The sequence below is a fragment of the Kitasatospora sp. NPDC092286 genome (genome assembly GCF_044755565.1).
Classification (GTDB): domain Bacteria; phylum Actinomycetota; class Actinomycetes; order Streptomycetales; family Streptomycetaceae; genus Kitasatospora.
Window position 1 is genome coordinate 1 of record NZ_JBIVRD010000043.1, and the last position, 53,856, is coordinate 53,856.

General features: G+C 71.1%; 64 protein-coding genes (1 of these 64 only partly in view). 19 read left to right on the forward strand and 45 right to left on the reverse strand.

Annotated elements, in window-relative coordinates; genetic code table 11:
* Positions 1 to 536 precede the first annotated feature (536 nt).
* A complete protein-coding gene (locus ACIQIB_RS32015; protein ID WP_400762253.1) occupies positions 537 to 3,137 on the forward strand; it encodes a Helicase associated domain protein in 2,601 nt (866 codons plus the stop codon).
* Between the two features lie 108 nt (positions 3,138 to 3,245).
* Here ACIQIB_RS32015 and ACIQIB_RS32020 read toward each other — a convergent pair whose 3' ends face one another.
* The gene (locus tag ACIQIB_RS32020; RefSeq protein WP_400762254.1) at positions 3,246 to 4,442 is read right to left on the reverse strand and encodes a hypothetical protein; all 1,197 of its coding nucleotides are present in this window, start codon (positions 4,440 to 4,442) and stop codon (positions 3,246 to 3,248) included.
* A 525-nt stretch (positions 4,443 to 4,967) separates the two neighbouring features.
* On the opposite strand from ACIQIB_RS32020, the gene ACIQIB_RS32025 reads away from it, so the two are divergent.
* A complete protein-coding gene (locus ACIQIB_RS32025) occupies positions 4,968 to 5,180 on the forward strand; it encodes a hypothetical protein (protein ID WP_400762256.1) in 213 nt (70 codons plus the stop codon).
* A 183-nt stretch (positions 5,181 to 5,363) separates the two neighbouring features.
* Here the strand turns inward: ACIQIB_RS32025 and ACIQIB_RS32030 are convergent, their stop codons facing one another.
* From ACIQIB_RS32030 to ACIQIB_RS32190, 33 genes are all read right to left on the reverse strand, one after another.
* Entirely contained in the window at positions 5,364 to 5,636 is a 273-nt protein-coding gene (locus ACIQIB_RS32030; protein ID WP_400762258.1) for a hypothetical protein, read from the reverse strand.
* Positions 5,637 to 5,879: 243 nt separating this feature from the next.
* Positions 5,880 to 6,302, reverse strand: a complete 423-nt coding sequence (locus ACIQIB_RS32035) for a sigma factor-like helix-turn-helix DNA-binding protein (protein WP_400762260.1) — start codon at positions 6,300 to 6,302, stop codon at positions 5,880 to 5,882.
* Complete coding sequence (locus ACIQIB_RS32040) at positions 6,299 to 7,288, reverse strand: helix-turn-helix domain-containing protein (protein ID WP_400762262.1); 990 nt, start codon at positions 7,286 to 7,288, stop codon at positions 6,299 to 6,301. The genes ACIQIB_RS32035 and ACIQIB_RS32040 overlap by 4 nt, the downstream gene beginning before the upstream one ends.
* 5 nt (positions 7,289 to 7,293) lie before the next feature.
* On the reverse strand, positions 7,294 to 7,506 hold the full coding sequence (locus tag ACIQIB_RS32045; RefSeq protein WP_400762264.1) for a hypothetical protein: 213 nt from the start codon (positions 7,504 to 7,506) through the stop codon (positions 7,294 to 7,296).
* 641 nt (positions 7,507 to 8,147) lie between these two features.
* Entirely contained in the window at positions 8,148 to 8,567 is a 420-nt protein-coding gene (locus tag ACIQIB_RS32050; protein ID WP_400762404.1) for a hypothetical protein, read from the reverse strand.
* A gap of 196 nt (positions 8,568 to 8,763) precedes the next feature.
* Entirely contained in the window at positions 8,764 to 9,150 is a 387-nt protein-coding gene (locus ACIQIB_RS32055) for a hypothetical protein (RefSeq protein ID WP_400762266.1), read from the reverse strand.
* 268 nt (positions 9,151 to 9,418) lie between these two features.
* Positions 9,419 to 10,501: a ParB/RepB/Spo0J family partition protein gene (locus ACIQIB_RS32060; protein ID WP_400762268.1), complete on the reverse strand. Its 1,083-nt coding sequence runs from the start codon at positions 10,499 to 10,501 to the stop codon at positions 9,419 to 9,421.
* Positions 10,502 to 11,254 (reverse strand): ParA family protein, encoded by a 753-nt coding sequence (locus ACIQIB_RS32065; RefSeq protein ID WP_400762270.1) that lies wholly within the window; start codon positions 11,252 to 11,254, stop codon positions 10,502 to 10,504.
* 207 nt (positions 11,255 to 11,461) lie between these two features.
* Positions 11,462 to 11,932, reverse strand: a complete 471-nt coding sequence (locus ACIQIB_RS32070; protein ID WP_400762272.1) for a Pycsar system effector family protein — start codon at positions 11,930 to 11,932, stop codon at positions 11,462 to 11,464.
* 100 nt (positions 11,933 to 12,032) lie between these two features.
* The gene (locus ACIQIB_RS32075) at positions 12,033 to 12,893 is read right to left on the reverse strand and encodes an endonuclease/exonuclease/phosphatase family protein (protein ID WP_400762274.1); all 861 of its coding nucleotides are present in this window, start codon (positions 12,891 to 12,893) and stop codon (positions 12,033 to 12,035) included.
* Positions 12,894 to 12,985: 92 nt separating this feature from the next.
* Entirely contained in the window at positions 12,986 to 13,852 is an 867-nt protein-coding gene (locus tag ACIQIB_RS32080; RefSeq protein ID WP_400762276.1) for a hypothetical protein, read from the reverse strand.
* 14 nt (positions 13,853 to 13,866) lie between these two features.
* Positions 13,867 to 14,070, reverse strand: a complete 204-nt coding sequence (locus ACIQIB_RS32085; protein WP_400762278.1) for a hypothetical protein — start codon at positions 14,068 to 14,070, stop codon at positions 13,867 to 13,869.
* A 68-nt stretch (positions 14,071 to 14,138) separates the two neighbouring features.
* Positions 14,139 to 14,387 carry a hypothetical protein gene (locus ACIQIB_RS32090; protein WP_400762279.1) on the reverse strand — a complete coding sequence of 83 codons (249 nt, stop codon included), beginning with the start codon at positions 14,385 to 14,387 and terminating at the stop codon, positions 14,139 to 14,141.
* Between the two features lie 19 nt (positions 14,388 to 14,406).
* Entirely contained in the window at positions 14,407 to 14,658 is a 252-nt protein-coding gene (locus ACIQIB_RS32095; protein ID WP_400762281.1) for a hypothetical protein, read from the reverse strand.
* Positions 14,659 to 14,672: 14 nt separating this feature from the next.
* Positions 14,673 to 15,428 (reverse strand): hypothetical protein, encoded by a 756-nt coding sequence (locus ACIQIB_RS32100; protein ID WP_400762283.1) that lies wholly within the window; start codon positions 15,426 to 15,428, stop codon positions 14,673 to 14,675.
* A 152-nt stretch (positions 15,429 to 15,580) separates the two neighbouring features.
* Positions 15,581 to 16,147 (reverse strand): hypothetical protein, encoded by a 567-nt coding sequence (locus ACIQIB_RS32105; protein WP_400762285.1) that lies wholly within the window; start codon positions 16,145 to 16,147, stop codon positions 15,581 to 15,583.
* A gap of 79 nt (positions 16,148 to 16,226) precedes the next feature.
* Positions 16,227 to 16,790, reverse strand: coding sequence for a hypothetical protein (locus tag ACIQIB_RS32110; RefSeq protein WP_400762287.1), 564 nt, complete (start codon positions 16,788 to 16,790; stop codon positions 16,227 to 16,229).
* Between the two features lie 148 nt (positions 16,791 to 16,938).
* Positions 16,939 to 17,331: an RRQRL motif-containing zinc-binding protein gene (locus tag ACIQIB_RS32115; protein ID WP_400762291.1), complete on the reverse strand. Its 393-nt coding sequence runs from the start codon at positions 17,329 to 17,331 to the stop codon at positions 16,939 to 16,941.
* 15 nt (positions 17,332 to 17,346) lie between these two features.
* The gene (locus ACIQIB_RS32120; RefSeq protein WP_400762293.1) at positions 17,347 to 17,856 is read right to left on the reverse strand and encodes an AAA family ATPase; all 510 of its coding nucleotides are present in this window, start codon (positions 17,854 to 17,856) and stop codon (positions 17,347 to 17,349) included.
* Positions 17,857 to 17,943: 87 nt separating this feature from the next.
* Positions 17,944 to 18,327, reverse strand: coding sequence for a hypothetical protein (locus ACIQIB_RS32125; protein ID WP_400762295.1), 384 nt, complete (start codon positions 18,325 to 18,327; stop codon positions 17,944 to 17,946).
* 512 nt (positions 18,328 to 18,839) lie between these two features.
* Positions 18,840 to 21,164, reverse strand: a complete 2,325-nt coding sequence (locus ACIQIB_RS32130) for a hypothetical protein (protein WP_400762297.1) — start codon at positions 21,162 to 21,164, stop codon at positions 18,840 to 18,842.
* A gap of 325 nt (positions 21,165 to 21,489) precedes the next feature.
* Entirely contained in the window at positions 21,490 to 23,907 is a 2,418-nt protein-coding gene (locus ACIQIB_RS32135; protein ID WP_400762298.1) for a hypothetical protein, read from the reverse strand.
* 46 nt (positions 23,908 to 23,953) lie between these two features.
* On the reverse strand, positions 23,954 to 24,439 hold the full coding sequence (locus ACIQIB_RS32140; protein ID WP_400762300.1) for a hypothetical protein: 486 nt from the start codon (positions 24,437 to 24,439) through the stop codon (positions 23,954 to 23,956).
* A 140-nt stretch (positions 24,440 to 24,579) separates the two neighbouring features.
* The gene (locus tag ACIQIB_RS32145; RefSeq protein WP_363613379.1) at positions 24,580 to 25,104 is read right to left on the reverse strand and encodes a hypothetical protein; all 525 of its coding nucleotides are present in this window, start codon (positions 25,102 to 25,104) and stop codon (positions 24,580 to 24,582) included.
* Between the two features lie 78 nt (positions 25,105 to 25,182).
* Positions 25,183 to 25,506, reverse strand: coding sequence for a hypothetical protein (locus tag ACIQIB_RS32150; RefSeq protein ID WP_400762303.1), 324 nt, complete (start codon positions 25,504 to 25,506; stop codon positions 25,183 to 25,185).
* 5 nt (positions 25,507 to 25,511) lie between these two features.
* Positions 25,512 to 25,937, reverse strand: coding sequence for a hypothetical protein (locus ACIQIB_RS32155; protein WP_400762305.1), 426 nt, complete (start codon positions 25,935 to 25,937; stop codon positions 25,512 to 25,514).
* A 16-nt stretch (positions 25,938 to 25,953) separates the two neighbouring features.
* Complete coding sequence (locus tag ACIQIB_RS32160; protein ID WP_400762307.1) at positions 25,954 to 26,442, reverse strand: hypothetical protein; 489 nt, start codon at positions 26,440 to 26,442, stop codon at positions 25,954 to 25,956.
* 4 nt (positions 26,443 to 26,446) lie between these two features.
* Entirely contained in the window at positions 26,447 to 26,809 is a 363-nt protein-coding gene (locus ACIQIB_RS32165; RefSeq protein WP_400762309.1) for a hypothetical protein, read from the reverse strand.
* Positions 26,810 to 27,056: 247 nt separating this feature from the next.
* The gene (locus ACIQIB_RS32170) at positions 27,057 to 27,179 is read right to left on the reverse strand and encodes a hypothetical protein (RefSeq protein WP_400762311.1); all 123 of its coding nucleotides are present in this window, start codon (positions 27,177 to 27,179) and stop codon (positions 27,057 to 27,059) included.
* A 120-nt stretch (positions 27,180 to 27,299) separates the two neighbouring features.
* Positions 27,300 to 27,812, reverse strand: coding sequence for a hypothetical protein (locus ACIQIB_RS32175; RefSeq protein WP_400762313.1), 513 nt, complete (start codon positions 27,810 to 27,812; stop codon positions 27,300 to 27,302).
* A gap of 376 nt (positions 27,813 to 28,188) precedes the next feature.
* Positions 28,189 to 28,473, reverse strand: coding sequence for a hypothetical protein (locus ACIQIB_RS32180; RefSeq protein ID WP_400762315.1), 285 nt, complete (start codon positions 28,471 to 28,473; stop codon positions 28,189 to 28,191).
* Entirely contained in the window at positions 28,473 to 28,595 is a 123-nt protein-coding gene (locus tag ACIQIB_RS32185) for a hypothetical protein (RefSeq protein ID WP_400762317.1), read from the reverse strand. Before ACIQIB_RS32185 ends, ACIQIB_RS32180 begins: the two co-directional genes overlap by 1 nt.
* Positions 28,596 to 28,597: 2 nt before the next feature.
* Positions 28,598 to 28,927, reverse strand: a complete 330-nt coding sequence (locus ACIQIB_RS32190; RefSeq protein WP_400762319.1) for a hypothetical protein — start codon at positions 28,925 to 28,927, stop codon at positions 28,598 to 28,600.
* A 237-nt stretch (positions 28,928 to 29,164) separates the two neighbouring features.
* Here ACIQIB_RS32190 and ACIQIB_RS32195 point away from each other — a divergent pair, with 237 nt between their 5' ends.
* Positions 29,165 to 29,989 (forward strand): GntR family transcriptional regulator, encoded by an 825-nt coding sequence (locus ACIQIB_RS32195; protein ID WP_400762321.1) that lies wholly within the window; start codon positions 29,165 to 29,167, stop codon positions 29,987 to 29,989.
* Positions 29,989 to 31,059, forward strand: coding sequence for a glycosyltransferase family 2 protein (locus ACIQIB_RS32200; protein WP_400762323.1), 1,071 nt, complete (start codon positions 29,989 to 29,991; stop codon positions 31,057 to 31,059). Before ACIQIB_RS32195 ends, ACIQIB_RS32200 begins: the two co-directional genes overlap by 1 nt.
* On the opposite strand, the gene ACIQIB_RS32205 is transcribed toward ACIQIB_RS32200, so the two are convergent.
* On the reverse strand, positions 31,023 to 31,820 hold the full coding sequence (locus tag ACIQIB_RS32205) for a pyrimidine reductase family protein (RefSeq protein ID WP_400762325.1): 798 nt from the start codon (positions 31,818 to 31,820) through the stop codon (positions 31,023 to 31,025). The two genes, ACIQIB_RS32200 and ACIQIB_RS32205, sit on opposite strands and share 37 nt — an antisense overlap.
* 32 nt (positions 31,821 to 31,852) lie before the next feature.
* Between ACIQIB_RS32205 and ACIQIB_RS32210 the strand changes: the two genes are divergently transcribed.
* The 8 genes from ACIQIB_RS32210 (at position 31,853) to ACIQIB_RS32245 (ending at position 39,708) form a co-directional block, all read left to right on the forward strand.
* A complete protein-coding gene (locus tag ACIQIB_RS32210) occupies positions 31,853 to 32,623 on the forward strand; it encodes a glycosyltransferase family 2 protein (protein ID WP_400762327.1) in 771 nt (256 codons plus the stop codon).
* Between the two features lie 475 nt (positions 32,624 to 33,098).
* Positions 33,099 to 34,289 carry a hypothetical protein gene (locus ACIQIB_RS32215; protein WP_400762329.1) on the forward strand — a complete coding sequence of 397 codons (1,191 nt, stop codon included), beginning with the start codon at positions 33,099 to 33,101 and terminating at the stop codon, positions 34,287 to 34,289.
* A gap of 90 nt (positions 34,290 to 34,379) precedes the next feature.
* Positions 34,380 to 35,798: a replicative DNA helicase gene (locus ACIQIB_RS32220; RefSeq protein ID WP_400762331.1), complete on the forward strand. Its 1,419-nt coding sequence runs from the start codon at positions 34,380 to 34,382 to the stop codon at positions 35,796 to 35,798.
* Positions 35,799 to 35,993: 195 nt separating this feature from the next.
* The gene (locus tag ACIQIB_RS32225; protein WP_400762333.1) at positions 35,994 to 36,548 is read left to right on the forward strand and encodes a hypothetical protein; all 555 of its coding nucleotides are present in this window, start codon (positions 35,994 to 35,996) and stop codon (positions 36,546 to 36,548) included.
* Positions 36,549 to 37,019: 471 nt separating this feature from the next.
* Positions 37,020 to 37,169: a hypothetical protein gene (locus tag ACIQIB_RS32230; RefSeq protein ID WP_400762335.1), complete on the forward strand. Its 150-nt coding sequence runs from the start codon at positions 37,020 to 37,022 to the stop codon at positions 37,167 to 37,169.
* A 204-nt stretch (positions 37,170 to 37,373) separates the two neighbouring features.
* Complete coding sequence (locus ACIQIB_RS32235; protein ID WP_400762337.1) at positions 37,374 to 38,414, forward strand: DUF6083 domain-containing protein; 1,041 nt, start codon at positions 37,374 to 37,376, stop codon at positions 38,412 to 38,414.
* Entirely contained in the window at positions 38,411 to 39,082 is a 672-nt protein-coding gene (locus tag ACIQIB_RS32240) for a hypothetical protein (RefSeq protein WP_400762339.1), read from the forward strand. The genes ACIQIB_RS32235 and ACIQIB_RS32240 overlap by 4 nt, the downstream gene beginning before the upstream one ends.
* Positions 39,079 to 39,708 (forward strand): hypothetical protein, encoded by a 630-nt coding sequence (locus ACIQIB_RS32245; RefSeq protein ID WP_400762341.1) that lies wholly within the window; start codon positions 39,079 to 39,081, stop codon positions 39,706 to 39,708. Before ACIQIB_RS32240 ends, ACIQIB_RS32245 begins: the two co-directional genes overlap by 4 nt.
* Positions 39,709 to 39,881: 173 nt before the next feature.
* Here the strand turns inward: ACIQIB_RS32245 and ACIQIB_RS32250 are convergent, their stop codons facing one another.
* Positions 39,882 to 40,538 (reverse strand): hypothetical protein, encoded by a 657-nt coding sequence (locus tag ACIQIB_RS32250; protein WP_400762342.1) that lies wholly within the window; start codon positions 40,536 to 40,538, stop codon positions 39,882 to 39,884.
* Positions 40,539 to 40,860: 322 nt separating this feature from the next.
* Between ACIQIB_RS32250 and ACIQIB_RS32255 the strand changes: the two genes are divergently transcribed.
* On the forward strand, positions 40,861 to 43,110 hold the full coding sequence (locus ACIQIB_RS32255; RefSeq protein ID WP_400762344.1) for a hypothetical protein: 2,250 nt from the start codon (positions 40,861 to 40,863) through the stop codon (positions 43,108 to 43,110).
* Positions 43,111 to 43,903: 793 nt separating this feature from the next.
* Here the strand turns inward: ACIQIB_RS32255 and ACIQIB_RS32260 are convergent.
* Positions 43,904 to 44,893: an alpha/beta fold hydrolase gene (locus tag ACIQIB_RS32260; RefSeq protein WP_400762346.1), complete on the reverse strand. Its 990-nt coding sequence runs from the start codon at positions 44,891 to 44,893 to the stop codon at positions 43,904 to 43,906.
* A gap of 139 nt (positions 44,894 to 45,032) precedes the next feature.
* Between ACIQIB_RS32260 and ACIQIB_RS32265 the strand changes: the two genes are divergently transcribed.
* Both ACIQIB_RS32265 and ACIQIB_RS32270 read left to right on the forward strand, forming a co-directional pair.
* Positions 45,033 to 45,641: a helix-turn-helix domain-containing protein gene (locus tag ACIQIB_RS32265; protein ID WP_400762348.1), complete on the forward strand. Its 609-nt coding sequence runs from the start codon at positions 45,033 to 45,035 to the stop codon at positions 45,639 to 45,641.
* Positions 45,642 to 45,964: 323 nt separating this feature from the next.
* The gene (locus ACIQIB_RS32270; RefSeq protein ID WP_400762350.1) at positions 45,965 to 46,615 is read left to right on the forward strand and encodes an SMI1/KNR4 family protein; all 651 of its coding nucleotides are present in this window, start codon (positions 45,965 to 45,967) and stop codon (positions 46,613 to 46,615) included.
* A gap of 241 nt (positions 46,616 to 46,856) precedes the next feature.
* Here ACIQIB_RS32270 and ACIQIB_RS32275 read toward each other — a convergent pair whose 3' ends face one another.
* Complete coding sequence (locus ACIQIB_RS32275; RefSeq protein ID WP_363614217.1) at positions 46,857 to 47,051, reverse strand: hypothetical protein; 195 nt, start codon at positions 47,049 to 47,051, stop codon at positions 46,857 to 46,859.
* A 135-nt stretch (positions 47,052 to 47,186) separates the two neighbouring features.
* Here ACIQIB_RS32275 and ACIQIB_RS32280 point away from each other — a divergent pair, with 135 nt between their 5' ends.
* The gene (locus tag ACIQIB_RS32280; RefSeq protein ID WP_363614219.1) at positions 47,187 to 47,345 is read left to right on the forward strand and encodes a hypothetical protein; all 159 of its coding nucleotides are present in this window, start codon (positions 47,187 to 47,189) and stop codon (positions 47,343 to 47,345) included.
* A 147-nt stretch (positions 47,346 to 47,492) separates the two neighbouring features.
* Here the strand turns inward: ACIQIB_RS32280 and ACIQIB_RS32285 are convergent, their stop codons facing one another.
* From ACIQIB_RS32285 to ACIQIB_RS32295, 3 genes are all read right to left on the reverse strand, one after another.
* The gene (locus tag ACIQIB_RS32285) at positions 47,493 to 47,717 is read right to left on the reverse strand and encodes a hypothetical protein (protein WP_400762353.1); all 225 of its coding nucleotides are present in this window, start codon (positions 47,715 to 47,717) and stop codon (positions 47,493 to 47,495) included.
* Positions 47,718 to 47,865: 148 nt separating this feature from the next.
* Positions 47,866 to 48,438, reverse strand: a complete 573-nt coding sequence (locus tag ACIQIB_RS32290) for an Imm1 family immunity protein (RefSeq protein WP_363614223.1) — start codon at positions 48,436 to 48,438, stop codon at positions 47,866 to 47,868.
* Positions 48,435 to 48,794, reverse strand: a complete 360-nt coding sequence (locus ACIQIB_RS32295) for a hypothetical protein (protein WP_400762355.1) — start codon at positions 48,792 to 48,794, stop codon at positions 48,435 to 48,437. The genes ACIQIB_RS32290 and ACIQIB_RS32295 overlap by 4 nt, the downstream gene beginning before the upstream one ends.
* Before the next feature lie 119 nt (positions 48,795 to 48,913).
* Between ACIQIB_RS32295 and ACIQIB_RS32300 the strand changes: the two genes are divergently transcribed.
* On the forward strand, positions 48,914 to 49,051 hold the full coding sequence (locus ACIQIB_RS32300; protein WP_363614227.1) for a hypothetical protein: 138 nt from the start codon (positions 48,914 to 48,916) through the stop codon (positions 49,049 to 49,051).
* A 116-nt stretch (positions 49,052 to 49,167) separates the two neighbouring features.
* Here ACIQIB_RS32300 and ACIQIB_RS32305 read toward each other — a convergent pair whose 3' ends face one another.
* On the reverse strand, positions 49,168 to 49,296 hold the full coding sequence (locus tag ACIQIB_RS32305) for a hypothetical protein (RefSeq protein WP_400762357.1): 129 nt from the start codon (positions 49,294 to 49,296) through the stop codon (positions 49,168 to 49,170).
* A gap of 171 nt (positions 49,297 to 49,467) precedes the next feature.
* On the opposite strand from ACIQIB_RS32305, the gene ACIQIB_RS32310 reads away from it, so the two are divergent.
* Positions 49,468 to 49,758, forward strand: coding sequence for a hypothetical protein (locus ACIQIB_RS32310; protein WP_400762359.1), 291 nt, complete (start codon positions 49,468 to 49,470; stop codon positions 49,756 to 49,758).
* Positions 49,759 to 49,810: 52 nt separating this feature from the next.
* Here the strand turns inward: ACIQIB_RS32310 and ACIQIB_RS32315 are convergent, their stop codons facing one another.
* From ACIQIB_RS32315 to ACIQIB_RS32325, 3 genes are read right to left on the reverse strand one after another with little or no spacing between them, the layout of a single operon-like run.
* A complete protein-coding gene (locus ACIQIB_RS32315) occupies positions 49,811 to 50,362 on the reverse strand; it encodes a hypothetical protein (protein ID WP_400762361.1) in 552 nt (183 codons plus the stop codon).
* A 22-nt stretch (positions 50,363 to 50,384) separates the two neighbouring features.
* Entirely contained in the window at positions 50,385 to 52,025 is a 1,641-nt protein-coding gene (locus ACIQIB_RS32320) for an alpha/beta hydrolase (RefSeq protein ID WP_400762363.1), read from the reverse strand.
* Complete coding sequence (locus tag ACIQIB_RS32325) at positions 52,022 to 52,330, reverse strand: hypothetical protein (RefSeq protein WP_363614252.1); 309 nt, start codon at positions 52,328 to 52,330, stop codon at positions 52,022 to 52,024. The genes ACIQIB_RS32320 and ACIQIB_RS32325 overlap by 4 nt, the downstream gene beginning before the upstream one ends.
* Before the next feature lie 1,285 nt (positions 52,331 to 53,615).
* Between ACIQIB_RS32325 and ACIQIB_RS32330 the strand changes: the two genes are divergently transcribed.
* A protein-coding gene (locus ACIQIB_RS32330) for a MarR family transcriptional regulator (RefSeq protein ID WP_363614254.1) crosses the window boundary here: on the forward strand, positions 53,616 to 53,856 show its 5' end (the start). Its footprint extends 275 nt past the window's final position; only the first 241 of its 516 coding nucleotides appear in the window; it begins with the start codon at positions 53,616 to 53,618; its stop codon lies off the right edge, out of view.

The window sequence follows — 53,856 nt, forward strand, 5'->3', positions numbered from 1 at the left end:
CGCTCCGCGTGTCCGTGACCTGACCTTCGGTCAGGTCGGCCCGGCTCCGCTCGGCCCCGGGGCCACTCCGCTCCGCTCCATGGTCCCGGTGGGCTGATGCCCATTCACATCGCTGAACTGGGATTTTGGCTGAACTCACGACAGGCTGACTGGGGGAGGGGTGGGCTTCGGGGGGCGCGTGCGGGTCCGCTTCACTCCCGCAAGATTGGTCTAGACCGACGCCTAAGTCACGATTCGGCCCCCTCGGGGCCGGGGTGCGCTACCCTGACAGGGTGAGCAACGGTCCCCAGTGTATCAGTCTTGGCCTGTCAGGTTATCCTGCCGGAACCGGGGTGCTCACCCTCACGTTTCGGGTATTCGTCGGAAATCGCTGCCGGGTACTGATATCCTTCCGAATAGCCGCATCCATCGGGCACGCTTTCCGGTCCGTCTGGTTTCTTCGCCGGACCGTCGAATGTATCAGTTAGGCACTGTCAGGATTTCCCGCGTGGTCCCTGGTGTGGGCCCGGGAATGGGTGAGGGGAAAACACGTAGTCATGGACATCGTAAAGCCGGGCCTGATGGCCGCTCAGTCCGCCGGCGTCTCGCTGCGCGGGCACCAGGAGGAGGCCCTGGAGGCGATCGTGCGGGGCCTGACGCCCCGTCCGGGACGGCCGGGTTCCCCCACCGGTCTGCGGGTCACGGTGCAGATGGCCACCGGCTCCGGGAAGTCGTACGTCGGCGCCGCGGCCGGGCAGAAGCTCGTGCCCCGGGGCGTGGTCCTGGTCGTGGTGCCGACGCTGGACCTCCTGGTCCAGATGATCGGCTCCTGGCGGGCCGCCGGCCGGGCCGGGGACATGCACGCGGTGTGCTCCCTGGTCGACTCCGAGCTGCCGTACGGGGTGATGGCGAGCACCAGCCCGCTGATGATCGGCATGTGGCTGGAGCACGCGGCCAAGCGCCGGCGGCTGACCACCCTGTTCGCCACCTACACCTCGGTGGGCGCCGTCGCCGCCGCCTACGCCCACTGGGCCGAGCACCGGGGCGAGGTGCCGCCCCCGCTCGGGCTGATGGTCTGTGACGAGGCGCACCGCTCGTCCGGGAGCGTGGAGAAGACGTGGGCGGTGGTGCACGACCAGGCGGAGATCCCGGCGGACCGTCGGCTCTACATGACCGCCACTCCGCGGATCTGGGCGCCGCCGAGCAAGGCCATGAGGCGGCGCCAGGATGCCCACCAGCCGTTGCCGGAGGAGCTGGCGGTGTCCATGGACGACCAGCGGATCTACGGCCCTCACGTGTATTCCCTGGGCCTGGCGGAGGCCATCGACAGGAAGCTGCTCGCCCCGTTCGAGATCGTGGTCCTGGAGCTGCGCGACCCCCTGGGCGACCGCCGGGGCGCCGAGCGGCAGGGCGTGCCGTGGGGGGCGGGTGTCGGCGAGGCCGAGGACGGCAGCGAGGACGAGGTGCCGGCCGAGCGGATCGCGGCCATCCAGGCCGGGCTGCTCAAGACCGCCGTCGAACGCGGGCTGGAGCGCTGCATCACGTTCCACAACCGCACGATCGAGGCCCGCTACTTCTCCGAGACGCTGAACCAGACCGCCGAGAAACTGCACTTCCAGAACCCGCAGAAATACCCCGAAGAAGTCTGGGCGCAGTGGCTCTCCGGCGAGCACGAGATCGACTACCGCAAGGAGCTCATCGGCGACTTCGGAAAAGGCGAGGAGGACGACGGGCTCAAGCTTCGGATTTTCAGCAACTGCAAAGTGTTGGGCGAGGGGGTCGACATGCCGAATGCGGATTCGGTTCTCCTCCAGGGCCGGGGCAGCATGGTGGATATCGTCCAGGCCATCGGCCGGGCGCTGCGTATGCAGCCCGGGGAGGGAAAGACCGCCAGCATCATCGTGCCGGTCTTCCTCAAGCCCGGAGAGGAGCCCGGGGACATTCTGGAGTCGGATTCGTACGGCCCGCTGGTCAAAATCCTGACCGCGCTGCGCAGCCACGACGCCAAGGTCGTCGAGGCCCTCGCGGTGCCCCAGAAGTCCGGCAAGCGAACGAAGGGGCGCAGCGCCGAGGCTGCTGTCGGGCCTGGTGAAAGCATGCTTGGTGCAGGCGGTGCGGCGGGGGCGGGGGCGTTCACGCTGCCGGTGCGGTTCCAGACGCCGGTGGACGAGAACGTGCTCGCCCTGTTCATCGCCTCCCGGGTGCTGACCGGTGAGAACCAGTTCTGGCGGGAGGGCATCAGCCACGCCCGCCGGTGGAACGAGGAGACCGGCGGCCTTGATGTACCGTATTCCGCGATGGTCGGTGAGGAGGGGAATTTCCCGCTCGGGAAATGGCTTTCCGACCGGCGGAGCGAGCACGCTTCTGGTGAATTGGCGCGCCACCGGGTCGACATGCTGGATGCGTTGGGGATGATCTGGTCCGTGAGCGATGCCAGGTTCGAGGCGGGGCTGGACTGGGCGCGGGTCTGGGCGAAGGGGCACGGTGGGTCGCTGGCGGCGCCGGCGCGGGCGTCGGTCGGCGGGTACGCCATCGGGACCTGGTTGTCGGAGCTGCGGGCTGCGGCCCAGGTGCCGGCGGGCGAGCCGGGTGCGCTCGCTGCGGAGCGTCGGCGGGCGCTGGAGGAGATCGACCCGTGGTGGTGCCCCGCCTGGCCGATCACCTGGCAGCGCGCCTACGCCGTCGCCCGGCTGTGGTGGCTGGACTCCGACGGCCTGGTCGACTGGACCACCCTGCCGCTGGACAGGGTGTACGAGGGCGAGCAGCTCGGCCGCTGGGTGCACGCCCAGCGCGCCGGGTGGCCGGCCCTGGAGGAGGACCAGCGGGATCTGCTGTCGGCGATCGGTATCGAGGAGGACCAGGAGCTAGTGGCCGCGAAGGCCGCCGCCGAGGCCAAGCCGACGCTGTCCCGCGGCGACCGGTTCCAGCAGGGCCTGGCAGCCCTCGCCGCCTTCGTCGAGCGGGAGCAGCATCCCCGAGTTCCCCGCCCGCACAAGGAGCCGCTGGAGACCGTGGAGGCCGGCCCCGGAGGCGAGGAGCAGGCGGTGGTGTCGCACTTCGCCCTGGGCACCTGGCTCAACAACCAGAAGGCCCGCCGGACGAAGCTGACCCCGGGCCAGCTCGCACAGCTCGCCGAGCACGGCGTGGAGTGGGCGTAGCGGGCTCGTCCCGGCCGGGACGGTGTCGCTGCCCGGCGGTAGGCTGCTGAGGCCCCGAGAAGGCACCGGGTAGGCCGCCACCCTGCTGGGTGGCGGCCTACTGGCGTCCTACGCCGGTTCGGTATCCGTCCGGCTGGCCGACAGGCCTCCGAGGGAGAGACTGAGCATGAGGGCTCCTTCGACGGCGACCAGGATGCGCAGCAGTTGCTCGCGCTCCTCCTCCGAGCCGGAGTCGGCATGCTTCATCTTCTGCAGGTTGTTCCGTGCAGTGACGATGACACGCGCGACCGTCTCGTGGACCACGCTGCCGGTCTGCTGAACGTCGCCTACCGTGGTCGGCTCCGGGCGCGGGCCGCCTCCATAGACGAAGCAGAGGGCTTCGGCGAGCTTGGTCGGCTTCAGAACCCCGTCTTCGATGTGGGTGAGGCCAGAGAGGTCGTCGAAGTTCGCTTGGGCCCATGCCAGTGACTTCTTCTGCGGAAACGCCTCCCGCAGGATGCGATCGATCAGCTCGATGAGGGAGTTCGCCGCCTGGGAGACGCCGTCCTCTGAGTGCTGGAGCGCGTGCCGCGCCCCCCTGATCTTCTTGACCAGGGGGGAGTTGGCACGCTCGACCCGCTTGGCGGTCCCGTCCGAGATCAGGGCGCGGACCGTCTGCGTGAACGCCGGGGCTTTCTGGGGCTCCCAGGTCGCCAGATCGTCCGTTGTCGCGGAGGTCTCCTGCATGGGAAGCGCGGCCAGGACCTTCTCGCCGAAGAACGCGTCGGCTTGGACCACGAGCTGCACGGCATTGAGCAGCACCCCGGTATCGAGCCGGGTGGCGGCCTTGAGCTGGGCCTTGGACAGCAGGCCCAGTGCGTCGCTCCACGCTACCGCGAATGGCATGGTCGCCCGGATAAGCCGCCGGACAGCGAGGCCCACGGCGGCGCCGTCGTGCTTCACCGCGACCAGGATCGCGCGGTAGCGGGCCGCGCCCAGCAGCCGCAGCACAAACGCTTTGTACGTGTCTCTCGTGGCCTTGCGCTGTACCTCCGCGAGGAGCTCCTCAAGTTTCCCCTCGGTGATGTACCGCGCCAGGATCTCTAGTTCCTCCTCAGGTACCTGCGAGAAGAAGTCTTCCAGCCGGTCAGGCCACGGCCGGGGGTCCCGGGAATCGGTCATCGCGATGCACAGCGACACGACCAGGTCGATGCCGATGATTTCCGCTTCGCCAATCCGCAGGGTCGACAACACCGCCGGGTCCAGCGCGCGCAGGAAGACAGCGATCTTCGACTGGTGAAGATCAACAGACGTGGTCTTGCTCAACCCTGAAACCTGCCTCGCTTCACCAGTGGGCTAATAGCACCATCACGCTACAGGGGGCGTCGGACAAGGTCGTCGGCTTTTATCGGCGGAGTCCAAGCGCAGGAGAGCGAGGGCTCTCGGGAGCGTGGCTGGGGCGCCGGCCGCCCAGACCACCGCGCGGCGTTGCCCTGCTCCACGGCGCCCGGCGCGACGGGCGGGTCGCGTTGCCGGTGTGGGAACCCACCCGGGCCGAATGCGTCCGCGACGCGATCAGCGTGCACCTGCGCTTCAGCGCCCCCTCTCCTCGCAGGTCAGGATGAGGGTTGACCAGCCGCCAGGAAGGTGTAGGCTCCTCCGATTTCGATGCTTCGCTGACCACTGTCTCCGGCGGGAAACTCGTTCCCGGCGGCCCTTGATCGGCGCTCTGAGCCGTCTACGGTCCACGGCCATCGGACCCCGCCGGAATCCTGCCGGCGCCGCCCCGTGCCCAGCCGGGCACCAGCGGAAGTCCGTGTCCACTCCCGGACGACACGAGAGGAACGCCTCATGGACGAGTACAACGCGCCAGTCCCTGACTCTGGCGAGCAGGCCCTGGATGGCGACGGCGACCGGCCTGCTGGGCCGGACCACGGACGTCGGATCAGGCCGGGCTGGCGGCGCTGGGCGGGCGGTCTCCTAGCGGCCGCGCTCGGCTCCCACCTAATCCCGGCGCTGACCGTCGTGGTCCCGCACTTCGAGATCGTGGTGCGCCTCCGGTAGCGGCGGAGGCCGGCCCGCCGACCCGCTCGGAGGTCCGGGCGGGCCAGCCCCTCCAGCGTGCGGGTGCGCAGCGTCCCGGCGCACCCGCGGCTACGTCGGCGCGGCGACGGCGCCCGGGCACCTGGTGCCTCCGACGGTGTCGGGGACCGCGCAGGGGTTCTCGGTCTGCCAGCCAGGGAGCGGCTATGCGGTGTCGCCGGTCCAGTCCCAGCGCAGGGGGTCGGCGGGGCGGGGCTCGTAGTGGGCGCGGCCGCCGGGCCCGTAGAGGCCGGTCTCGGTGATCAGCGCCGCGCCGTCGGCGAGTTGCTCGGCGTCCCAGCCGGTGACGTCCAGGAGCTGGCCGTCGAGCGGGCCACCGACGAGCTCGCGGTACTCGTGCCCCGGCTCGGGACCGGGGTCGGGGTCGTCGTGGTCGGCTCCGTAGACCCGACGTCCTTTCAGCTCCTCGTCGTCCATGCCCACCAGCATCCCAGCTGACGTCGACCCCGAGGGCGCGAACGGGCCAAGGTCACCACCACGGTTGGACAGTGTCGGCCTGGTCGCTGTCAGGTCCTGCGGTTGAGCAGCAGGGTGAGGAGGGTGCGTGCTTCGCAGCGGCGGGCGTGGGCCGGTACGGCGACGAGAAAGCCGACCGGCGGTCGGGTCAGACAGGATCCGGCGGCTGGCGGGGCGCGGGACGCCCTGCCAACCGTGCCAGCGTCACCCGAGGCGGCGGGCGAGAGAACGCAGCCGGACGTGAACGGCGGCCGGATCGGTGCCGGTGAGCGCCGCCACCTCGGCCTGCGGGAGTCTCAGTACCAGGTGGAGCAGCAGCACGTCCTGTTCAGGTGCGGTGAGGTGGGAAACGGGGCCGAGAAGGCGGGGTCCGGCCACGGTGCAGACCCGCTGCCGAACGGCCTGCCACGCACAGGCCGTCGGGCTGGCCGTGCTCAGGACTTCTCGCCAGCACCGGGCCAGATCCTCGAAGGCGTCGTGGATGGTCAGCGGGGCGACGGCCGAGGGGAGAAGGAGTGCGGCGTAGCGCAGGTAGCCGTCGTGGTGGAGGTCTCGCAGGGCGATGAGGTCGAGTGCCGGGGAACGGCGTGCCCGGGCTTGGCAGTGGTGGCGGGGCGCGAGTGTCATGGGTAGCCCTCGGGCCGGGAGAGGCGAGCGGGTGGCTCTTCGCGTGGGATCAGGATGCGGATCTGCGGTTGGGGTCGTCGGCCGGGTAGGCGCTCCGGCGGGCGTGGCACGCGGATCGGCAGCCCGGCCGGGGTGTAGCCGGCCGGAGGCAGTGGTCGGCGCGGACCGATCCCTCGAAGGTCGGAGGGAGTGTGGATTCTCAGGAAAGCGATGTCCTCGGGCGTGAACTCGGTCCCTACTGCCGAGCTGAACAGGCCGCCTGCGGGCAGCGGCCGGATTCTGACCTCGATGATCTGATGGGCGCGGGATCGCTGGGCGGGAACCTGCCAGCCGAGGCTTCCGGTCCCGACGCTCCGTCCGGCCGCCCGGTCCCAGGCGGCGCCCCATTCCTCCACCATGGCCTCGGAGACCCCCATGGCCTGGGCGAACGCAGTGACGTGCTCGCGCCTGGGGACGGCCTGCAGGCGCAGGATCGCGCCGAGGCTGCTGGCGGGCAGGCGGTTGGACCCGTTCTCCCGCCGACCCGCCCGCTTCTGGAGTTCGGCCAGCGAGGGCTGGCCCTCCTTCGCCCGCAGTTCGGTCATCGCCCAGCGGAGTTGGCCGAAGCTGTCGATCAGCTGCGGGCGGGTGGCCAGGTACGCGGACAGGCTGACGGCCAGGACACCGACGACGCGCTCGGAGCTCAGGTTCGCGAGTTCCTGCTGAAGCCGGATCCGCTTCTGCTCGGCGCAGCGCGCTGCTCTCCAGTACCGGCGTGCTGTGCGCGGATCGCTTCCGCAGATCCGGACGTACTCCTCGACGACTTTCAGCGAGGGCACGCTGTCACCGCTGGCTGCCCGGGAGAGCATCGAGGGGGCGTAGGTAGTCTGTTCGGCCATCGCCTTGTACGTGATGTTGCCGGAGCGCTGGCGCTGCTCACGCAGCCAGGTCGCCAGCGCTCCGAGCTCTCGCGTATCGGCGGCGACGGCGCGTTCACGCCGTCCCATCGGTGTCAGCCGGCGTCGGTCGCGGTGGAGTTCGGCCCGCGCAGGCCCTTGACGGTGCGGCAGGCCAGGTAGGTCACCGCGCCGATGAATTCGAGGGCGCCGTACATGGGCAGGCCGCCCAGGACGAGCGCGGCGGCCACGAGCACGATGACGACGACGAGCACCGTCTCCGTTCCGGACGGAAACCTGCCCGGGCGGTCGGGAACGGATGCGGGCATGAGGGTAGTAGAGCGCATATTGAATCCTGACGATCAGCATCAGTCGCGTCCGCGGACGGACGCGACTGACGCGGGCTGCACCAACAAGGTTCGACAGGGGCTTCCCGACCCCTGGGCATCGAACTGGTGTGATCCTCTCACCGGTGACCCTGCGATCACAATCCGTATCGCGAGCAAGCGTGCGATTGATTCAGAAATAACTACGAAACCACGCTCAAAATGGAGCGAACAAATGCCCAATTTGAATTGCACAAACCGCGTCGGACCAGTTCAAGGGTGTTAAACCCTGAGAGTTGATTTACTTTTGACCGAGGCTGCGTTGCCGATGCGGCTCAGCAATGACAGGCTGTTCCCAGCGCTGATTCCTGCCAGCCCCGGAGCCTCCCTGGCGTAGTGGCTGCACCACGTAGGGGATCGGGAGTCGCGACTTCCCGCGCGACCCCAGAGAGGGTGGAGCACTCCGGTGCCCCACCCTCTCGCCGTCTTCGCACCGCCCGTGGGCCGGCCCCGCCACGCGAACCCCCTCCTCGCCCCACCCCAGCCGCCCGCTGTCCCGGCCCGGCCGGTCGCCCCACCGCAACCGTCCGGCCCGCCACTCGCTCCACCGCTTCCGACCTGCCCGCCCACCGTCTACCTCGCCTTCACCCAGCGGACGAGCGAGCCTGACAGCACGGCGTGACCGTCAGGCAGCGCGTGCGGCGCTGCTGCTTCATCTCCGCCTCCGCGAGGTGCCCGTGGTCCGGCGTCAACGCCTCGCGCACCCGCCGCTCGACAGCCTCGACATGGCGGTAGTAGCCGGCGTCGTACGCCTCGATCACCTCGAAGGTCCACTTCCCCGCCCCGTCGAGCGCGGGCAGGACGTCGCGGCCCTGGATCTCCCGCTGGACCAGGTCGGCCTGCTCAATGTGGCCGGCACTGCGCAGCGCGTCGACAGCGTCGCCGATCGTCTTGTCCGCGCTGCCGGTCAGCTGGTGCCAGCTGTAGAGGCTGCCGCGGGCCCGCACGGTGGTCTCCAGCGCCTGGGAGAGCAGGCCGAGCGCGTCCACCGTCGCGTCATCCATACCTTCGGGCCGTTGGTGGCGCTGCGAGCGGTCGCCGCAGCCGTGGTCCTGGTCCACCGTGATCACCTGTCCCACGCTCGTGCCGGTCGTCGCTACCGTGTTCCCGACCGCGGTGGTCGTCAGTCCGCCGCGGTTGGGCAGGACGCCCGAACAGCCCGGTCGCCGGTACCGCGAAGCACGTCGGCGAGGACTGCGATCACGCCGGATGACCCAGGGTCCAGCCGCTGATCGCTGTCACCGGGCCGCGCCAGGCCGGCAGGGTGTGAGTGGTACGGCCGGACCGGTAGGTCACGTCCCGCAGGTGCAGGAAGCGGCGGTCCTGCTGGCGCCGGCGCCGGCCTTTCTCGGCTGCGTCGTCCAGGTGCCAGATCGCCTCCCGGACGGTCCGGTACAGGTCGCCGTCCTGGCCGCGGAGCTGGCCGAGGTGCAGACGCTCCCAGGTGTCGGTGGACACCACCGTCCCCGTGACCAGCGCGCCGTCCAGGAGCAGGGTGACCGTCACGGCCGACTCGATGTGCTCGCTCTCCGCCCCTAGGCGCAGCAGCTCCAGGTACGGGTCCGGGTAGGCCTCCCCCTGCAACATCACCCTCAGGGTCGGCTGTACCGCATCTCTCCACGACACCGCGCTGCTCCCCCAAATCGCCCGTTCGGTGGAGTCAAGTATGCCTGCGGGTGGCTGGCCTGGAGTGTTCTTCGGGTTCGACGCCGAGGTGGTCTCACCGCCCCAGTTTCAGGGCTACTCAAGCGCCGGCGCGCCGCGCCAACTACTCGCAGCGCATCCAAACACCGCGGCGGCCCACCGGGAGAGGTGGGCCGCCGCCGTTTCTGCTGAATCACTCAGGCCGGGTTGGTCAGCCGGCAGGTACGACCCGGTGCTCGCTGTGGCTGTTCAGTAGGTCCAGCATCTTGTTGAACTCATCAGACGGCATCTTGTGGATCAGATGGTGCGCCGCGGCAACGCCGTCCGTGTAGGGGAAGAGCTCGGGCCGCTGTTCCTTTGTCGGTTCGACCGGCCTGGTCTGTTCGGGAACGGCTGGCACATGCTCCTGCGTCGCGCCTGCGGGGGGCTCTTGCTCCCGGGAGGCCGGTTCCGCCGATGCAGGTTCGGCCTGATCCGTTTTACGGCCGTAAAACGGATCAGGACCGGGCTGGTCAGGACCGGTGGCCGGCTCATCTGCCGCTGGTGTGCGGGCCGCGGCCTTCTTGGCGGTCTTCTTCGCGGCGGAGCGCTCAGCGGATGCTGCTGCCCTCTGCTTCTGCTCGTCCTGCCACCATGCCAGTTGCTCCGACGGGCCCCACTCGTTGTCCCGGGCCAGCTTGCCCAGCGAGCGGGCAACTTCGAGCGGCATGGTCTTCTTCCGCACCAGGTCCTGGGCCCCCGGAGCCAGGTGGGTGAGGAGGATACGTTGGGTGACCCATCCGTCGACCCGCTCGAAGTGCTGGGCTACTGCCCGGTTGGAGCCGAACTCGGCAACGAGGGCTCGGACGGCGTAAGCCTCTTCGATGGGGTTGAAGTTCTGCCGGTCGACGTTCTCGGAGACCACGGCCTCCATGAACGTCTTGCGGTCCGTGGCCAGACCGTCGTCGACCACGCAGTTCAGGGTGGGGTTGCCTGCGGCTTTGGCGCCGCGGTACCGGCGCTCACCCGTGACGAGGACGTAGTCGACGTCATCTATCTTCTTCGCGTGGTCGGGCCACAGTTTCAAATAGGCGCCTCGGCTGACGGCCGGGCAGGCCTGGATCTGGCGGCGTCGCAGGCTCTTGCCGAGGTCGATCAGCTCGGCCTCGGTGCCGAAGTCGGTTCGCGGGTTGACGCCATTGGGGGCGAGCCGGCCGAGAGGGACGCGCAGTAGGCGGCCGTCGGCTCGGGTGTCGACCACTGGGGTGTCGTTGTCGTCGCCGAAGAAGTCGTCGAACTCATCATGCGTGGCCATCTATCGGACTCCTGCGTACTTCTGGCGACGGAGCTGGTGCTCCAGGGCCAGGGACACGAAGTCCTGCTTGGCCTTGGTTGCGATGTGGTTGGACTCGTACTGGGTGCAGAGCCGTCCGTTGGTGATGCCGCGAGTGTGCGGCTTGTAGTGGCGGACGGTGGCGTTGTAGAGCTCCCAGCCTCGGCGCTGGACGAGGCTGATGGTGCGGTCTCGGTCGGCGGTGCCGTCGCGGGGATCCCAGTTGTTGACGACGACGCCGTAGGGGATCTGGCGGGGGATGAGGACCCGTTCCACCGTGACCCTGGTCGGGGTGAAGGCCGAACCTTCTGCTTCGAGAGGGACGATGACGTCGTCGGCAACGTCGAGGACGGCTCGCAGCGCGTCTCCGGTGGTTCCGTCGCCGAGGGGGTCGATGGACTCGTCTTCGTCGTCGTCGGCCTTCAGCGGCATGAAGCCCGGAGTGTCGACAATGATGATGTCGGCCGTGGCGTTGCGCAGACGGCGCAGCCTGTCGATGTTCTGGCTCGCGTCGACCACGCGGAAGGGGACGGGCCTGCCGGCCTTCTTGACCTTCTCAGCATGTTCGATGCTGGTGCCCTGGGGGTCGATTGAGACGACCGCTACGGACGGACCGTCGCCTGTGGCCTCGGGATCGCAGCCGAGAATTTCGGCGTAGACCGCAGCGAGGTTGACCGACAAGAGAGACTTGCCGACCCCGCCCTTACGGTTCAAGAGCACGGTGATGTAAGGCATGTACTGCTCTCCGACTACTTCCCGGGAACCCGGTACTTCGGATGGACAGGAAGCATCCTCTCAGATGATCAGAACGGTTCCAGCGAGGCGTGCTGCGGGCGTGGCGGTTTTACGGCCGTAAAACCGCCACCCGAACCGGCTGCTCCCGAAAGCAACGAAGGCGCGCACCCCAAGTGGGGTGCGCGCCTTCGTTGTTCTGGCGGAAGGTCAGGCCGCGGTGATGAGGGCAGCTGCGGCGAGGGCGGCCAGGGCGGCGATCGTGGTGTCTGCGGCCCAGCGGAGCAACAGCATCTTGCGGTGGCAAAGGGCGGACAGAACGCGCAGCCGGTCGAGGCGGCGGTCGTGGACGAGTTCGGTTTGGAGGGCGGAGTGGTCGCAGGTGGCCCAGTGGGCGTAGGAGCTGCGGTCGTGGTTGGTGATGCGGGGGCGGACGACGAGCACCGCGAGCAGTGTGGCGGCGAGCAGGAGGCCGGCGGCCGGGGTGATGACGGGCAGGCTCGCTCCCTTGGCCTGGGCGAGGATGGCGACGGCGGCCGCGAGGACCCCATCGAGGCCGAGAAGTAAGCCGGCCTTCTGGTCAGTCCTGGCTAAAACCTCTCCGATCACGTGGGTCAGCGCTTCGGTGGTGTTCTGCTCGGTGCGGTCGCCGTCGAGGCTGACCGGTTGGGTGGTGGTCATCGGGGCGGAATCCTCCCGTGGGCATGGTCCGACCCGACCGTGCGAGCGGCCGGGCTGATGGTTTGAGGTTGGTCCGGGTCTGCGGTCGGCGTGGGGCTGGTCAGCGGTAGGTCCAGGGCCGGCTGATGTCGATCCGGTCGGTGTCGAGGACGACGGCCAGGCCGTGGTGGTCGCTCGCGTCGGCCGGGGTGTCGAGCAGGGTGTAGGAGACGACGGCCGGAGCGAGCGGAGCGGAGACCCAGAGCTGGTCGATCCGGTCGTCGTTGCCGGTGCGGCACAGCAGGGCGTCGTCGCCGGTCTGCTGGTACAGGTGCCAGGCGGTGTCGATGAGGCCGTTGGCTGACAGCTCCCAGGCCACTCGGCGGTCCGGTACCGGGGCAGTCTGCTGGTGGAGCGCCGGGTCGGTGAGGATGGTGCGGGCGCCGCGGTTGTAAGGGCGCATGCGGTCCCAGGCCGGGTCGGGTCCGGCGGCGGGTGCGTAGTTGATGTCGCCGGCGAGGATGCAGTAGGGGCCGTGCCGGTAGGCGCGGCTGGCCGCGAAGTCGGCCTCGGTGATGGCCTTGTCGGCGCTGTACGGGGTGAGGTGGACGCTGGCGACGGCGAGCGGGGCGGGCAGGCCGACGTCGAACCCGGCTACGCCGAAGCCGTGGTGCATCTCGGTGTCGGTGTAGTCGGTGTTCCAGGCGATGCGTCGGCCGAGCGTTTCGCGCCGGTAGAGCAGGGCGGTTCCGCGGCCGGAGCGGGAGGGGGCGAGGAGTCCGTCCATGCCGAGGTCGTGCTCGGCGCGGACGAGCTGGCGGTGGCCGGCGTCGGCCCACCCCTCGGCTTCCTGGAGCAGGGTCAGGTCCGGGTCGACAGCGGTGATGCGCTTGGCGAGCTGCGGCCATCGGTCTTCGCGGCCGCCGTCTGCGTCGAACAGGCCGCCTCGCTTCAGGTTCTGGACGGCGATGGTGACAATCACGGTTCTCCCTCTCTTCGTACGGTGCGGTGGTGCCAGGTAGGGAGCACCCGCCCGGCGTCGGCCGGGCGGGTGCGCGGCCGGGGCCGGGCGGATCAGCGGTGCGCGAGGGTGGGCAGGACGGCGGCCTGGCGTCGGTGGAGCAATGCGTGCTGGCCGGGGTCGAGGCGCCAGAGGCCGAGGCGGCCGGCGGCGGGGATGGGGTCGGCGAGGGCCTGGACGTCGGCGAGGGTCCAGTGCCACAGGCCGGGCAGGCCCCAGGGGCGACAGCAGCCGGCGTCGCGGTGGCAGTCGGTGATGTTGGCGGTGGCGACCAGGGCGCCGGTCGTCAGAGCCGGGGCGCCAGGGCGGGCGAGGACGGCTCGGACGAGCGGGTCGGCCTGGCCGTCGCGGGCGAGGGCGCGGGCGGCGTGCAGGACGACCAGGCCGCGGTGCCGGGTCGGCCAGCTGCGGTTCTCGATCGCCTTGTCGCCGGCGAGGATCGCAGCCAGCCAGGGCTGGCGGATCGTCAGCGCGGCGACGTCGGCGGCGGGCTGCGCCAGCGGGTCGGGCGGCTCGCCAATGCGGCGCAGCGCCTCGGCGAGGGCGGTGTCCCAGTTGCCGGTGAAGGTGAGGCTGCGGTCGTCGATGTAGAGCGCCGCGCCCAACTTCTTGTTGGTTACGAGCAGGTTGTGGCGCTCGAGCCAGTAGGCGCGGCCCGGGTCGGTGTCCACGGTCACCCGGCACCCGGCGTGGTGCTCCAACCAGCGGGCGACGTCGTGGTGGTGCCGCGGGTGGCGTGCGGTGAAGACGAAAACCGCGCGCCTGTCCATGAGGGTGCGCAGCGCGGCGATGGCGCCGGGCAGGGGCTGGCCGTAGACCTGGCCGCCGCGCCATTCGGGGTGCGCGGCCAGGGTCTGGTCGTAGTCGATGCCGACGGCGTGTGAGGCGGGGGAGTCCGGGTTGAGGGGGATGACGGTCACTCGGGTGGGTCTCCTCAGCGGTCGAGTCGGATGGTGATGGGGATGCGCCGGTCGTTCGGGTCGGGGCGGTGGGCGGTGCGGCGGTGGGCGCGCAGTCCGAGCGGGCCGCCCTGGATCGGGGTGCGGCAGTCGGGGCAGGAGCTCCACCAGGCGGTGCCGGACGGCAGGTCGGCCGGGGTGAGCGGGTGCGGGTGCGGGCCGGGTGCGGCGCGGGTCATCGGGGCCTCCGGGGGTGGGACGGCCCGGCCTCGCGGTGCGGGGCCGGGCCGGTGGTTGGGCGCGGGGGTCAGTCCAGTCCGGCGCGCAGCTGGTCGGCGCGTTCCTGGGCGAGGTGGGCGGCCTGGGGGTTGGCGGCGGCGCCTCGGGCGGCGGCCTCGGTGAGGATGCGGATGAGGGCCTGGCGGCTGGCCGGGTCCAGGGCGGGCATGGGTCGGCCGTCGCGCTGGGCGGCCCATCGGGCGGCGAGGGGTTCGAGGTCGCGCAGGTCGGCCCGGTGCTGCGGGGCGGCCTGGTCGGGGGACGGGCTGGTGGTCATCGGTTCTCCCGGGTTGCTGTCAGGTGGTGGTGGGCGGGGTGCGGCGGGCGATGGCACGCATGCCGTCGATGCGGTGGGCCTGGCGGGACAGGCGGCCAGCGAGGGCGGCCAGGTGATCGGCGTCCTCGGGCCGCACGCCGTAGATGAGGCGGGCGGCGTAGTGGCGGGCGGCGTCGGCGAGCTGCTGCGTGTCCAGGGCGTGGGCCTGGAACTCGCGGTCGATCTCCGGGTCCGGGTCGTTGGCCTGGAGCCCGTGGTGGGCGTCGTTCATGGCGGGGCTCCCGGTCAGCGGCTGGTGGCGGTCAGGTGCCGGTCGAGGGTGGTGCCGCGCAGGGCGGTGAGGATGTACTCGGAGAGCCGGTCCTCCAGCAGCACGGCCCTGGTGGTGTGGGCGGCCCGCCTGGCGGCGTAGTGGGCGGCGCGGTGGTCGGCTCCGGCGGCCTCGGCGGCGTCGGTGGCGCGCTGGACGGCGATCCGCTCCGCCGTGGTGTCGGCGGACTCCCGGTGGGCGCGGCCGGCAACGATCCCGGCCGTGCAGACGGCGTGCATGCCGCTGGTGTGCTCGTGGTGGGTGCACAGCCGCCAGTTCTCGTAGGCCTCGTGGCGGCCGGCCGGGTCGGCGGTCCAGTCGGCGGCCCAGTGGCGGGCGAGGTCGGGGACGGCGTCGAGGTGCTCGAGGACCTGGCGGCCGCGGGGGCCGAACGCCTGGTGGGCGTCGGTCTCCTCCACGACGCGCAGGGCGCGGGTCATGAGGGTGTGGTCTTCGTAGCGGCCGCCGCGCTCGCTCTCGCCGACCGGCTCGACGGTGAACAGCCGCGCGGGCCAGGTCCACAGGTGGTGCAGGGCTTCGCCCGGGGCGGTGGTCAGGATGAAGTGGCCGCCGGAGTACCAGCGGCCGGGCTCGCCGGGGGTGGGGTGGTGGACGATTCCGTCGTCGGTGGTGGCGAGCAGGGGGATCGGGGTGGGGCCGGTGGCGTGGGTCAGCACGGTGCCGTCGGGGCGGGTGGCGAGGTAGTAGGTGACGGCCTTCTTGGTGCGCACGGTGGTGTCCTTCCGGTTGCGGTGGTGTCGGCCGGGGCGGCCGGCCCCTGTCCCCGGATGCGCGCCGCCCGCCGGGCTGGGTGCCGGGCGGGCGGTGCGGGCCGGGGACGAGGCCGGTCGTGCGGATCTGGGTCAGGGGTTTCCGCCGGGGCTCAGTTCGTCGCGGGCAGCGGGGGCAGGAACGGGCACTGGTCGGCGTGGTCGGTGACCTGCTGGCGGACCGTGTAGACGTACATCGCGGCGGCCTGTCCGAGGCCGTGGCGGCAGCCGGTGCACTGCCACCAAGCCTTGGTCTCGTCGTGGCAGTGGGTGCCGACGGGCCAGGGCTGGTCGCCGATCAGCTCGACCTGGGCGCCGCCCTTGGTGAGCTGGCGCATCCAGACGTGGCCGGAGCCTCCGCCGGTCGGAACGTCGCCGATGTGGACCTGGCCGTGGTCGAGGCGGATCCGGCCGTGGTCGGCGGCCTGCTCCAGAAGGACCATCAGGCGGTCGTGGCTGCCGAGGACCTGGCCGCTGGGGACCAGGCGCGTCATCGCGTACAGCTCGCCGACGCTCGTGCGGCGCCGGCCGCAGGCCTCCAGCTGGCCGAGCGCGGCCAGGAGCACCGTGTAGGCGTCGTCGCGGCGCAGCAGGTTGTCGAAGGGGTCGGGGGTGAGGTCGGTGAGCAGCTTCGCGATGGTGTCGGCGGTGGCCAGGATCCGGGTGTCGTTGATCTGCATGGACAGGGGGCCTTTCAGAGGGTCGGGTTTACGGGGGTGCGGTTCGGGGCTGGCCGGTTCGTCAGGCGTCCTCTTCTGTTCAGCGGGCCGAGGTGGCCTGGGTGCGGGTGCTCGGGTGTGGCTGGACCCGGTGGTAGACGTGGGTGGTGCCGGTGGACGTGGTGTCGGTAGTGATGGCCAGCAGGTCGGGGCGCCGGTCGGCGATGGCGGCAAGCTGCTCGTGGATCCAGGCGTCGGTGCGCTGGAGGAGCACGCGGTCCCCGGTGAAGTCGCTGACGTGCAGGCTGAATCCGTGGTCGCGCTGGCGGCGTGCGATGCGGGTGGTGATCATGCCGGTGGCGGTCTCGTCGTCGGGGCGGCCGGGGAGCGGACCGGGCAGTGCGCGGCACTGGCCGGCGTGCTCGTTGGCCCTCTCCCGCCCCTCCAGGAAGTTCAAGGGGTACGTGGTCGAGGAGGACCGGCTGTCCGTCATGGTCCAGGTGTCGGTGCAGCCGAGGCAGTGGACGCCGTATTCGCTGGAGGCCTGTCCGTCGGACAGGGCGCGGGCGTAGAGCAGCACGCGGGCGCCAGCCAGGTTGGCGAAGCGGATCCGGACGAGCAGGCCCTCGGGGGTCCACTGGTCCGGTCCGGGCTGCGAGGGCATGGGCGGCAGAGGGGCGGGGGAGCGGCGGAGGAGGTTCACGGTGTCCTTTCCGGGTCGGATGGTGTCGGCCGGGCGGCCGCGGCACGCACCGAACCGCACCGCCGTTGGATCTGGCGGGGACGGGTCGGTGCGCACTGTGGTGGCCGGGTCAGGGACGGGCGAGGGCGGCGAGCTGCTCGCGCTCCTCGTCCGTCAGCTCCGCGCAGGGCAGGCAGCAGCCGAGGGTCTTGAGCGGCAGGCAGTGGTCGTAGCGGGTGGAGCAGACGGGGCAGGTCTGGCGCGCGGCCATCGCCCGGTCCAGGGCGGCGGCCCGGCCCGGGGTCATCGGCCGGACCGGCAGCGCCTGGTCGAGCCGGTAGAGGTAAGCGATCCGCCGGCCCCCGCGGCAGACGACCTGCGCGGCAGGTTCCTGGCCGCCGGGGCGCAGCCCGGCGTCGCGGAGCTGGCGGCGGGTGCGAAGGCCGTCGTCGGCGTAGCGCCAGGGCCAGGTCGGCAGGCCACCGTGGTGTTCGCCGGTCGGGTCGAGGTCAGGTGCGCGCACAGGCTCCTCCGGGGGTCAGCGGATGCTGGCCGGTTCGGGACAGGCCGGGGCGGTGACGGTGACGCGGTCGACGTGGGCGAAACCTTCGGCGAGCAGCTGCTCCATGGTCGGCACTTGGTGTTCCTGGTCGACCAGGACGTGGTCCGGGACGACGCGTTCCCGGCCGGCGTTCAGCAGGCGGCGGCTTTCGAGGGGGACCTCGAAAAGCACTGCCGAGCACGGCCGCTGCCAGTAGCGGGCGCGGGCTAGCAGGCCGGCGCGCACGTGGGCGAGCAGGGCCGTCGAGTCGACCACGGTGGTGAGGTTGCGCGAGAGCCTGGCGTCGAGCAGCAGCGTCTGGACCTGGTCGGCGACCGGGGTCGCGCTCTGATCCGCGGCCGAGTCGGTCGCCATCGCCCGGTAGTCGTCCAGGCTCAGGCGCCAGGTGGCCGGCCAGCGGCTGGCGAACGTGGTCTTCCCAGCCCCGCTCCCGCCGACCAGGACGATCAGCGAACCGGGGACGGGGACGAAGGTGGCGGGGTTCACGGGCGGTGCCTTTCGGATCGGGAGTGGTGGGTAGAGGGCCCCGGGTGCTGCTCCGTGGTCGGCGCGGCACCCGGGGCGGGCGGGGTGTCAGCTGCGGCCGGGCGGGAGCGCCTTGGCGGTCGGCGCGGTGTCGGTCTGGCGGTGCTGGAGGGCGAGCCAGGCTCCGGCCGCGGTCATCAGCCGGCCGTCGCCGAGGGCGTCCAGCGGGGCGGTGTCGATGTCGTGCATCAGCTCGGCCGGGTCGAGCGGGCGCATGAAGACGACCGGCGCGGACGTGATGACCTCGTCGGTGGCCAGGACGACCAGGTCCGCCTTGTCCTGGAAGTGGTGGCGGTCGGACAGCACCCGGCAGATCTGGGTGTGGTCGGGGTGGCCGGCGAGGTAGCGGTCGGCGTCGCGGAACAGGACGTAGGTGCCGGGGCGCGGCTTGGCCGGGGCCTGGGTGGCGTTGGGCTGGGCGGTGGGCTGCATCGCGGGTCCTTCGGGATCGGTGGTGCCGGCCGGTCGGCCGGCCCCGTCCCCGGAAGGCGTGCCGCCCGCCGGGCTGGGTGCCGGGCGGGCGGTGCGGTCCGGGGGCGAGGCCGGTCGGCCGGTCAGCTGATGAGCGCGAGGACCAGGACGAAGAGGAGCACGGGGACGACTGCGAGGACGGAGCGCGGGATGTCGATGCGGCCCTTGAGGCGCTCGATCTCGTCGCTGATCGCCTCGCATTCGGTGAGGAGGCGGGTGTGGGAGCGGGAGCCGGGAGGGACGTTGGCGAGGGTCTGGCTGCGCTCGTGGAGGAGCTCGCGGTGGGCGGCGATGCGGGCGTCACGATCTATGGCGAACAGGGCGGTGCCCCTTCCGGGATCGGGTCGGTGAGTGGTTGGTGGTGCGGGAGGATGGGGGCGGGCCGGGGACGAGACCGGCCCGCCGGCACCCGCGGGTGCCTTGGCCTCCGGGGTGCTTTCTTCATCCCGGAGGCCGCTTCGTTGGGCGCTCGGTCACGCAGAGCGAACGACGGGCCGGAGTGCGGGCTCGGCCTCCTCGACCGCGTCGCGCACGCGCTGGCAGGTGCTGCGCGTCTGCTTCTCGTCGCCGGTCAGCAGCCCCTTGGCGGTGAGCGCGGCGTGGATCTCCGCGACGCGCGGGCGGCGGCCGAGAGCGTCGTACAGGGGGCGGACGAGCGCCTTGCGGGCGTACAGGAGCGCGGCGCCAGTCAGCGCCGAAGACGGGTGAGCGTCGGTGTTCTGCGGGTGAGCGCTCGGCAGTGCGCGGTGAGCGCCATTCGTCCCGCGACCTGCGGTGATCTCGCGCTCATGTGAGCGCTCGGCGGGCCCGCCCTGTGCGGGGAGCAGGATGCCGTGAGCGGTGGGCAGCGGCTGGCCGCCGTGCGGCGGGCGCGGGTCGGGGCCGTCGTGGGCGCCGTCCCCGGGCTCGGTGGGCGCGGCGTCGGCGTCCGGCTGCGCGGCGGGGGCGGCGTGAGCGGAGGGGCCGTGGCCCATGAGCGCGTGCACGCGCCAGATGACCACCGGCACCACCATGGCGAGCGGGACGGCGAGGCCCCACTGAACCCGCCACTGTCCGTCACGCTGCGCCACGCCGAAGACGTGCAGCTCGGCGAGCAGCGCGGCCACCTGGCAGGCCATCATCACCACCAGCGCGGTGACCACCTCCCGTGTGATCCGCTTGCGCGCCGCCTTGCCGCGGGCCTTGGCGTGGGCGCGGGTCGCGGCGACCACCCACACGTCCACCGCGACCGGGAACAGCCACGCCAGCCACGTGTCGATGCCGGCCATCACGGCGAGGTGGTGCTCACCGGCGGCGGTGTAGGCGACGCCCGCCCACAGGGCGACCTTCGGCAGCAGCTTCGGGATGTTGGCCTCCCACCAGCGCCAGGCCCTGCGGATCCGGCCCTTGTTCCGGTCGGCCCGCTTCTGCTCCAGCTGCTGCTGCTCGGCGCGCAGCTCGGCGACGTGCTGCTGGGTCTCGGCGAGTTCGGCCAGGGCGTCGGCGGTGACCTGCTCGGCTTCCCGCCGGGCGGTGTTGAGGAGTCGCTGGGCGTCGGCCTCGGCCTTTCCTCGGGCGGAGCTGGCCTGGCGCAGCTGCTCGCCGGTGGCCTGCTTGGCCTCGTCGATGGCGGCCTGGGCGTCCTCTCGCAGCCGCTGCACTGCTTTCTGGCCGCGCTCGCGCAGGTCGGCGGCCTGCTGGGCGCCCTCCTCGCGGATCTCCTGCGTCTCGGCTGCGGCCTCCTCCAGCAGCCGGCGGGTTTCGGTGTCGGCGTTCTCGCGGACCGTGTCGGCCTCGGCGCGGGCGGCCTCGGTGACGCGCCCGGCCGTCGCTTCGGCCTCCTGGCGGGTCTCCTCGGCCTGGTCCTCGGCGGCCTTGACGATCTGGCGGGCGGTGGCGGCGGCCTGGTTGCGGATCTCCTCGGCCTCGGCGGCGGCCTCGGTGAGGGTGCGGCCGGCCGCCGCGGCGGCGTCGCGCTGGAGGGTCGCGGCGAGCTCCCTCGCGTTCGTCAGGTCCTGTTCGGCCTGGGCGCGGTCGTCGGTGGTCCGGGCCCGGGTGTGCTCCAGCGCCTGGCGGGCGTCGGCGACCTGGTCCTGGATGTCGGCGAGGTCGGCCGCCGCCCGGCTGCGGGTCCGGCCGGCCTCGCGCTCGGCCTCGCCGAGCACCTTGGCGGCCTGCTCCTCGGCCGCCTCGGTGATGCCGGCCGCAACGGCCTGGGCGCGCTGCTCGGCATCGGCGACGATCCGGCCCGCCTCCTCCTGGGCCTGGGTGCGGACGGCGGCGGCGCGCTGCTCGGCGTCGGCCAGCAGCGCCCCGGCCCGTTCGGTGGCCTCCTCCAGCAGCCGGTCCGCCGCCGCGTGGGCGTCGGCGTCGGATTCCTCGCGCCGCTCCCGGGCGTGCTGGACAGCGTCCTGGCGGATCAGGTCGGCCTGGTCGTTGGCCAGGTCGAGGATCCGCCGGACCGCCTTCTCGGCACGCTGCGTGATGGCCTCGGCCTCGGTGGCGGCGTCGGCGCGCAGCTGCTCGGCCTCCGCTACCCACTGCCCGGCGGTGGCCAGCTCGCGGCCGGCGCTCTCGGCTGCGCGCTCCAGGACGGCGAGCGCCTGGTCCTCGGCGATAGCCAGGACGTCGGCCGCGCGGTCGGCAGCGTCGGCCAGGACCGGGTCGGCCGACGGCCGGACCGGGGTGGTGGCGGAGGCCTTGGCGAGGGTCTTCGACGGGGTGGCGACGGGGGTCTGCGGACGGGTCGTGAGCGCCTTCGCGGTGGTCTTCTTGGCGGGGGTTCGGGTGCGGCGGCTGGTGGTGCGGGCCGGTGTCATGGCGGGAGACTCCTGTCTCGCTGGTGACGGTGTGTGGCGGCCGGAACGGCCGGGGAAGGGCTGCAACGCCAGTGGGCGGCACGGTGGGGCACGGCTCGGAGCGGGGGCGGCGAGGCCCCGCGGGCGGGTTGCAGAGGGGCTCGGGCCGGGAGGCGCCCACAGCTCGCCGACGGGCGGTTCCGGGCTCGGAAGGGTGGGGCGGCTCTACGCGCTCTACGGCACTACAGCGCAGTTCAGGGCCCTCTACGGGCTCTACGGGTGCTCTACGGGCCCGCTACGTGATCTTGTGCGTAGCGGGCCCGTAGAGGGGTTGTAGAGCGCTCGGCTACGCCTCGTCGTCCTCGTCCAGGTCGTCCTCGTCGTCCTCGTCGTCGGTGTCGAGGGCGCTCTGGAGGTCGTCGAGGTAGTAGCCCGTGCGGTTCTTCTCGCCCTCACTTTCCGTCATCGCTCGGGCCTGGCGGGCCGAGACGCCGTACGGGGCGAGGAGGTCGTCCAGGTCGTCGGCGGTGAAGCCCTCGTAGACCTCGGGGCGGGCCTGGGCAAGGCGCTGGAGGAGGGGACCGGTGTGGATGGTCCGCTCTCCGTCCATGGCGTCGATGACGTCGAGGATCGACGGGGTGGCGACGACGTGAACCGGGCCGGTGCCGGTGCCGGGGGCGGCGGGTGCGGGGGTCGGTCGGCGAGCGCCGAGGGAGACAAGGAGCGCGGGCCAGTCGAGGCCGGCCGCCGCGGCGCTGGCGGTCAGGTCCGGCAGGCCGGCCTGCGCCCGCTGGTTACCGCGCCGGGTGGCGTCACTGTCCGTGAGGTGCCGGAACCGCCAGGGCATGGGCCGGTTACGCTGGCCGGGCAGGCCCTGGATGTAGACGGTGCCGGCGTCGGCGGGGTCGGTGTGGGTGCCGGGCTTGAGGCGGTCGGCCCGGTAGCCCTCGCGCAGCGCGCCCTGGCCGAACAGGCCGGTGACGTCGATGCCCCGGCAGCAGCCGGCCATCTTGAGGGACATCTTCGGCGCGATGGCCGAGCCGAGGTCCTGCACGGTGCCGAACTGGCTCGCGCCGATGATCCACACCGCTTCCTTTCGGCCGATGCGCAGCAGCCGCAGCAGCTTCGCCTTGGCCTTGGCGGGCAGGTCGTGCCACTCGTCGACGAACACGATCACGGCCGGGTGCTCGGCGCTGGGGCGCCACACCTTGCCGTAGCCGAGGGTCTTTCGGAGCTTGGTGCGGCCCTCGCAGAGCCGGTCGAGCCAGTCGAGGGTCTTGAGGACGTGCTTGTCGTCGCTGACGGCGAGCTGGATGGCGTCGCCGAGGGCTTCGACGCCCTCGCCGCGCGGGTCGATGGAGATGACGACCGCGTCGTGACAGGAGGTGGCCCAGTCGGCGAGCGCCAGCATGATGCTGCTCTTGCCGCCGCCGGAGTCGGCGACGAGGAAGCCCATCACCCCGGCGAGGGAGAAGGCGAGCTCGGTGCCGTCCAGGCCCTGGCCAAACGAGCCCGCCTGGAGGATCGAGTTCGCGAGCGGCGGGTTGTCGCTGACCGGGCCCATGTCGGTGAAGCCGGGCCGGGTCTGCACCCGGATGGTGGCGGTGTCGCTCGCATCCGACCAGCACTCGACGGCCAGGCCGCCCCGGGGCAGCTTGAGCAGGGTGCGGATGGCGGCGGCGTTGCGGTCGGTGTCGATGTCGGCCGGATCGCCGGAGGCGACGGTGACCGTCATCGACCAGCCGACCGAGGTGCGCACCGTGTCGGTGATCTCGGCCAGATCGATCTGCTGGGCACGCAGCGCCCGTCCCACGCAGGCCGCGGCGATGGCCGGGTCGGTGACGCTGTGGATCGGGAACGGGAGCCCGGTGTCCCCGGGGAACAGGGTGTCTTCGGCGACCGGATCGCTGGCCGCCTCCGTCTTCTTCTTGCCCTCCTTCTCCTTCTCCTTGTCCTTCTTCTCCTTCTTGTCCTTGGCGGGGGTACCGTCGGCGATCTCGTACGCCAGCGACGGGACGTCCGGGAGCTCGCGCCGCCACCCGGGGAACCTCCCCTTCGCCCAGGCGGTGATGGCCAGGCCGGCGGCGGTGAGCGTCGGCAAGACCAGACTGCCGACCGCCAGCTCGAGGCCGCCGACCGCCAGGAGGAGCGTGGCGAGGCCGACCCGACGGCGGTTGGCGGTGCGGCGGCGGTGGCTCTCCAGCTCGGCGTCGCTGGGGTCGATGTGGCCGGTGTAGGGCTGCTGGTGGATCTCGCGGACCCGCTGGCGCCAGGCCGCGGCCTCCTCCCGCAGCGTGGCGGCGGCGGCGCCGGCCTGCTTGTGGTCGGCGGCGGTGGCGTCGTCGCCTTGCCCGGCGGCGGCGGCGCGGCGGGCCTGCTTCTCCAGCTCGCTCGCCTTCTCCTCCAGGGCCTCGGCCTCGGTCTTCTGCTTGCCCAGCCAGGTGGTGTAGCGGCGGTTGAGCAGGTGGGCGCGCAGGTGGGCGGGCGTCTCCTGGGAGGCGCTGGCCCAGGCGCCGGTCTCGGTCTTGAGGACGGTCAGGCCGTCGCGCAGGGCGGTGTACTCGCGGCGGGCCTGTGCGGCGGCCGCGGTGGTAAGGGCCTTGGTGAGGCGGGCGGCGGCGCGGGCGGCGGGGCCCGGCCCGTCGGCGGTGTCGGCCTTCTCCTTCTCTTTACCGGGGGCCGCCGGGGTGGGCTGCTCGTCGTCGTCGACGAACTCGCCCTCGGTGACGTCGATGACGATGCGCTCGGGGTAGCTGGTGGTCACGGTGCGCCTCCAGAGGGCTCGGTGGTGATGCGGGGCGGGCGGGGGTTCAGCGGGAGGGCGGGCCGCTCGGGGCGTCGAGGACGACGGTGGCCAGCTCGCGGGCGGTCGCCGGCGCCGGGCCCAGGTAGGGCGAACCGGGGTAGGCGGTGTCGATGGCGGCGGCGAGCACCGGGTAGAGGCGTCCGGCGATGGCGCGGGCGGCCTCCCCGGCCGGGCCCGGGTCGCGGCTCTCCTTGTCGGCGAAGAGCGAGGCGAGGAGGTGGACGAGCTGCGGTCCGGAGAGGGTGACCGTGAGGGTGGCGCGCACCGACGCCGGGTCACCGTCGATACGCGAGGCGTCGATACCGGCGAGCAGGGCGCCGAGGTGGGGCCGGGTGAGCAGGTGGTTCCAGGTGTCGACCCGGACGACCAGGGCCATGCCCGTCAGGCCGGCGGCCTTGGCCAGGGTGCTGCGCATCGTGCGCTCGCGGTCACGGCGCCGGCTGTCCAGGTATTCCTGGTGGCGGCGGGCGGCGCGCTTGTCTCCGAGCATCGGGGTCGTCCTTTCGTACGGCGGTTTCGCCGTGGAAGTGGGTGGGTCCGGGCGGTGACGGCCGCCCGCGCTCCGCGGCCGCGCTGGGCGCGGTGCGGGGCGTGGGCGACCGATGGCGTCCGGGCCGACGGGGCCGGGGGTCAGGCGATGGTGCCGACGAGGGCGGAGCCCATGCCGTTGACGGCGGGGATGACGGTGGCCATGACCAGGCCGCCGAGGGTGGCGGACAGACCGAGGAGAATCCCGGAGATGATGCCGAGGCGCATGCGGGGCTTGGCCTTGGCGGGGATGGCCTTCCAGGCGCCGAGGATCGCGACGGTGAGGAGCAGCAGCACGAGGTTGCCCATGCCGGACAGCTCGGTCTCGGTGGCGCGGGCGGCGAGGGTGGTGTGGCCGCCGGTGCTGCCCCACATCGCCAGCGACCCGGCTCCGTTGCCGAACCAGGTGATGGCGCCTGTGGTGAACCCGATCAGGCCGGACGTGGTGGCGGTGGCGATGCCGCCGTAGAGCATGCCGACGCCGAGCGGCACCAGGTCCAGGGCGCCCTTCGTCGCGGTGCGGCCGTTCTTGATGCTGCCGATGGCGAACCTGCTGACGTGCCACAGCGGCAGCGCCATGCCGACGAACAAACCGCCCACGGTCAGGGTGGTGGCGGGGACGAACACGGTGGTGACCTCCAGAGGAATGAGGGGAGGAGAGGAGAGGGGAGGGGAGGGGGTGGCCGCCGTCGGGCGGCCGGGGGATCAGGGCTCGCGGGTGTGCTCGGGGTGGTCACGCTCCCAGCGCCGGATCTGGACGATCAGGACGGGGAGGGCCGCCACGCCGGTCAGGAAGACGGCGAGATCGATCCACCAGGGGTGGTCGACCAGGACGACCCGGGCGGCGTGCCGCAGGAACGGCGTGCACCGCACGACGCCGGCCGCCGCGCCGAAGGCCGCGCCCCACAGGACCGGGCGCAGCCAGCCGAAGCGGGTCTTCCAGGAGGGGAGCGGGGCGACGTGGTAGAGGAGGGCGCCGAACCCGGCGGTGAGGGCGGCCGCCAGGGGCAGGCGGTAGAGGTCGTCCATGCCGCTCACATCCCGCCCAGGGCCGCGGCCAGGCGGGTGGCCAGGTAGGAGGCGGCGAGCAGGGCGGCGACGGTGACCATCCAGGCGTGCGGGGTGGCGAGCCGGTTGTGCGCCGCCCGGTGGGCCGGGCTGGGCTGCGCCGGCATCCGCCAGGAGCTGACGCAGACGCCCAGCACGTAGAGGGCGGCGAAGCCGGTGGGCCCGGAGGGCAGCGGCACGTCGTCGGCCAGGTGCGGGGACCAGGCGGCGGTGGCGCCAGCGACCAGGCCGAGGCCGGGGGCGTTGCTCAGCAGGCGGGCGTCCCAGTCGGCGGGCCGGGGGCGCCGGGTGACGATCCGGAGCGTGTTGGTCAGGTAGGGGGCGGCGAGGCCCGCGAAGAGCAGGCCCGCCGGTACGGGGGTGAGGGACAACAAGGGCAGGGGCAGGTCCACCGTAGTCTCCTGACGGTCAGTAGAGGGCGGCGAGGATCTGGTCGCCGAGGTGGTTGGCGGCGGGGATGAGGGTGGTGGCGGCGAGGCCGGAGATCCCTCCGGCGAGGCCGAGGGCGGAGCCGGAGACGATCCCGGCGGTGAGCTGGCGGCGCAGCTGCTGGTCGCAGCAGCGCCAGGCCAGGACGAGGAGGACGAGCAGGACGGTGGTGGCGACGCCGCCGCCGGCGCTCATCCCGGCCGGTGCGGCCTGGGGGAGGAGTTGGTCGGAGCCGGTGCCCCCGAGGCGGTTGCCGAGGGGGTTGGTGGCCTCGGTGGTCAGGCGGCGGGCGGCGACGCCGAGCAGGCCGCCCGTGCAGAGCGCGCTGAGCAGGCCGACGAGCAGGCCGCCGACGAGGGCGGCGACGCCAGGGAGCTCGCGGCCGCGGCGCCACCACCGCACGGCGGTGAAGACCAGGATCGCGACGGCCAGGGCCAGCCCGCCGAGGGACAGCTGAGCGGCGGTCACCGGCTCACACCCCCGTGAAGGCGTAGCCGACCAGGTGCAGTCCGGCGGGGGTCAGTGCCAGCGAGGAAACCATGGAGAAGGTCAGGACCCTCGCCGGCCACACCCGCTGGTAGCGGAAGCGGTACTCCAGGACGAGCGCGCCGACCAGTCCGGCCAGCACGACGCCCGGCTCGTCACCGAAGACGTGGTACACGGGGTTCCAGACGCTCCGGGCCACGATCGCCCCGATGACGAAGGCGAGGCCGTTGGCGACCGGGCGAATCCGGGCGACGGAGAACCGGGCCGGAGCCGGGGCGGCCGGCGCCGGGGCGGCCGGGTAGTAGTGGTGGTGGTTCGTGACGTGGACCGGTGCCGGGGCGGTCGCCACCCCACCCCCGCCACCGCCGCCGCCGTACCAGTTGCTGGGCTCCGGCAGACCGCCCGGCCTGGACGGCGGGGGCGGCGGGGGAGGTGCGGCCGGGAGACCGGGCGGAGGCGGCGGGGGACCGCCGCGACGCGGCGACGGAAGGTCCGGCGGCCCACTCGGCGGCGGAGGCGGCGGAGGAGGGGGTGTGCCGCCCGACGCGCCGTCGCGCTCGCCGGAGAGCTCGACGCGCGTCGGCTCGATCGGCTGGTCAGCCATCGGAATCCTCCTGCTCGGACTGCGGGGTGAGGAAGTGAGTGGCGGCCTCGGCGACCAGCACCATCAGGGCGGTGGCGCTGGTGCCGGCGAAGAAGACGAAGAAGAACTGGTCCATGGCGGGCCTCCCGTACGGGACTGGGATGGTGGTGCGGCGGGCGCCACCAGGCCGGTCGTGCTGGCCAGGGCGCGGTGGATCGGAACGGGCGACGGGGTGGAGCTGGCGGCGCGGCCGGTGCTAGTGCTGGCCGGTCGGGTAGCTGCCGTCGCCGTAGCGGCCGGAGCGGCAGATCCAGCGGGGGCCGCCCTCGAACGGCGACCAGCGCTCGACCTTGTCCTGCTCGTCGGGCAGGCGCTCCGGGGCGGCGGCGGCCGCGGCGACGTGCCGGCCGGGCACCGGCATGTCGGGCAGCACGGTGGTGCGCTCCAGCACGGTGTCGGCCGCGGCGGCGGCCTCGGCGGCGAGCTCCCCGGCCGCGTCGACCAGGTCCAGGCCGAACGGCTGGTCCTCGTCGGCGGCCTGGGCGAGCAGCGCGTCGGCGCCAGCCGACAGCAGGGTGTCCCAGTCCGAGTCCGAGATCGTGCCGTCCCAGCGGACCAGGGTGGTGCCGGTCAGGCGGGCCAGGCGGCGGGCGGCCGCCCGCCGCACGCGCTCCGGGCCCTTGGCCTCGGCGACCCAGGCCCAGGACGACGTCGTGGTGGTGCGGGCGATGTGCTCGGCCTGGCGGCGGCCGGTGGTCGTGCGGGACATGGCGGTTCCTCCTGAGCGGGCGGGGTCGGGGAGTTGCTGGTGGTGGGCCCTGGCGGGCCCGCCGCACCACTCCCGGCGCCGTTCCGGCATGGGCATGCCAGGACGGTTCCGAGAGACAGGCGGCGGGAGACTGCCGAACTGCCGGAGAAGAGAAGAGAGGGGAGAAGAGGGGAGCGGGGGCTACTTGCCGGAGCCGGCCTTGGCGGCCTGCGCCCTGGCGTACGCCTCACGAGCGCGACGGAGCTGCTCGTCCTGCTGCTGGCGCTGCGAGTCCTCAGCGGCGCTCACTTGCCACCGCCCTTCGGGGCCTTGGGCGGGGCGGGGGCCGGGGCCGGCGTGCCGCCGCCGGCGTAGCTGCGGCAGAGGTGGCTGATCGTCACCGCGCGCCCCCGTCCGAGTACGGGCGGCCGAAGTTCCGCCGGGTGCTGGCGTCGGGCCGGCTGTACGGATCGGCCGAGACGACCCGGCGCCCGTACTGGTCGACGCCCGCCTGCGGAACCGACACCTGCGCCTCACGGTGGTGACGCTGCGCCTCGGCCGGGTCGTAGGTGTGCCAGCCGGTGGTCGACATCCCGCTGGTGCGGGTCGTCGTCCCGGAGGACCCGGAGCTGCTGGAGCGGTGGGCGGGCTCGGCGATGCCGAAGAACGAGCGGAGACCCATCACTTGCCACCACCCTTCGGGGCTGCGGCCTTGAGGGCCTGGGCGGCGACCTTGGCGGAGGCTTTGGCGAGTCGGGACGCGGCCTTCGCGGCGAGGAGCTGGATCAGGGCGTCGGAGGCCATCGTCAGCACCCCGCCATCTGCGGCCGCAGCTTTTCGGCGAAGCGAGCGATCGCGTCCCCGACGAACCAGCTGATGTGGGTCCAGGTGGTGTCGGCGGCCCTGACGTGCTGCTGCGCCTGCGCCCAGACGTCGGCGACGAGCGCCATCACGGTGCTCTCGCCGGCGGCCGGGACCACGGCGGCCAGGTCGTGGACCACGAGGGCGATGACCCGCCCCTCGTACTGGCTCTGGATGTGGTCGGCGACCTGGTCAACGATGCGCTCGGGGGTCAGGGCCCCCGGGTGCAGGCGGAGGATGTGCTCGGATCGAGCGTTCTGCGGGATGCTGTTCATGCGGATCACTCCTCGTGCGAGTCGATTCCGAAGTGGTCCTGGGGCGTCTAGCCACGCCCCAGGACCGCGCCTTTTGACGCGCAGCGACCTCCCAGCCCGTAACCTGCATGTGCAGGTTGGCCGCTGAGACGAGATTGGCAGAGCGCTGACCAATCGTCAAGAGCTGCACGTGCAGGTTTCCTCTACCTGCATGTGCAGCTCTTGCTCTGGGTGGCCTGGTCTGCCAAGGTGGGCGTCATGAACACCAGCGATTCCACGGCAGATCCGCCGGTCCGCACCGCGCCGGACGTGATCTCCGCTCTCCTCGCGGCCATCAGGGAAGGCGAGCTCCAGCCGGGAGACCATGTCCCGAGCAACTCTGCTCTTGCGGCCCAGTACGGCGTACACCGCAACACTGCGTCGAAGGCTGTCTCGCACCTGAAGGCCGCTGGTGTGCTCTCCGGGCCTGCCGGCGGAAAGACCTGGGTACGCGTCAAGCCTCCGTACACGCGACGGAGCAACATGCGGTACCACATCGAGAAGGCGCTGACCCTCAAGTCCGAAGAAGAGCGGGCTGCCACCGGCGTGGCCGAGCTGGACAGCAATCTCAAGATCGAAAGCCTCTACGAGGACCTCGTCGACTACGACGTGGTTGACCCGCCGTCCGACATCGCCGAGATTTTCGGTCTCGCCGAAGGACAGCAGGTTCTCCGCCGGACTCGTCTGCGCCGCCACAGGGCCGGTGCTGGCTCCAGCGGGTCGGTCAGCTACCTTCCGTACGACCTGATCAAACGCAATCCCGACCTGCTCGACGCCAAGCGTGAGCCGTGGCCTGGCGGAACAATGCATCAGTTGTTCACCATCGGCATCGAGATCGGCCGGATCCAGGACAGGGTCACCGCCTCCATGCCCACGCCGGAGGAGTCGGTCGAGTACGACATCCCGCCGGGCGTTCCCGTCCTGCGCATCCGGAAAATCAGCTACTCCACGGAAGACGATGCTGTGGAGATCGCCGACATCCCGATCCCAGCGGACCGGGTGGAGCTCGTCTACGACACGATGCTGGAAGGGTGGGAAAGTTAGTGCCGACGATCAGCGTGGTGACCCCCGTACACAACGGCGGGCACCAATACCTGGAAGAGACGTACCGCTCGTTGCGCGAGCAGGAGCTCCCGGACGGCTGGGACTGGCAGTGGATTGTGCAGGAGGACGGCGAGTCCGGCATCCCTGCCGCATCGCTGCCGGATGATGCCCGAATCTCCATCGGCGCCGGCCCGCGGGGCGGCGCGGCCATGGCGCGCACCATGGGCCTGACCCGGGTCACCGGCTCCCTGGTCCGGGCGTTGGACGCGGACGACCTGCTGCCCGTCGGCGCCCTCGCCCGGGCCATCGAAGTCATGACCTCGCACCCAGACCTGGGCTGGTGCGTCGGCAGCTGCCTGGATTTGCTGCCCGACGGCACGCTGGCGCCTGGCCCTGCCGACCCTGCGGCGGGCATGCTTCCCCCCGGCATGCTGGCCGACGGCCTGAGGTCGGGCCAGCTCCAGGTCATGGGCACCACTATGACGATCCGCACCGACCTGCTGCGCGCGCTCGGCGGCTGGCCGGCGCTCCCGGCCGGGGAAGATGTCGGTGTCCTCCTGGCCGCCGAGGCGATCTCCCCGGGATGGATGATCGCCGAACCCGTCGAGGTCTACCGAAAGCACAGCGGGCAGATGACCGGCACAGCTGAGTTTCGCGACACCGTTACGACCGCGGCGCGGCACACGGCGATTCTGGGCCGCGCCGACGCCCTGCACCGCTCCGGCTGGCAGTGGCAGCAACCGGTGGTCTTGTCGCCGTTCGAGCGGAAAATCGGCGAGTCGGACGACCCGAAGTGGAACATCGACCGCAGGGTGGAGATTCACACGGCCGTCAATGCCGTGATCCGCGAGGCCGCCGACATCGTGGGCCGGCGCAGCCGCAACGGCCGGTGGACTCCGCCCGGCGAGATGGTGGAGGGCGGCACCAACAGTGGCCTCATCAGCGCGGCACGGGTATGGGTCCTCGACCGGCTGGACCGCCGAATCGCTGAAGCCCGCGAGGTGCTCGGCCAGGTAGAAGGCGAGTGCCTGGACTACTCGGGGATCCGCCGACCCGGAGCAGACGAGTGACGCATGTAGCGGGCGAACAAGAAGCCGTCGTCGGCGAGCAGCGAGGCCAGGCACATCGGCTGGTCGACAACCGCCGGACCGTTGGTGATCCGCGGCGCTCCGCCTCCGACCAGGAGCGGAGCCACCGTCAGGCAGAGTTCGTCCAGCAGGCCCTCGGCCTGGACCCTGCCGAGCAACTGCGGGCCGCCCTCGCACAGGATGCGGTGCCAGCCGCGACCGGCCAGAGCCTGGACCGCGATGTCCAGGTCGACGTACTCGGCACCGGCGATCACCACGTCAGCGGCCGCTTCTACTGCTCGGACCGCCGCCTTGGGCGCGCTCTCGGTCGTGATGACCACCGTGCGCGCGCCGGGCGAGGCCGGCGGCAGGGTCAGCAACGGCGACTGCGGATCAAGGTGCTGGAGCCGGGCGCTGACCACAGCGATGGCCGGGGCCAGCTCCTGTCCGGCCTGCGCACGCAGGCCCGACAGAACCGGGTGTACGTCAGCGGGTCCGTAGCCCTCGCTGCACGCGGTACCAGCGCCGACCAGGACGACGTCCGCGAGGGCACGCAGGACGCCGAGCAGCGCGGCGTCGACCGGGGTGGAGAGTCCGCCCGACCGACCGTCCACGCTGGAGGCACCGTCGACCGACGCGACCATGCAGGCCCGAAGCCACGTTCGCTGAGCAGCCTCAGCCGGGTAGCGGTAGATCTCGGCGAGGCGGACCTCCAGCTGCTCGGCGGGGATGCGGTCGACCGGGGTGGGGAGCAGGCGCTGCATGGTGCGCAGTCTGCCAGGACAGGTGGTCAGGAATGAGCCTGCTGTCCGTGGTGACGGCCGTCTACGGGCCGAGCACGCGGTATCTGCCGGACGCCTACGCCTCGCTGGCCGCCCAGGATCTGCCCGAGGGTTGGGACTGGGAGTGGCTGGTCCAAGAGGACGGGGACGGGGTGGGTGCCGATGCGCACCTGCCGACAGATGATCCGCGTGTCCGGATCGCCTCAGCCCGGCACGGTGGTCCGCACGTCGCCCGCACCGTGGCACTCGGGCGCTCCCACGGTTCGCTGATCAAGGTGTTGGACGCTGACGACGTGCTGCTGCCTGACACGCTGGCCAGGGATATCACGCTCCTGACGGACCGTCCGGAGATCGGATGGACGACGTCGCTGGCGCTCGATCTGCTGCCCGACGGAAGTACCCGACGACACCCAGGCGACCCGGTGACCGGAGTCATCAAGCGGGGCGCGGTCTTGGAAGACTGGCGGGTGTCCCGTCGTCCGATGGTCCACCCGGCGACGCTCTGCGCACGCCGGGAGCTGGTGGCCCTGCTCGGTGGGTGGATGGCTCTGCCGGCCTCCGGCGACACCGGACTGCTGCTCGGTTTGGATGCTCTCCAGGACGGGTGGCTGCTGGAGGAACCCGGGATGCTGTACCGGGTTCACCAAGACCAGATCACCCAGCACCCAAATCACTCGGCTGGTGAGGAGTGGGAGGCCCGCATGCAAGTGATGCAGGAGCGAGCCGAGGCGCTGCACGCCTGGGTTGCAGACAGCGAGCCCCACAGACTGCCCGTCCCACCCTGATCCAGCAGACACACCCTGAAGCACCACGAGCCTGGCCCCAACTGGGATTAGGCTCTTCTGATGCCCAACAAACGGGCTCGCACGACATCTAGAAACAGCAAAAGCGGCCCAAGATTTGCCGTCTACGGGGCCGCTCAGCTGTCTACTTCAGTCGTCCCCGACGGTACCAGGGGTACCCCGGCTTCGGCGAGAGACACCCGTCTCTCGCCCGCTCGGGCTACCCCTGGAGTCCGGCCGGTGGCGGCGCCCTTAGAGAGGTAGCGCCCCCGTTGTTCCACCCCATCAACCTGCGGCGGAGCCGTGTCGTCCCGGCCGCGCCGCTCACCCGTGACGCACGTCACGAGGCCCCGGGTCACACCGTGCCCGGATTTCCGGCCTCTATGGGCATGCCACACCACACCCATGTCCAGACCTGCCCCCGTTACCGCTCGGCCGTCCAGGCCGGGCTGCCCGCTGCCCGATCGGAGGTGAAGAAGTGAGCTCCCAGACCGTCCAGGAACCCCACGAGAACGGCGCCATCAGCCAGCGGGGCCCCGTCAGTTCCGTACCCGTGCACGCCCACATGCGCAGCGGTCCGACACGGGTCGAGTACCCGCTGGATCTGCTGGTGCTGGTGGAGCTCGGCTTCATGCTCGGGGAGCAGGCCCGCCGGCCGAAGGACGCTCCGCCGCTCATTGTTACCCCGCCCGCGCTGGTCGAACGGCTCCAGAGCCAGGGCGTCGTCAGTGGAAACGGATCCGGACTGGTCTCCCGGAATTCGGTCTACGAGGCGTTCAAGCGCCTGATCACCAAGGGCTACATCCGTCGAATCAACCTGCGATCCGAGGACGGCCGACGCTCCGCCGGCGTGGCCTACGAGTACTACGAGTGGCCCGCCTACAACCCGGACTACCGGCCCAACGCCGATCCGGCTGATGACGAATCTCCGCAGGTCAGGTCTGCTTCCGGCAATGCCGGAAGCAGCAACGCCGAAAGCAGAGAGCAAACCGGCACAAAAAAGCGATCTCCGCAGGTCAGGTCTGCTTCCGGCAATGCCGGAAGCAGCATTGCCGGAAGCAGAGGCCGCCGACGGACGTTTCCGCAGGTCAGGTCTGCTTCCGGCAATGGCGAATTGGTTCCACACCTCCAGGAGGAGGTAACTACCTCCTCCCCCAACCCCCTCACGGACACCACCGGTCCGGGGCCGGCTGCGCCGGGGGAGGAGGAGGGCAGGGTCTTCGACCCGAAGGAAACCGCGGCCGCCGTCCGACTTCTCCAGCTGCTCCCGCAGCCGTGGTCGGTTGGAAGGGCGAAGGCGAAGGCCCTCGCCTGGGCACTGCTGGATGCGATGGCCGACCAGGGCTGGCCGAGGATCACCGAACTGGACGACCGGTCCCACCGGCTGCTGGTGGGACAACTGGTCAAGAACCCCGAGAAGGTGAACAACCACAGCTCGGTGCTTGAGAAGTACCGCATCGGGGACCTGCCGCTGTTCGAGGTCGTGGCCGGTGCGAGCGTGGCCCGGCCCCGGACCGCGCCGGACGACATCCACCCGGCGCAGCACTGCGGCACTCCGGACTGCGACCCGATCTCCCGGATGCTCCAGACCCGGGACGACGCAGGCTTCCTGCGGCTCCAGCCGTGCCCGCAGTGCCACCCGTCGGCGGCCCGCCCGGCCGCCGGCTGACCCTCAGCAACGATGCGGGCGGCTGGACCCGGCATGGTCCAGCCGCCCTGCGGAACCTGCCTCATCACTCACTGACCAGGAGTTCCACCCTTGAGCATCGCAGACACCGACCTCGCCGACAGCTACGGCACGGAGCCCGACGAGGACCCGCTGCCGGTACCGGTCGCGCGCCAGGCGCTGGAGCGCGAGCAGCCGAACGACCGAGCCGCCGAGCAGGCTGTGCTGGGCGCGATGATGCTGTCCGTCCCGGCGATCAGCGAGGTCATCGGCACGCTGAACGGGCCCGGCGACTTCTACCGCAGGGCGCACGAGACGATCTACAGGGCCATTCTCGACCTGCACGACCGATCCGGCGGCGTCACCCCGCCCGACCCGATTCTGGTGGCCGGGGAGCTGACCGCGCGCGGTGAGCTCCAGAAGGTCGGCGGCGCCGGCTACCTGCACACCTGCGTCAACGCGGTGCCGACGGCCGCCAACGCCGGGCACTACGCCGGGAAGGTCCGCGACTTCGCGGCCTGGCGCAAGCTGATCAAGACCGGCACCCAGCTCGCCGCCCAGGGCTACGCCGCCATGGGCGAGGCGCCCCAGGCCGTTCAGGCCGCCATGGCTGAGCTCCAGCAGCTGGTGGCCGGCACCGCCGATGTCGCACCGCGGCTGTCGGTCGCCGAGCGGTGGCAGGAGTTCATCGACGACCAGGAGCGCGGTGTGGACCCGCGCGCGCTCGACACCCCCTGGCCGGACATCAACGAGGTCATGCAGCTGCTCCCGGGCAACCTGATGACGGTCGGCGCCGCGACCGCCGGCGGCAAGTCGCTGTTCGGCATGAACCTCGCCCAGCACGTCGCCCTGCACCGCAACAAGCCCGTCCTGGTCGCCAGCATGGAGATGAGCGGCAAGGAGCTGATGGCCCGTCTGACCTCCGCCGAGTCGGGCGTCCACCTGGAGCACCTGGTCAAGCACAAGCTGGACGACAACGACTGGGAGAAGATCGCCCGCGTCTCCGACGTGATGCGCAACGCCCACAACTTCTACCTGGACGACTCCGCCAGCCAGACCCTGTCCAAACTCCGGGCGAAGCTGCGCTGGATGGCCTCGCGCGGTCACATGCCCGCCATGCTGGTCTGCGACTACCTCCAGCTGATGACCCCGGAGAACACCAAGGCCAACGCCAACCGCGCGCAGGAGGTCGGGGAGATCAGCCGCGGCCTCAAGATGATCGCGGGCGAGTTCGAGATCCCGGTCGTCGCGCTCGCCCAGTTCAACCGCAACGCGGCCAACCGGGACCGTCCCAAGGTCTCCGACTTCAAGGACGCCAGCGCCATCGAGCAGGACAGCAACATCATCATCCTGCTGCACCGGGAGCTCGCCGAGGACGGCACCGACACCGGACCGACCGCCGGCACCGTCGAAGCGATCATCAGCAAGAACCGGTCCGGTCCCTCCGGCCGGATCGTCCCGCTCGCCTTCCAGGGCCACATGGCCCGCCTGGCCTCCATGGCCCGCGACTGAAACACCCCGAGAACGACCCTAACAGCCCGTCTGACGGCCTCAACCCGCCTCCGGCTCCGCCACCGCGGCCAAGGTCAAGATCAACCCGCAGAAGACGATCTAGAGGTTCGCCGGACGCAGCGGCGAACCCTGGACCATCCTGCTGGTCCGGCAACACCCGCACAGTCCGACGCTCAACCCCCGAACGGAGCGCCCGTGCCCCAGACCACTGCTCACCCCTACCCCGCCGGCACCACCTGGCTCTTCAGCGCAGCGAGGAACAACTACCCGAACGCTCACGAACTCGTTCTGAGGTGGGAAGCCCACGGCGAGCGGCTGTTCCGCGACAACGCGCCGGCCGACATCGACGCACTGACGCTGTGGCGCCAGTGGGCGGACTGCACGGCCGACGAGCTCCACACGGACGATCCCGTCCGATACCGGCCGGGCGACGTCCACATCACCTGGACCATCAGCACCCCGACCGGCAACGGCATCGCCGAGTACGCCCCGCACTACGAGCGGAGCCCGTTCCAGAAGACCCTGCCCGATCCAGAGGACTTCCTGACCCACTACACCCACCCGGTTCACAGCGTCACCGGAGAGCGCGCCAACTGGCTGCGCCTGCCCGTGGTCGACCGGCGCTGGAACACCGGCGGGCAGGATTCCGGGCACGGCTTCATCCAGGACGCGATCGGCTGGAAGCCCGGCCCGCTCCAGCCAGTGATGAACGTCCACCAGCTCGCAGCGGCGGCCGGCATCCAGCCGTAGCCAGGAGTGGCATCCGGCCCCGCGCGCAGTCACCCGTCACCTGGCCTGCGGCCGTTCGGGAGGGCGCAGCGGCGGGTTCTGGAGTTCGGGTTCTAGATATTAGGCGTCACCCGCGACGCCAGGGGTGGCGTCACTGGTGACGCCACCCCTCTCCGTTCGGCGGGGGTGTCCGAGGCGGTTGGCGGCCCCGAGGGCCCGCACCGGCAACCGCCGCGCCCCTCGCTACCCCAATCCCACCGGACAGGTTCCAGCCGCCACAGCGGCCGCACCCCGTACCCCTCCCTCACCGAGAGGAAAACCAGCCGTGACCAGCACCGACGACCAGAACGACGCCCTGGGTGAGACCCGTGACGGGCGGTTCCCGCTAGCCCTGCACCGGCACGACGGCGAGCTCATGCTCCCTGGCGGCCTCTGTGGCGGCCGCAGGGCTCACCAAGCCTCCCGGGGGTCATGGTCGCCGCATGGGCGACCATGACCCGTGACGAGGAAGTCGGCCGGCGCTTCGAGGACACCGCCTCGTACGAGCTCGACTTCACCCCGATCGACGCCACCGTCCCGCCAGCCGCCGACGGCGCCGGCTGGAGCCCCGCCTCCATCCTGGCGTCAGACCTCGCCCTCTGACGGGTCTGGACCGGTCCACCAGCTCGCGTTCGCCGCCGGACTGACCATGCCGGCCTGACCCGCCGTCGACGGCCGTGCCCGGCGGCCGACCCCCCGAGCACCGCCGTTTATGCACCCTCCGCCGGGGCCGAGGGACCCTGTCGGAAGGGTGCATGATGGTGACCCGAGACATCCGACACCGTCCGGGGGTAAAGGGGGCCTGGCATGACGACAGAAGGAGGCTGGACCGAGCCCGGCCGCGGCGGGCTGACGAACGCCCGCCTGCACGCCAGCAATCCCTCGAAGACGCTACGCGTGAACGGAGGCGGGACCTGCGGCTACTGCGGCAACCAGGTGGAGTGGTTCGACCGCCACGACGGCGGCCGCATCCCGCTCACCCCTATGGAGTTCCCCAGCCTCCGCGTCCCCCTCCGCTACCGCTGGGCCGTCAGCGGAGGCGTCGCCCGGCCCGGCGCGTACGGGCGCATCGACCAGTTCTGCCGCATCGCGCACCCCGCGATCTGCCCCGCCGTCGAGCACGACGACCTCCACGACGCGGTCAAGCCCCTCCAGCAGGCCCTCGGCGTCCGCATGCAGAAGCTGATCAAAGACGGGGCGTTCATTCCCCGCCTCCGGAACGAGCCGTCCACCGAGGAAGCCGTCCAGGACGCCGAGCCCGAACAGCCCGCGCACCGGCACGTCCTCGCCTACACCAGCATCCTGCGCATCGCCCCCGGCCCGATCGACGAGCTTCAGTGCGTCGCCCTGGACGACGACACCGCCGACCGCTGCAAACGCGAGGTCTTCGAACCCGACGAAGGCCGGTGGACCCAGGTACCGGTCCCGCCGACCCGCACGCGTACCCGCGCCGCAGCTCCCGGCGGGCCGATGTGGGTATGGGAAGTCGACCCGCTGCTGGCCTACATGGACGCGCTGCGCTGGCTGCGCCAGCACTGCCCGGTACACCACCAGTCCGAGGCCCCCGATGCCACCGCCGTCGAAATCGTCGACTTCCACTCCACCCGCCACGCCCAGTACATCCTGCGCAGCAGGCCCGAGAGCTTCCCGCTGCTGGCCGAAGAGGAACAGCGGGCGCCTACCGGTGGGCCGGAGAAGACCCGCTGCGCGGGCGACAACTGCCACAACACCACCGTGATCGCCGGCGTCCAGCCCGGCTGGCTGTGCTACATGTGCGAGCGCCGTGCCGGGCGACGGGCGGCAACGCACCGGCGCTGGCAGCAGGGACAGAAGACGGAGGGACCGTGACGAACCCGGCCTACATGACTCGGGGCCAGGACCCCGTCACCTGGGTGACCGAGGGCTACCCGCGCGTGCTCCTGGGCATCCTGAACAAGCTCGGCGGGCTCCCGCACGTGGTCCGGCCCCTGATCCACCATGAACTCGCCAGCCGCACACCGGCGCAACTACGGGAGCGCATCGAACGGCGCTGGTACTTGCACTACGCCCAGCTGTCGAAGCCGGAGCTGACGGACCGCGCGGACATCATCGCCGAGGACCTGGTGCGCTCCTCCGACTGTCCGGAGCCCCGCTGCGAGGACGGCTGGCTGCTGGACCACAACAGGAGCTGTGTGCGGTGCCGTCCCGGCCGCACCGAGGTCCACCTCACCGGGCGGGACGAGATCGTCGAAGGCCCTCGTTCCTCCCCGGAGACCGTCGCGCGCGCGGCCGCCGAGATCCGGGCCCGGATGCGGTTCGCCCACGGCGCCCCCCGCGGCGAACGCAGCCGCCACGTCCTGCGCACGGACCTCAAGCCACACGTCCCCGCCCCCTACACCCGAGAGCCCGAACTCCCGGCCGAGGAGGAAGCCCGCGACGTGCCCACGCGCTGGAACCTGCGCGAACGCGAACCCGAACTCGCCGAAGACCAACTGCCCCCGTGGGCCGTCCCTCACCACCAGGAGCAGCGCTCGTGAACCCGCACGTCCCCTCCGGTAGCGTCGAAGCCGTCCTGCTCGCCGACGGCTGGCACGACGTCAAGGAGGGCACCTTCAGCACTGGCGCCTTCACGACCGGACCCTTCGACATCCCCCAGACCGGTCGGCGCCGCGGCCGCTCCGCTATGAAGCGGCCCGCCCCGGCTGGCTTCACGTTTGTCACCCCGGACGGCGAGCGCATCTCCGGCCCCCTGACCTCGGTCCTCGCTGTCAGGAGCCCGGCCCCCGCACCACCGCCCCCGGCCGAGCTTCCGCAGTGGTGCGGCCTCTGCAACCAGGGACAGCCCACCGGCAATCCCGCCGAACGGTGGGAGGAGAGCGACCGTGGCGGAATCATGCGCTGCCCCCGCTGCCACCCGCAGGGCGGCGTTACGACCGAACCCGTCACCCGCAAGTGGTGCGGCCGATGCGAGCACACCGCCGCCCGCTGGATCAGGTGGCGCCAGGAGAGCAACGGCACCACAGCCTTCCAGCCGATCCCCTGCCCCCGCTGCCACCCGGCCCCCGAGAAACTACTCGCGGCCGTCCCCAAGGCACGCGGCCCGTACGAGCAGTGCGTCGCCCTGCTGGCCATCAACCACTCCGACGCCGACGACCTGACCTGACCTGACCTTAGGGAAGGCCAACCGGCGGCCCGGGCCCAGCAGCGCGGGGTGCGCGAGCCACCCGCGGCCGCCGATCAAGAAGCCCACCAGCAGTGCAAAACGGCCACGGTGCGGGCCCGGCAACCAGGATCCGGGCCCGCACCGTCCTCACACCGTCGGCGGGTGCCCCCGGGTCAGGCCGGCGCCGGACCGCCAGCCGTACGGGCCACCGGCAGCACCAGGCGCCGCCGTTTCTCCTGCTCCCAGGCCTCGTTGCCGGTCAGGACGCTCAGCTCGGCGCGCACCGCGGACTCCACGCAGTCCTCCAGCGCGTCGTCGATGCGCTCCTCGTACGCGGCGCGGATCTCCTGCAGCTGTTCCTTCCCGGAGTTGCGTGGGCTGTCGGGGGACGCGGACCGGTGGTTGTTCCAGTAGTCGGTGGGGTCGGTCAGGACGTACAGAAGCGTCAGCCAGTCGCGCTCCGCAGCGGCGCGGCGCAACTTCTTCTCCAAGCCCCGTTCCGTCATGAGGTTCATGTAGTAGCCGCTGGGGCCGTCCGACGGCAGAGCCCGCTCCCACGCGGCCCGTTCAGCGCGCCGGCTGGGAATCGGGCCAAGGAGGTGCATCCAGCCGGTACGGTTCATCGCGAAGTCAGCGAGTTGCTTCTCCGCGAGCGCGGGCCCGATCCGGTGGATCTCCTCGATCTCCTCGGCGAGAAGGTCCAGGGCGGGGTGGCCCGCAGGGAAGCGGTCCTCCGGGTGGAGAGAGATACGGATGCGCCGTTCGATAACGGCGGCCCACTCCTCGCGGGTCGGTACCGCGCCGGTGGTCTCGCTCAGGGTGTCTGTCATGGGGAGATGGTGCCTCAACTCATCCGGCTGCGCGCCCATTTATGGCAAACCAAGGCGTAAGGCCTAAGGCTCTGCAAACCGGAGCACGCCAGGCTCGCTGCCCGGCGCCCGCCACAGCCTGAGACGCCGGGCAACAGGTGGACAAATTCCTGCCCGGGTGCTTGGCCTCTCGTTCGCTCCGCACCGGGGCAACCACGAGCAAAGGATTACCGTGGGCCACTAGAGTGAAACGATGGCGGACACAGAGACTCCACGGGGCTTGGACGACCTCACACGACTGATCCCGGAGATCCGGCCCATCGAAGGGGCCCCGCCTGACGTTGTGTCACTTGGCGAACGCTACTGGGCGCTGGCCGGCTTCGCCGAGGACCAGCCCGTACCCGTCTGGTCCGAGAAGACCAGCGCGATCGACACCGCAGGCTGGGGCCGGCAACACTACGTCGTGGCTGCGGCCGGAGTGCGTGCCACCGTTCCCGGACTGACCTGCGCGAAGTGCGCCGGCCCCCTCACCCTCACCTCGCGCAGCGCCTTCCAGCAGGTCTGCCTCGACGACACCCCGGACTGCGTCGACTGCACCACCTCCATCACAACTGCGGCAAAACTCCTCACCAGCCCCACCCGCCTGGCCAAGGTCCAAGCGCAGCGGGCCGCCGCCGAAGCCCGGCAGGTCGTCGAGAAGGCGCACGACGCCTGGAGGCGACAGCAGCAGGTTGTCGTCGACGAGGACTACCCGACCGTGTTCCCCTCGCCCCGGGGACAGATTCCGAACTCCTCGGTCCGGGCGATGCTCGGGGCGCTCGCCGTCCTGCGTTACGCACCGGCCACTACTCCCGTCACCGATGTCGCTTCCTGGCCGGTGCCTCTTCACCCGGATCCGGACGTCCTCACCCCGCTGCTGGGTGAACTGGTCCGGACCGGGCTGATGGTGATCCACCCTTCGAGCCCGCTGAACACCTTCGTCTGGGAGCCGGCCTCCTACGAGGATGCCCTGGCCAAGGCTGGCGGCGACCTCGGCGCCGTCACTCCTCCGGTGCTCACCGACTCGTTCTATCCCTCCCGGGCTCACTACTTCGCCCCCTACGGCACCAGCTTGGGCAAGTCCGCCGAGGCCCTCGACGTGCTCCTGGTGAAGGCTTTGGACATCCGCCTGCTGACCGCAGGTCAGCAGGCGGACCTTCTCGTGATCGCCCGGGAACTGGTCGCGGCCGAGGCGCTGCGGTACTTCCGGTGGCGGCTCGAGCACGTGCTCCTGCCCGTTGTGCCGGACAATCACGTGGCCCGGTTGCACGAGGCGGCCCTCAAGGTGGCGGGGTACCGGCCCCTCGGTGAGATCTACAACCTGGTATGGAGGGCGACCCGGGCGGCGGCCGAGGCCGCGCAGACGAATCCCCGCGCGCCGAGGGTCAACATGACCACCTACGCCGTCAACCACTTCGAGACACAGTCCCAGCGGGCCGCAGCGGAAGCGGACTGGCCGATCAAGTCGTTCAGCGAGCTCAGCGGCCAGGGGCCGGCCGCCATGACCCGGACCCTGTTCTACGGGCTCTTCGACAGCAACCCGATCGACACCAGCCTGCCCCAACTCAAGGACCGGTTGCCCGCCCCGGCGCCCGAGCCGCCGTCTGCCCCGGCCGCGTCGCCACGGACGCCGAAGGCGGAGCCGCCAGTCACGTTCCCACTGGCCTGGCTCTCGGAACACCCTGACCGTTGGAACCCCGACGATGTGCTGACCGCCCTCAGTCACCTGGCGAAGCGTTGGGCCGACGCCGGGGAAACGCACGAGGGCCTTGAGGTCGTGGCGCACACCGTGTTCCAGCTGACCATCCTGTTCGGGGGGCTCGCCCCGGTGATCGGCCGGCGCGAGGCGGCGCTCGCCGTCATCGCCGCAGTACCGCACACCGTCGCCCGCGAAGCTGACGCCGAGAAGCTGGCAGAGTGGATCATCACCCAGCTCGGAGTGCTGCTCCTGGCCCCCTCCGGCGCGGCAAACGGGTTCCCCGGAGTGCCCTACGTGGGAGACACGTCCACGCCGGAGGGCTGCGAGGAGGACGAGCCGCTGCCGTTCCGGAGGATGCGCACGCTCGAGGATCCCGAAGTCGTCGAGCTGGCCGACCGCTACGTGGGCCTGCTGAGCGAGCAGCTCGTCGAACTCGGCTTGGAGGGGATGGACGACCCTTCGAGGACACACCTGGGCGCGAAGGTCAGGTCCGAGGTCAAGGCGATGTTCAACTCCGGGTACTCGCTCCCGCTGATCGAGGAGGCCGTGAGGGCCGGCGCCGCGCACCTGGCCCCCGGGGTGTCCCGGTACGTCCGCGGATCCGGTGACCTTCGGCACGACGCCGCCACGGTCTGGCTCCGGGCCTGGCGTCGGTCGCCGGTCGATGCGGCGAGGTGGAACGCCTGGCCGTCCATCGAGGACTGGGCCGCCTTCAAGGAGAGCCTCGAGACGGTCATAGCCGAGGAGACCGACCCGGTCGAGATCCTTCGGATGGCCCACAGTGCGGGCGCCGACCAGTGCCAGGGGCTATGGCTCGTCGGCAGTGACTTCGAGATGCCGCCCTCGCTGCGCTGAGCGAAGAGTGACGGCCTCGCCCTTGGCCGAACCAGCGGGCTCCCCTGCGTGCCTGACCCCGCCGCTGTCGGCGGCCGGCCGCGACGACGTCCGCGCGTCCAACCTGCTCGCCGCCCAGGCCGCCGTCGCCGAGTACCGGGCCAGCGCTCTCGTCCTGCTGGCCCGCTCCCCGCCGTCACCCCACCCGCACCTCCGCCCTGGCCGTTGCCGACCGGGCCGCCGAGCAGGCCCGCACCACCACTGCCCGACACCTGCTCCTCCAGCGCCTGGAGACCGTACAGGCGCTGCGCGAGCGCGCCGACCAACTGGTTGCGCGAGCTCGAGGAAGCCCACCGGCTGCGGGCGAGGAGGCGCCGGCCACGGACGCCAACGCACACGCCCGCCAGCAACGCGAACGCCGTCACCCGCGCCACCCGGGCCGGAGCCGCCCCGCTGCACCGCGCCCGCTGGCCCGCACCCCGCCCCGACACCGCTACCGTCGAACCTGCGGCCCGCCACCACGGCGGCAACGTGAGGCCCCGCGGGTGCGGGGAGGACGATGCCATGATGGTGGTCACGGTCGTTGTCCTGGCTGACCCCCGCTCGCGCGGGGAGGATCCCTTCCTGACCTGCGACGGAAGAGCGGCTTTGCGATTTCTTGACTAGACCGCAGAGGCCACAGCCCGGGTGTCGGCACTCGGGGTCGTGGTGGTCTGTTGAGGTGTCAAGGAGCGGCTGTCATGGTGGCAGACGCCACCGCCGCCGGGCCTGCTGCCTCTGCGGGCGACGGAGGCGGGCCGGCACACCCGCCGATTCAGCCCTGGAGGGAGGCGAGCCAGGCGGTCAGCAGGCGGTTGACCTCCTCGGGACGCTCCTGCTGGATCCAGTGCCCGCAGCCGTCCAGGATGTGGGTGGAGGCCAGGGCGGGGAGGGTGGCCGGGTAGGCGTCGATCGCGTCGGCCATCCAGGTCGTGGAAGCGTCCAGGGCGCCGCCGATGAACAGGGACGGCTGCTTGATCGGGGCTCCGCCGTACGGGGCGAGGTCCTCCCAGTCGCGGTCCATGTTGCGGTAGCGGTTGAGGGCCCCGGTCATGCCGGTGCGCTCGAACTCCCCGGCGTACACGTCGAGGTCGTCCTCGGTCAGCCAGGCGGGCAGCTTGCCGCCGGGGAAGCGGTCGCGCAGCCGGCCGCCGGTGCGGGCCACAAAGTGCGGGTCGGGCTCGCCCTGGGCGGGCATGGTGTCGGCGGACATGGCCGCGTAGAAGCCCGCGAGCCAGCCCCGGAGGTCGGGCTCCATCTCTGCTTCGGCCCGGCCGGGCTCCTGGAAGTACGAGACGTAGAACTCCTGGTCGCCGCCCATCTGCGCGAAGACGTCGGTGGGGCGGGGGCCGCCGGGCGGCGCGTAGGGGACGCTCAGCAGTCCGACGGCGCGGAAGACCTCGGGGTGGAGCAGGGCGGAGGCCGCCGCGATGCTGGAGCCCCAGTCGTGCCCGACGACCACCGCCCTCTCCTCGCCCAGGGCGCGCACCAGGGCGACGTTGTCCTCCACTAGGTCGAGCATCCGGTAGGCGTCCGTCGCGGCCGGCTTGGAGGAGCGGCCGTAGCCGCGCACGTCGATCGCCACGGCCCGGTACCCCGCCGCCGCGAGGGCCGGGAGTTGGCGGCGCCACGAGTACCAGGACTCGGGGAAGCCGTGGACGAGCAGGACCAGCGGTCCGGTGCCCTGCTCGACCAGGTGCAGGCGCCCGGCGGGTGCCTCGATGGTGCGGTGGCGCAGGTCGGCGGACGGCGCGGGCTGGTGCATCGCTTCTCCTCGGTTCACGGGCGGCCGCGGTGACCCACCGATCATGCGGCGCGGCGGCCGCGCGACGCGAACACCCTTGCCATCGTGGCAAACTGGATAGGGCGGTGGAGGCGGCACGGCCGGAGGGAGCGGGGCGACGGTGACGGACGACGGCATAGCCGACACGCTGGCGGCCATGGGCCCCCGGCTGCGGACCGCGCGCGAGCAGCACGGCGCCACACTCACCGGCGTCAGCCGCGCGACCGGCATCTCGCTGAGCACGCTGTCGCGGATCGAGACCGGCCGGCGCAAGCCGCCCCTGGAGGTGCTGCTGCAGCTCGCGAAGGCGTACGACGTCTCCCTGGACGAGCTGGCCGGCACCGCACCCGCCGCGGCGGCCGGACCGCGCACCCCGGTGCCGCAGCGTTCCGGCAACGACAAGGCGGTGCTACCGCTGACCCGGTACGTCGGGGGCCTGCACGCCCACAAGCACGTCCTGCCTGCCATCGACGCGCCGCCGGCGCGGCCGCGGCAGGTCTCCCACGACGGGTACGAATGGCTGTGCGTCCTGTACGGGCGGCTGTGGCTGGCGCTCGGCGGGCAGGACCTCGTCCTGAGCGCTGGGGACGTGGCCGAGTTCGACACCCGCACCGCCCACGGAGTCGCGAACGCCGGACCCGGCGGACCGGTCGAATACCTGATCATGTTCGGGCCGCAGGGAGAGCGCCTACGACCGCGCACCCCAGCCCCCGACCGCTGGGCCCGGTAGTGCGGAGCACAGCGTCCGGGCCCCGCGACGATGCCTGCGGCTTCACGCCTCGGCGGCGTCCGGATCACGCAGTGGTCGCAGGCCGCCGGGCAGGTCAGGGAGCTGGAAGAAGTACCGGCCGAGGCGCAGGATGTGCAGGGTCTTGGAGATCCGCCCGTAGTGTGCGATCGCGCACCGAATCGCTGGCTGACCCCCGCGCTCGCGGGGAGGGCACACCCCAGCTAGTCGTCGGAGCCTGGAGAGCCGGCTGACCCCCACACCCGCCGAGCTGCGGTCGTCCAGTTCCACCCGGGCCTGTCAGTGCGACGCTCTACGGTCACGCCATGACCCACACACGCACCGTTCCTGACGAGGTGTCCTTCGAGCGGGCCTGGCAGCGACTCGCGGGATGGCTTGCGATCCATTCGCCGGCCGACCACGCCGCGCTGCGACCCGGCGCCACCGGGGAACAGATCGCGGACCTGGAGCGGGGCCTCGGCTTCCGTCTCCACCCGCAGATACGTGCACTTCTCTCCCGACACAACGGCGTGACCGACCCCCGCCCCGAATACGGGCCCGACTTCTTCCCGGCGGGCTCCTTCCTCCCCCTCGGACACCGCCTGCTCGACACCGACCGCATCCTCACCAGGCACCGATCGTTCGCCAAGATCTTCAAGAACGACGAGTGCGACCCGACCGACCGGGACGAACAACCTCTCTACGCCCACGCCCACCTGTGGGTGCCCCTGGCCCTGCCCAACGACGGCGGCGTGCTGTTCATGGACCACTGCCCCGGGCCGACGTACGGACGGATCTACGAGATGGGCGTCGGCTCGGGCGACATCGGCGGCAGCCTGTGGGCCACCGACCTGACAAACCTCGTCACGTCCGTGGCCGCCAGCCTCGAAACAGGACAACCCTTCCGCTACTTCGCACCCAAGACGCTCCACCACGCCTCCGGCCGACACCGCATCCACTGGCGTGTGCTGACCTGACCCGACCCCGCCACCGCCCCGGCCAAGAGGCCGCTGCCGGACCTGGAACAGCCAGCACATCCTTCCCGGCGGCACCGTGGTCCGCACAACCTGGCACCAGCCGACCCACACGATCTCGTGGAACTCCGCGGCCGCAAACACCATCGCCGCACTGCGCCTCGTAGGACGCCAACCGCCCTGGAACCCGCCCTCCACCTCGCCCAGGCCTTCCTCTACCGCCCCGGCGAGGACCCGCGATGCCTCAGGCGCGGCCCTCGGCCTCGAACGCCGGTGCCCAGGCCTGCGAGAAGTGAGCCGCCGCGGTCAGGAACCGCTGCCGCCGCTCGTCCGCCTCCTCCGCCAGAACCTTCCGCGCGTAGTCCGGCAGGCTCATCCCCGCGGCCTCCGCCCTCGACTCCTCCCCGATCGGCGACCTCGCCGCCGTCACCGAGGTCATCGCCACCTACCGCCACCGCCTCGCCCTGCGCACCAGCTCCGAGGCCATGGCCTTCCTCGCCGCGCCCATCGGCGGCCAGCACTGGACCCCGGCCGCCGAGGCCTTCGCCCGGTTCCGCGCGGCTGGCGGCGGCCGGTGACCGACCACCAGCCCGAGCAGCCGACCCCGCTGCACGCCTTCCTCTCCGACGCCGCCGACCCGGCCGCCCGCAACGGCTCGGAAGACAGCGAGCAACTGGTCCCGACCGGACAGCCGGCCGGGCCGGCCGGGCTTGAACGGCCCGGGCGCCCGTAGAAGGGGCTCGCGCCCGGGTCGGACCGCCATGGGCGCAGTGGGGCGGGACGACAACTCCGCCTGCCTCCGGCCTTCAAGCGAAAGGGACAGGGTCGGTGGTCCGCCTCTCCCGGAGGCGGGCCACCGGCCCTGAGTTCACCGCACGAATCAGCGGTAGATCCGTGCCGACCGTTTCGGATCCCGGACCACGTTCGCTACGAAGAGACCGAGACCGAAGCCCTCGGCTTCGGCAAACGGCGTCAGGTCGTCCTTCAGGCCGTACAACTCCGACGGAGCCGGGTAACGCAGCTCGATGTTCCGGCTGACGGTCAGGACACAATCGGTTCCGACGACGCGGTGTTGAACGTCAACGGAGTCATCGAGCCGGACCACTTCCTCTCCCACCCGAAGTCCGAGCCCGTCTGCCTCCCGGTAGAAGCCTCACAGGCTTTAGCGTCCGAGGCTGGTGGCCAGCAATTTAGAGCTGGCTCAATTTACCTAGGAAGGCTGGCCCATGTTAACCAGCTCTCACCTGTCGGTTTCATTCGGGCCGTGGAGCCCCGTCGAAGAAGGTTTCCCAGTTCGGCTCTGAGTAATTCTCGTCCACTTCTTCTTCGAATGGCGGCCGGTCGTGCCGTTGGCCATTGATTTCCCCGGTCACCCAGTTGATGCCTTCTGGGCGTTCGCCGGTACCGAGTCGGCAGTATTCCTCGATTGCGGCGCGAATCCGGGATAGCGGTACGGCGCTGGCGGGGTCGTGACACCAGCCGTAGTAAGTGTCTGACACGAGCTGGGAGTCGATCTCGGGCGGGCTGGGGTTGTCGGAGATCCACGTATAGTCGTAGATCCCGCCTTTTCGAGGGGCCTGCCCGTCGACGGACCACATGAGGGCGCCGTACCCGCTCAGTTCGTTGACGGAAACGCGAAGATAGGTACTGGGAAACCTTCCCTGCGGTTCGGTGTAGCAGAACGACGCCATGCCGCCCGAGACGTATTCCCCGTCCACGATTTCCTTCACGCTAATGACGTGCAGGGCCTCCGAGATCAGGCGGTCGGCTTCCTTCTGACTGGAGGGATATTTCTCTTCCCTGTCGAACTGAATGTGAAGAATCACTTCTGGCGCACCCCCTTGAGCTCCTTCTTTCCCAATTCGCCTGTCTTTTTGTCGCACCAGCGGACCGTCAGCATCTGGTCATCATAGAGGATGTCCGGTACGGCATCCGCACAGGACCAATCCGGGCCACATAGTCCGAGCTCGTTGTTGATCACAAATTCTGCGTACTTCATATCCCGCGTTTGGGACATAGCCCATGCCAGTTTGTTTCGACATGATGCTGCCGGGTAGACATCCGCGGTCGCCGGAACGGGGGAAGCGGCGGAGCCTTCTCGCTGAAGGTACTTGCTGATGGTTTCGATCAGCTCTTTGGTGTCGGCGTCCCGTTGCTTCCGCTTGTGATCAGGTCTTCCCAATCCACCATTTTGCCTTCAAAAGGGACGAGTACCTGCCACTTTGTCGGGCCCTTCTCCTTCGGCCGCCTCCCGAGCCAGCTCAGAATCTCCCATATCTGCTTGTCGCAGATGGTGGCGTTGTGAACCAGTACCGGGGTTTCGCCCGCGAGGACGAAGTTGGTGTGGAGGCCATCGACACCATCAAGCCCGCCACCACCTCGAGCGACCCCGCGCCCGAGGTCCTGATCGACGACACCCTGGCCACCACCGCCCCGTAAGCCTCCACGGTTCCGGCCGGGAACCGTCCCGGCCGGAAAGCGGTTGGGCCAGCGCACGGGCCCGGGGACGCCGGCCGCGCGGTCGGTCCGGCGCCGACCGCGTTGCGCGGGGCGGCCTACAGCAGTCCGGCCTCCCGCAGCAGCATCCACAGCTCCAGCACGGTCTGACAGGCCCCCAGGATGTGCCAAACCGCCCGCCCCACGGCACGGACCCGCACTGCCCGCCCTGCCCCAGTCGCCTCCATCACGAGCACTCCTCCCAGCATCCGGACCGACAACGGTGTCGATGTCGTACCTAATACCCGCAGGCGTTCGCCCGCGAGTGGGGCGCCGCGACCGCGGTCAGGTTCGGCGGGCGGTGGGTCCGTCTGCCCCCGGGGCAGACACTTGACGATGTCGGCGGGTTCTGCGACCTGATGACGGTCCCCGTCGTCGGCACCGCGGACCCAGCCGAGCAAACGCTCTCCGGCGGGGGGCTGTCGGTGGGCGGGACGAAGACCGTGAGCTTCCTCGTCACGGGCCCGGACGCGGGCCCGCCGTTCCTGGCCTACGTCGCCACGGAGGGCCCGCCACGTCCCGTGCGCGTGGAGTCGCAGGCCTACGACTTCCAGGTCGACTTCAGCGACTACGACGTGCCCGTTCCGGTGACCGCTCCGCCCGCCGACCAGGTCGTCGACCTCGCGGCCCTGACGGAACAGATCCAGTAGCCGCAGCCGACCGACGACGGCGACGACCAGGTCCGCCTGCGCGAGCCCGGCGTTATGGGGCGGCTGTGGCTGGTGCGGTGGGGGGTTTCAGGCAGGGGGTGGTGATGCCCAGGACCATGCGGTTGTTGCCGGCGGTGCTGGAGACGTCGACGACGTACCGGCTGTCGGGGTGGCGGGCGGTGACGATGGAGTTCGGCTGGTCGGCAGGGGTCTCCTGGTAGGTGGAGATCTTGAGTCCTTCGCTGGTGAGGAGGTCCCGGACTTTGTGGACGACGTCGTTGTGCTGGGCGTTGGGAACGGTGCTGTGGACGGCGTAGGAGAGGGTGAAGCGGTCGTCGGGTGCGGACTCGCCGTTCTTGCCGACGCAGGAGGTGAAGACCGGGTCGGCCGGTTCGTTGTTGATCTGGATTCCGGCGGTCTGGGCGAGGTGCTCGGTGAGCTGGCGTGCCCAGTCGAGTGCTTCCTCGCGGGTCTTGACGGGCAGGGCGGCGTCCTTGCCGGCGTCGGCCATACAGGCTCCAAGGGTTGAGACCATCAGCGTTACTGCCGCGAGCCGCTTCAGCGCGGTGCGGCTCGCGGACGGGCGGGTGGGTGGGCTGACCATGGGGGTTCTCTCCAGGGGTGACTCAGTGGGGAATCGAGCCCCAGAGCGGGTCTTCCTTCGGGGAGGTGGTGGGCTTCTGCCCGGCGATGATCCGGCCCTGGTTCAGCACGCTTTCCGATTGCTCGTCCCAGTAGCCGCCGTGCCCGGATGTGTCGATCTTGATGTTGTGGCCGCCGAACCCGACGATGTGGGGGCTGGGGCCCAAAGAGAAACCGCCGACGAGTCGGGTCGGGTCGTCGGTGGCTTCTCCGATCCAGAGGTGATCAGGGTTGACGCTCAGCTGGTCCGCATAGAGGACGCCCATGCCCGGGCTGCCGAGGGTGACGATGTCGTCGGCCCGCAGGCCGCCCTTCTCGCTGTCGGCGACGCCGACGGCGTAGCTGCCGTAGCTGTGCGCGACGTAGGTGAGATGGCTCTTCGGTTCGCCATGCGCCACCCGGAGGCCGTTGGAGAACTGCCGCATGTCGTCGGCGCCGTCGATTCCACGCATGGGGTTCGCTGCCTCGGGGAGGCTCTCGGGAGTGTCGTAGCCGAGGTAGGAGACCACCGACACTGTCTCGCCGGGCTGGGCGAACCGTTTGCCGTAGCCCTGGAGCTGGCGGATGCGGTCGATCTGTCCCGGGACGCCGTTCAGGTCTGTGTTGGTGCCCGGCACGAAGACGCTGGTGTGTGTGGCCTTGTCCGGGTTCCCGGTGGCGACGATCGCGCGACCGTCGGAGCCGTAGGCCTCGGGGTCGATCCCGAGGAGGAACAGCTGGTGTTCCTCGTCTTTCTGGTTCGCGGTCTCCCCGAGTTTCTTCTTGATCTCGGCAAGGGCCTTTCGGCGCTTGTCGTAGGTCGTCTGGTCGAGGCCGAGCGAGGCCGGGGAGCCGGCCTGCAAGGCGTCGAGTTTCTGGTCCAGGACGAGCCGGTTGGCCTCGTCCCGCACGGTGGCCGGCAGGCCGTCGAGCGCGCCGATCCTGGCGGCGTTCAGCGCCAGGTAGGTCTGCTGCTGGTCGGCGGTCAGGCCTTTCCACCATTCGGCGGTCTTCTGCGGATCCTTGCCGTCCGGGACGTACGCGTCGGCCAGACCCAGGTCCTTCATCACGTCCGCGGCATCGGTCCGGGTCTCGGCCATCGCCCCGGTCGCCCGCTTGCCGTCCAGGATGTCCGCGCCCAGCCGCCCGAGGGCCGTGTTGCCCTGATCGCTCGCCGCCTGGGCATCCTTCAGCGCCCGGTCGATCCGCTCCTGGTAACCGGCCCCGAGACCGGCCAGGTCGCGGCGCGCGGCCTGGGCGTCCGGGTCGTTGCGGTCCCCCGGAGCCGCTGGCGGAAGACTCACCACTCCCTCCGCCGACACCACAAGACCGAAGTCCTGAGCCCGGTGCACCGCGTTCGTCAGGTTCGTCTGCGCCTGGTACATCCGGTCCGCGACCGTGTCCAGCGTCAGCGCCGCCGCCTCCGCCTCCACCCGCACGATGTCCAACTGCTGCTCGGTACGCTCCATGAAAGGGAACGCCGCAGCGGCGTCCACTCCCTCCCAGTGCCGGCGAAGCGGCCCGTTGACCTGATTGCGATGACGGGAACCCACGGTTTCCACCGCGTGCGCCAGGGCCTTCCAGCTCTTCGCCGCCTCACGCAGCCCCTGAGGGTCGAACTTCACCAGCAGCTCGAAGACGCTCACTTCGCCCCCTGCGCCTGGCTCCACGAGCCGGCCACAGCCTGCTCATTGTGGGAATGCGCCTCAGCACTCGCATCCAGGTTCGCGCCAGTAGCCGCGATCCTCTGCCCCAGCGCCGCCAGCGGCGCGGCCCAGCCACTTCCCAACTGCCCGAGACCACCGGCCACCGACCAGCCCGCGAGCTGCCCGGAAGCCGCCGTCGCCGCAGCCAGCGCCGCCTGAACAGGCTTGGCCAGTTCTTCAGCCAGACTCTTCGCCACCTGCGCCGATGCGTGCAGTTCCTGCGGCACAACGCTGACATCCGCCAACGTAATCTCCCCCCGGAGTCAACAACACAAGGCACCCAAACGAACCCCACAATACGCTGCGCATCCACACGGATACTCAGATGCCGGGTATCCGATCCTGTCCGCAGGTCACAACGACAGACCTTCTCGGTGGGCCCTCGCCGCCCACCAGACCGCCCAACGCACCACCACCGTTACTACCCCGGCCGCCATCGAACACCATGAGTCCATCTGAGGTTTCCTCTCCGACCGCTGAGGTGACGGTCCGCCTGGCATGGCTGGCCCCCTCGCTCTCCCCGCTCTACCGGTGGCGGCACCTGCCCTGCCGGGAGCCGGGCCCGGGCGGCAACCTGGTGACCCACGCGGACCCGGCCCGGGAGGGTGGCTGGGCGCGGCGTGCTCCGCCCCCGCACCCGTGGCCAGCGCCCGGATGCGCTGGACCATCCCCTGGTCGAGAGCCTGCGGCGCCGACCCGCCACCGGGGCCGTGGCCGGCCCCGCCGTCAGCCCGTCGCCGCACCGGCTGGGCCGTGGACGGCCCAGCCTGGCCCCCGCCCCTGTGTCAGTGGCCGGTACCCGTGCCGGGCCCAGGAACCTGCCGCACCCAACTGCCCCAGGATCGCCAGCCTGTCCACCACCCAGCATGAGCCCAGGTCACCACCCACCTGAACGAGATCGCTGAGCACCACCAAGACGTACGGCAGCAGAACCACCCGTACAGACCGGTGGATCGCCGGTGACCGGCACCAATGCGTCGGCCCGGTATGGGTGCCCGCCTGGTGATGGATGAGCGCGGAAAGGGCCGTCAAGGCCCGGTCGCGGCGGCAGCCGCGATTTCGTGATCGGCGCCGTACAACCCTGCGGACGCAGTGGTGCAGAACGGCGATGGCATCCCGGTCGGGCGGAGGGAGCGGCACGGGTGGCCCGCCTGCCGCAGGCCCGGACCGCCGACACCCCGGCCAGTGCACCGGTGCGTGGCCCTGGCCATCGGGGTGAAGGCCCGCGTGACCGCTTACCTTTACTACATAAGAAGGGACATATGCCCTGACCTGCGGTTTTCCCGTCGCTAACGTCTGGTTTTCCAGACGTTGTAGCCAGAAAACCAGACGTTACGGCAGGGGGCGGTGAGGAGGCAGTGGCTCGACACGCTGCCAGGCGCCTGCGTTTTTCGGGCCTCTTGCTGTAGGTTCTTGCCGCTAAGGTCTGGTTTTCCGGAGCTAACGTCTGAAAAAACAGCCCTTAGAAACCTGGTGGCGCACCGGTCGTTGGACCGGTTCTCGGACAACGACGGCACGGTGAGGAGCAACATGGCTCGCAGGGGCAACATCGCCCTGGTGAACCTGGATACGGGGACGGTGCTGCCTGCGCCGAAGCCCCGGACGCCGCACACCATGGACGGCTCCTACACCCTCAACGCCTACACCGACGACGCGCCGCTGTACTCGCTGGCGCTGTCCGGGGCGGAGTGGGCGACGATCGACTGGGTGCGCTCGAACGGTGGGGCCGGCGCGGCCGTGAAGGTGACCGCCGCCGCCGTTGCGGGGGCGA

Excerpts from the sequence above, each read along its gene's own strand:
- ACIQIB_RS32180 (WP_400762315.1), bottom strand. The coding sequence starts at position 28,473 with ATGGGTCTCCGCTCGTTCTTCGGCATCGCCGAGCCCGCCCACCGCTCC.
- ACIQIB_RS32205 (WP_400762325.1), bottom strand. The coding sequence starts at position 31,820 with ATGCAGCGCCTGCTCCCCACCCCGGTCGACCGCATCCCCGCCGAGCAG.
- ACIQIB_RS32235 (WP_400762337.1), top strand. The coding sequence starts at position 37,374 with ATGACGACAGAAGGAGGCTGGACCGAGCCCGGCCGCGGCGGGCTGACG.
- ACIQIB_RS32275 (WP_363614217.1), bottom strand. The coding sequence starts at position 47,051 with ATGACCTCGGTGACGGCGGCGAGGTCGCCGATCGGGGAGGAGTCGAGG.
- ACIQIB_RS32030 (WP_400762258.1), bottom strand. The coding sequence starts at position 5,636 with ATGGACGACGAGGAGCTGAAAGGACGTCGGGTCTACGGAGCCGACCAC.
- ACIQIB_RS32185 (WP_400762317.1), bottom strand. The coding sequence starts at position 28,595 with ATGGCCTCCGACGCCCTGATCCAGCTCCTCGCCGCGAAGGCCGCGTCC.
- ACIQIB_RS32015 (WP_400762253.1), top strand. The coding sequence starts at position 537 with ATGGACATCGTAAAGCCGGGCCTGATGGCCGCTCAGTCCGCCGGCGTC.
- ACIQIB_RS32310 (WP_400762359.1), top strand. The coding sequence starts at position 49,468 with ATGACGGTCCCCGTCGTCGGCACCGCGGACCCAGCCGAGCAAACGCTC.
- ACIQIB_RS32195 (WP_400762321.1), top strand. The coding sequence starts at position 29,165 with ATGAACACCAGCGATTCCACGGCAGATCCGCCGGTCCGCACCGCGCCG.
- ACIQIB_RS32125 (WP_400762295.1), bottom strand. The coding sequence starts at position 18,327 with ATGCAGCCCACCGCCCAGCCCAACGCCACCCAGGCCCCGGCCAAGCCG.
- ACIQIB_RS32230 (WP_400762335.1), top strand. The coding sequence starts at position 37,020 with ATGACCCGTGACGAGGAAGTCGGCCGGCGCTTCGAGGACACCGCCTCG.
- ACIQIB_RS32150 (WP_400762303.1), bottom strand. The coding sequence starts at position 25,506 with ATGGACGACCTCTACCGCCTGCCCCTGGCGGCCGCCCTCACCGCCGGG.
- ACIQIB_RS32095 (WP_400762281.1), bottom strand. The coding sequence starts at position 14,658 with ATGAACGACGCCCACCACGGGCTCCAGGCCAACGACCCGGACCCGGAG.
- ACIQIB_RS32175 (WP_400762313.1), bottom strand. The coding sequence starts at position 27,812 with ATGTCCCGCACGACCACCGGCCGCCGCCAGGCCGAGCACATCGCCCGC.
- ACIQIB_RS32065 (WP_400762270.1), bottom strand. The coding sequence starts at position 11,254 with ATGCCTTACATCACCGTGCTCTTGAACCGTAAGGGCGGGGTCGGCAAG.
- ACIQIB_RS32105 (WP_400762285.1), bottom strand. The coding sequence starts at position 16,147 with ATGCAGATCAACGACACCCGGATCCTGGCCACCGCCGACACCATCGCG.
- ACIQIB_RS32045 (WP_400762264.1), bottom strand. The coding sequence starts at position 7,506 with ATGCCCGCATCCGTTCCCGACCGCCCGGGCAGGTTTCCGTCCGGAACG.
- ACIQIB_RS32210 (WP_400762327.1), top strand. The coding sequence starts at position 31,853 with ATGAGCCTGCTGTCCGTGGTGACGGCCGTCTACGGGCCGAGCACGCGG.
- ACIQIB_RS32070 (WP_400762272.1), bottom strand. The coding sequence starts at position 11,932 with ATGACCACCACCCAACCGGTCAGCCTCGACGGCGACCGCACCGAGCAG.
- ACIQIB_RS32085 (WP_400762278.1), bottom strand. The coding sequence starts at position 14,070 with ATGACCCGCGCCGCACCCGGCCCGCACCCGCACCCGCTCACCCCGGCC.
- ACIQIB_RS32055 (WP_400762266.1), bottom strand. The coding sequence starts at position 9,150 with ATGTTGCAGGGGGAGGCCTACCCGGACCCGTACCTGGAGCTGCTGCGC.
- ACIQIB_RS32260 (WP_400762346.1), bottom strand. The coding sequence starts at position 44,893 with ATGCACCAGCCCGCGCCGTCCGCCGACCTGCGCCACCGCACCATCGAG.
- ACIQIB_RS32040 (WP_400762262.1), bottom strand. The coding sequence starts at position 7,288 with ATGGGACGGCGTGAACGCGCCGTCGCCGCCGATACGCGAGAGCTCGGA.
- ACIQIB_RS32130 (WP_400762297.1), bottom strand. The coding sequence starts at position 21,164 with ATGACACCGGCCCGCACCACCAGCCGCCGCACCCGAACCCCCGCCAAG.
- ACIQIB_RS32315 (WP_400762361.1), bottom strand. The coding sequence starts at position 50,362 with ATGGTCAGCCCACCCACCCGCCCGTCCGCGAGCCGCACCGCGCTGAAG.
- ACIQIB_RS32060 (WP_400762268.1), bottom strand. The coding sequence starts at position 10,501 with ATGGCCACGCATGATGAGTTCGACGACTTCTTCGGCGACGACAACGAC.
- ACIQIB_RS32170 (WP_400762311.1), bottom strand. The coding sequence starts at position 27,179 with ATGGACCAGTTCTTCTTCGTCTTCTTCGCCGGCACCAGCGCCACCGCC.
- ACIQIB_RS32110 (WP_400762287.1), bottom strand. The coding sequence starts at position 16,790 with ATGCCCTCGCAGCCCGGACCGGACCAGTGGACCCCCGAGGGCCTGCTC.
- ACIQIB_RS32305 (WP_400762357.1), bottom strand. The coding sequence starts at position 49,296 with ATGGAGGCGACTGGGGCAGGGCGGGCAGTGCGGGTCCGTGCCGTGGGG.
- ACIQIB_RS32190 (WP_400762319.1), bottom strand. The coding sequence starts at position 28,927 with ATGAACAGCATCCCGCAGAACGCTCGATCCGAGCACATCCTCCGCCTG.
- ACIQIB_RS32035 (WP_400762260.1), bottom strand. The coding sequence starts at position 6,302 with ATGACACTCGCGCCCCGCCACCACTGCCAAGCCCGGGCACGCCGTTCC.
- ACIQIB_RS32050 (WP_400762404.1), bottom strand. The coding sequence starts at position 8,567 with ATGGATGACGCGACGGTGGACGCGCTCGGCCTGCTCTCCCAGGCGCTG.
- ACIQIB_RS32140 (WP_400762300.1), bottom strand. The coding sequence starts at position 24,439 with ATGCTCGGAGACAAGCGCGCCGCCCGCCGCCACCAGGAATACCTGGAC.
- ACIQIB_RS32270 (WP_400762350.1), top strand. The coding sequence starts at position 45,965 with ATGACCCACACACGCACCGTTCCTGACGAGGTGTCCTTCGAGCGGGCC.
- ACIQIB_RS32090 (WP_400762279.1), bottom strand. The coding sequence starts at position 14,387 with ATGACCACCAGCCCGTCCCCCGACCAGGCCGCCCCGCAGCACCGGGCC.
- ACIQIB_RS32025 (WP_400762256.1), top strand. The coding sequence starts at position 4,968 with ATGGACGAGTACAACGCGCCAGTCCCTGACTCTGGCGAGCAGGCCCTG.
- ACIQIB_RS32250 (WP_400762342.1), bottom strand. The coding sequence starts at position 40,538 with ATGACAGACACCCTGAGCGAGACCACCGGCGCGGTACCGACCCGCGAG.